Source organism: Mesorhizobium sp. WSM4846 (assembly GCF_055811415.1).
On record NZ_JBVVPZ010000009.1, the window covers coordinates 55478 to 111672 of the forward strand.

Consider the following 56195-nt stretch of genomic DNA (forward strand, 5'->3'; position numbering starts at 1 on the left):
TGTCCAGCATCTATGTCTGGGTGGTGCTGCTGGTGACCCTGGGTTTCGGCTCGATCGGGTTCTACGACGATTATCTCAAGGTGACGAAGCAATCGCATCTCGGCTTCTCTGGCAAGGCGCGGCTGGGGCTTGAATTCGTCATCGCCGGCATCGCCGCCTGGGTAATCATGCACAATGGCCAGGCGCCGTTCTCATCGTCGCTGACCTTCCCCTTCGCCAAGGAGTTCCTCATCAATCTCGGCTGGTTCTTCATCCCGTTCTCGTGCTTCGTCATCGTAGGCGCCGGCAACGCGGTGAACCTGACCGATGGCCTCGACGGCCTTGCGATCGTGCCGATCATGATCGCGGCGGCGTCCTTCGGCGTCATCGCCTACCTGTCCGGCAATGCGGTCTTCGCCGAGTATTTGCAGATCCATTTCGTGCCCGGCACCGGTGAATTGGCGGTGGTCCTCGGCGCAGTGATCGGCGCCGGCCTCGGCTTCCTGTGGTTCAACGCACCGCCGGCGGCGATCTTCATGGGCGATACCGGCTCGCTGGCGCTTGGCGGCCTGATCGGCACGGTTGCGGTTGCCACCAAGCACGAGATCGTGCTGGTCATCGTCGGCGGCCTGTTCGTTGTCGAGATCCTGTCGGTCATCATCCAGGTCGGCTACTTCAAGATGACCGGCAAGCGGGTATTCCTGATGGCGCCGATCCACCATCATTTCGAAAAGCTCGGCTGGACCGAAAGCCAGGTGGTGATCCGCTTCTGGATCATCGCCGTCATCCTGGCGCTGGTCGGCCTGTCGACCCTCAAGCTGCGATAGGAGGCCGCTTGATCGCCGCCGCATCCTTCGCAGGCAAGCGCGTTTCACTCTTCGGGCTCGGCGGCTCGGGGATCGCCACTGCGCGCGCGTTGATCGAGGGCGGGGCGGAGGTGCTCGCCTGGGACGACAATCCCGGCAGTGTCGCCAATGCCGCGGCCGTCGGTATCGCGACCGGCGACCTGCGTGGCGCCGACTGGGCGAAGTTCTCGGCCTTCGTGCTGTCGCCCGGCGTGCCGCTGACGCATCCGAAGCCGCACTGGACAGTGGAACTGGCGCGCGCTTCAGGCGTCGAGATCATTGGCGACATCGAGCTGTTCTGCCGGCAGCGGACCTTGCTGGCGCCGGCTGCACCCTTCGTCGCCATAACCGGCACCAACGGCAAATCGACGACCACGGCGCTGACGGCGCATATCCTGAAATCGGCCGGACGCGACACGCAGATGGGCGGCAATATCGGCCGCGCGGTGATGACGCTCGATCCGCCGGAACCGGGGCGGCATTATGTCGTGGAATGCTCGTCCTACCAGATAGACTTGGCGCCCTCGATCAATCCGACCGCCGGCGTCCTGCTCAACCTGACGCCCGATCATCTTGACCGTCATGGCACGATGCAGCACTACGCCGCGATCAAGGAGCGGCTGACGGCCGGCAGCGAAACGGCCATCGTCGGCGTCGACGATTCCTGGTGCGCCCAGCTCGCCGACCGGCTGGAGCGGGCAGGCCGGCACGTCATCCGCATTTCGAAGCGCCTGCCGCTGACCGACGGCTATTTCGCCGAGGGCACCGATCTGATGGAGGCGGTGCACGGCCGTTACAGCCGGGTCGCCTTTCTCGAAGGCATCGGCTCGCTGCGCGGCCAGCACAATGCGCAGAATGCGCTGGCCGCTCTCGCCGCCTGCCTCAAGGTCGGGCTCGATCTGGGCGAGATCCAGTCGGGGCTGGAGAGCTTTCCCGGGCTGGCGCACCGTATGGAGCAGGTCGGCCGCAAGGGCCATGTGCTGTTCATCAACGATTCCAAGGCGACCAATGCCGATGCGGCTGCGCCCGCATTGTCCTCCTTTCCGCGCATCTACTGGATCGCCGGCGGGTTGCCGAAAGAGGGTGGCATCGAGCCGTTGCGCGGCCTCTTTCCGCGCATCGCCAAAGCCTATCTGATCGGCGAGGCCGCACCAGCCTTCTCGGCGACGCTTGGCGAGGCGGTGCCCTACGAGATCTCCGGCACTCTGGCGGCAGCTGTCGAGCATGCGGCAAGCGACGCGGCCAGGGACGACTGCAACGGCGAGGTGGTGGTGCTGCTTTCACCGGCCTGCGCCAGTTTCGACCAGTTCAAGAATTTCGAAGTGCGCGGCGAAGCCTTCAGGCAAGCTGCGAGCACTATTGATGGCGTGAAGCTCATCGGAGGGGCACGATAATGCAAAGCCGTCTCGACAAAAGCCCGGTTGCCACCTGGTGGTGGACGATCGATCGCTGGTTCCTGGCTGCGTTCCTGTCGCTGATGGGGCTCGGCATCGTGCTGTCCTTCGCGGCAAGCCCGGCGGTGGCCCAGCGCATCGGCCTGGACAGTTTCCACTTCGCCACGAGGCAGATCATCTTCACCATTCCCGCACTTGGCGTGATGCTGGCCGTCTCCTTCCTGGAATCGCGGCAGATCAGGCGCATGGCCCTGGCGATGCTGTGCATCACGCTGGTGCTGATGTTGGCGGTGCTCTACATCGGCGTCGAGGTGAAGGGCGCGCGTCGCTGGGTGTCGCTCGCCGGGGTGTCGCTGCAGCCGTCGGAATTCCTGAAGCCTGCCTTCGTCGTCATCTGCGCCTGGCTGTTTGCCGAACACAAGCGCCAGCCCGACATTCCAGGCAATCTGTTCGCCATGCTGCTGCTGGCCCTCGTCATCTCGCTGCTGGTGGCGCAGCCCGATTTCGGCCAGACCATGCTGGTGCTCGGCACCTGGGGGGTGATGTTCTTCATGGCCGGACTGCCATGGCTGTGGATCATCGCGCTGGGCGCTGTCGGCATCGGCGGCGTGTTTGCCGCCTATACCGTGTTCCCGCATGTCGCCGGCCGCATCGATCGCTTCATGACCGGCGAGGGAGACACGTTCCAGGTCGACATGGGCCGCGATGCGCTGATCAATGGCGGCTGGTTCGGCGTCGGTCCGGGCGAGGGCACCGTCAAGCGGGTGATACCCGACAGCCATGCCGATTTCGTCTACTCGGTGGCCGGCGAGGAGTTCGGACTCATCATGTGCTTCTTCATCATGATCATCTTCGCCTTCATCGTGCTGCGCGGCCTCGGCACCGCGCTCAAGGAGCAGGACGATTTCACACGCTATGCGGTCGGCGGCCTGGTCACGGTCTTCGGTCTGCAGTCGGTCATCAACATGGCCGTCAATCTGCAGCTGATGCCGGCCAAGGGCATGACCTTGCCGTTCATCTCCTATGGCGGCTCCTCGCAGATCGCCATCGCCATCTCGATGGGCATGGTGCTGGCGCTGACGCGCAAGCGGCCGGAAAAGCGCAAGCAGTTGGGCTTCGCGCCGTCGCAGCGCGCCATGCCGGCGGAGTGAAATGTCGAGGGGCGCGATCCTTCTGGCGGCCGGCGGCACGGGCGGGCATCTCTTCCCGGCCGAGGCGCTGGCGCACGAGCTGATCAGGCGCGGCTGGACGGTGCATCTCGCCGCCGATGATCGTGCCGAGCGTTTTGCCGGCCAGTTCCCGGCGGCGGGCATCCATCCGATCCAGTCGGCGACCATCGGCTCGAAAAACCCCTTCGCCGTGCTCGCCGCCTTCTGGAAGATCTGGGGCGGCGTGCGGCAGGCATCGGCCGTGATCGGCCGGGTCAAGCCCGCCGTCGTGGTCGGTTTCGGCGGCTATCCGACACTGCCGCCGCTCTATGCAGCGACGCGGCGCAAGGTGCCGACGCTGATCCACGAGCAGAACGCGGTGATGGGGCGCGCCAACCGCGCGCTCGCCGGCCGTGTCGATGCCATCGCCGGCGGGTTCTTGCCGGAAGATTCAAGCGCTGCAGGCGCCAAGACGGTGACGACCGGCAATCCGGTCAGACCGCAAGTGCTGGAGGCGGCAAAGACGCCCTATGCGGCGTCGACCGGGGAGCAGCGGTTCCGCTTTCTGGTGTTCGGCGGCAGCCAGGGCGCACAGTTCTTTTCCGATGCGGTGCCGGCGGCGGTTCGACAGCTTTCCGATGCACAACGCAAGCGGCTTGATATCACCCAGCAGGCGCGTGCCGACGATGTCGAGCGGGTGAAGGCGGCCTATGCCGCCCTTGGCGTCGAGGCTGAGGTGTCGCCCTTCTTCACCGACATGGCGGCGCGCATGGCTGCGGCGCACCTGGTGATGTCGCGGTCCGGCGCATCGACCGTATCGGAAATCGCGGTGATCGGCCGGCCGGCGCTGCTGGTGCCCTATCCGCATGCGCTCGACCACGACCAGGCCGCCAATGCCGCGGCATTGGCGGCGGCAGGCGGCGGCGAAGTGCATCCGCAATCGACGCTTTCGTCCGAGCGCATCGCCGCGCTCGTCGGAGCGCTGATGGACGATCCGGAGCGGCTGACCACAATGGCAGCGGCGGCGAAATCGGCCGGAAAACCGGACGCGGCACGGTTGCTCGCCGATCTGACAGAGGCTATTGCGTCGAAGAAAAGCGTATCGGAATTCAGGAAGGAGACGCACGTATGAAGATGCCGCAGACGATCGGCCTCGTGCATTTCATCGGCATCGGCGGTATCGGCATGAGCGGCATCGCCGAGGTGCTGCATAATCTCGGCTACCAGGTGCAAGGGTCCGACCAGGCCGACAGCGCCAATGTGCAGCGGCTGCGCGACAAGGGCATCGAATGCTTTGTCGGTCATCATGCCGACAATATCGGCGATGCCGAAGTGGTCGTCGTCTCGACGGCGATCAAGAAATCCAATCCGGAGCTGAAGGCGGCACGCGAGAAACTGCTTCCCATCGTCCGTCGCGCCGAGATGCTGGCCGAACTGATGCGCTTCCGGCAGGCGGTGGCCATCGGCGGCACGCATGGCAAGACGACGACGACCTCGATGGTGGCGACGCTGCTCGAGGCCGGCGGGCTCGATCCGACCGTGATCAATGGCGGCATCATCAATGCCTACGGCACCAACGCCCGCATGGGCGATGGCGAATGGATGGTGGTGGAGGCCGATGAGAGCGACGGCACGTTCCTGAAGCTGCCGGCCGAGATTGCCGTCGTCACCAATATCGATCCCGAACATCTCGACCATTACGGCTCCTTCGACAAGGTGCGCGAGGCCTTTCGCCAGTTCGTCGAAAACGTGCCGTTCTACGGCTTCGGCGTCATGTGCACCGACCATCCCGAGGTGCAGGCGCTGGTCAGCCGCATCGAGGACCGGCGCGTCATCACCTATGGCGAGAACGCACAGGCCGACGTGCGTTTCATCAATCACCGCATGGATGGCCCGACCTCGGAATTCGACGTGGTGATCCGCGACCGCAAGACCGGCGGCCAGTCGACGATATCAGGCCTGCGCCTGCCGATGCCCGGCCGTCACAACGTCGCCAATGCGACGGCGGCGATCGCCGTCGCGCATGAGCTCGGCCTTTCGGCCGAGGCGATCAGGAAGGGCCTGTCGTCCTTCGCCGGCGTCAAGCGGCGCTTCACCCGTACCGGTTCGTGGAACGGCGTCGATGTGTTCGATGATTACGGCCACCATCCGGTCGAGATCACGGCGGTTCTCAAGGCGGCGCGCGATGCCACCAAGGGCCGCGTCATCGCGATTGCCCAGCCGCACCGCTTCACCCGGCTTCACGATCTGTTCGACGAGTTTTCCGTCTGCTTCAACGATGCCGACACGGTGATGGTGGCGCCGGTCTATGCGGCAGGCGAAGAGCCGATCGACGGGGTGACGTCCGAGGCATTGGTGTCGCGCATCCGCTCCGGCGGCCATCGCGACGCGCGCTACATCGAAGGCCCCGCGGCGATTGCGCCGGTTATCCGCGACCTGGCCAAACCAGGCGACTTCATCGTCTTCCTCGGTGCCGGCAACATCACCCAATGGGCCTACGCGCTGCCCAGGGAACTCGGCGGTACTGCCTCATGATGCGTGGCCAGGCATTGATCGACAAGCTTGGCGGCCGGCTTGCCGGCCTGCGCGGCCGCATCACGCCCAATGCCGAGATGGACAAGATCACCTGGTTCCGCGCCGGCGGGCTGGCCGACGCGCTGTTCCAGCCGGCCGACGAAGACGATCTCGCTGCGTTCCTGGGAGCAGTGCCCGAAGAGATACCGCTGACCACCGTCGGTATCGGCTCGAACCTGCTTGTCCGTGACGGCGGTATTGCGGGCTTCGTCATCCGGCTTTCGGCCAAGGGCTTTGGCGAAGCCGAAGTGATTGCGCCGACCACGATCAAGGCGGGTGCGGCCACGCCCGACAAACGCCTTGCCGCTGTCGCCTATCAGGCTGGCGTAGGCGGCTTTGAGTTCTACCACGGCATTCCGGGCGCCATCGGCGGTGCGCTGAGGATGAATGCCGGCGCCAATGGCGTCGAGACGCGCGAGCGCGTCGTCGAGGTGCGGGCGCTCGACCGCAAGGGCAATGTGCACACGCTGAGCAACGCCGATATGGGTTACGCCTATCGCCATTCGGCAGCACCTGCCGGGCTGATCTTCACATCGGCGGTGTTCGAAGGCGTTGTGGCAGACAAGGCCGCGATCAAGGCGGCGATGGACGCCGTCCAGCATCATCGCGAGACCGTGCAGCCGATCCGCGAAAAGACCGGCGGCTCGACCTTCAAGAATCCGGAGGGCACCTCGGCCTGGAAGGAGATCGACAGGGCGGGCTGTCGGGGGCTGATGATCGGCGGCGCGCAGATGTCGCCGATGCATTGCAACTTCATGATCAACACGGGAACCGCGACCGGCTACGACCTTGAATATCTTGGAGAGACGGTGCGCGCGCGCGTGCTCGAAAGGTCGGGCATCCGGCTGCATTGGGAAATCAAGCGCATCGGCAAGTTCCGGCCAGGGCACGAGGTCCAGGAATTCCTCGGACAGTTGCTGTAAGGACTCAACAACACAGTTTTCGCGGCCGTTTTTGCGGAAAGTGAATCTCGCGGAATCGTAAGGACTTGCCAGCGATTCAACTCTCTGATTCTCTGCCCTGAAGCGTTTCCTGATTTGAGTCGTTTCGACGCGTCACCAGCGTTTTTCCGTCAGGGGCTGCCTGCCGGGAAAACTCGGGGACCGATGGTGCAGAAATCATCAGAGCAGGGACTGCTCCGAGCGTTTGAGTGTATGGCCCTTTCCGGGGCGTGTGAGATGCAGACCCGCAGTGAAAGGGCCCGCCGTGATAGGGAATGACGGGAAATGAAAAGCAAGCACGTGGCCGTCCTTCTGGGCGGATTCTCGTCCGAGCGGCCCGTGTCCTTGTCTTCGGGGAAAGCCTGTGCCGATGCGCTCGAGACGGAAGGCTACCAGGTCACTCGCGTCGACGTCTCGCGCGATGTTGGATCGGTGCTGGCTGAGCTCAAGCCTGATGTTGCCTTCAATGCGCTGCATGGTCCTTTCGGCGAGGACGGCACCATCCAGGGCATCCTCGAATATCTTGCCATCCCCTACACCCATTCCGGCGTGCTCGCCTCGGCGCTTGCCATGAACAAGGAGCAAGCCAAGAAGATCGCCAAGTCTGTCGGCATTCCGGTCGCCGAATCGAGGGTGGTCAATCGCTTCGCCATCCAGAACAAGCACCCGATGAAGCCGCCCTACGTCGTCAAGCCGGTCAATGAGGGGTCGAGCTTCGGTGTCGTCATCGTGCACGAAGGGCAGTCGCATCCGCCGCAGGTCATCGGTTCGTCCGACTGGAAGTATGGCGATACCGTCATGGCGGAGCGCTATGTGCACGGGCGGGAGTTGACCTGCGCGGTGATGGGCGATGTGGCGCTCGGCGTCTGCGAGATCATCCCGACCGGCCATTCCTTCTACGACTATGATTCAAAATACGTCGCGGGCGGATCAAAACACGAATGCCCTGCAAAAATTTCACCGAATATTTACCAAAAAATACAGACACTGACGCTCAGGGCTCACCAAGCCATCGGCTGCCGGGGCGTTTCCCGGTCGGACTTCCGTTATGATGATCGACACTCCGAGAACGGCGAAATTGTCTGGCTCGAGGTCAACACTCAGCCCGGCATGACGCCGACATCCTTGGTGCCTGAGATCGCCGCGCAGGCGGGACACTCGTTCGGCGATTTGTTGAGTTGGATGGTGGAGGACGCTTCGTGTCTGCGTTGAGGTGGGGACAGGGCAAGGGGAAGGGTGCGGCCGGGCCGATGCTGTTCGGCGTGGCGTTGTCGTTCGACCATTTCGTGCTGCCGCGCCTGCTTCGCCGGCCGGCGCGCATGCTGGCGCGTCTGGGCGAGGACGACTTCGAGGTGCCGCCGTTTTTCGCAGCCGTGCTGTCGGCGGCGCTGCTCGTATCGGGCAGTGCCTATGGCGCCTATCTCGGCGGGCATGTCGACGCTATCGTCCAGGGCATCACCGCCCGCACCGGCTTTGCCGTCGACCAGATCAAGGTCGTCGGCAACCGCGCAACCTCCGAGATCGATATTCTCGACAGGATGCAGCTCGATGGCTGGACGTCGCTGATCGGCTTCGATGCCGAAGCCGCGCGGGAACGCATCGCCACGCTGCCCTGGGTCGAGGTTGCGGCGGTGCGCAAGGTCTATCCGCACACGCTGGAGGTGCGCATCGAGGAGCGTGAGCCCTTCGCGCTCTGGCAGCAGGGCAGCGAGCTTTCGGTCATCGAGCGCTCCGGCGCCGTGATCGCGCCATTCTCCGGCGGCAAGCAGTCGCTGCTGCCGCTGATCGTCGGCACCGGCGCCCCGGCCAAGGCGCCGGATTTCCTGGCCAGGATCAAGAAATACCCAGAGCTTGCCGCACGGATCAAAGGCAACATCCGCATCGGCGAACGGCGTTGGGACCTGAAGCTGGAAAACGGCATCACGGTCAAGCTCCCCGAGGATGGCGAGGACCAGGCGATCGCCGATCTGCTCAGGATGGACCGAGAGAACGGGCTTTTGACGCGCGATATCGCCGCCGTCGACATGCGCCTTTCCGATCGCCTCGTCGTCCAGTTGACGCCGGAGGCGGCGACGCAGCGTCAGGCCGCGCTCAATGAAAAGCCGAAAATGCCGAAGCGCAAGCCGGAGACGAAGATATGAGCTGGCTTGGCGGCAACAGCGATGCCTCGTCGCGCCGGTCCGGCATCATGACGGTGCTGGATGTCGGCTCGAGCAAGGTCTGCTGCGTGGTGGCCAAGCTCAAGCCGCGCGAGGACGGCATGCTGCTGCGCGGGCGCTCGCATCGCATCCAGGTGATCGGCATCGGCCACCAGAAATCGCAAGGCGTGAAATCGGGTGTCGTCATCGATCTCGACAGGGCCGAGCACGCCATCCGCCTTGCCGTCGATGCCGCCGAGCGCATGGCCGGGCTGACCGTCGATTCGCTGATCGTCAACATGACGGCCGGCCGGCTGAAGAGCGAAAGCTTCTCGGCAACCATCAACCTTGGCGGCCATGAGGCGGACGAGGCCGACATCAAGCGCGTGCTTGCCGCCGGCGCCAAGCAGGCGCTGCGGGCCGAGCGCGAAGTGATCCATTCGCTTCCCGTCGGCTTTTCGCTGGACGCCGAGCGCGGCGTGCGTGATCCGCGCGGCATGGTCGGCGACCAGCTCGGCGTCGACATGCACGTGCTGACGGGTGACGCGGCACCGTTGCGCAATCTGGAGCTTTGCATCAACCGTTCGCACCTGTCGGTCGAGCGCATGGTGGCGACGCCCTATGCCAGCGGTCTTGCCGCACTGGTCGACGACGAACTCGAGATGGGCGCAGCCTGCATCGACATGGGCGGCGGCACCACGACGATCTCGATGTTTTCGGAAGGCAAGTTCGTTCATGGCGACGCCATCGCCATCGGCGGCAACCACGTTACGCTGGACATGGCCAAGGGCCTGTCAACCTCGCTCGATGCCGCCGAGAGGCTGAAAGTGATGCATGGCTCGGCGCTGCCCGGCAGTGCCGACGACCGCGACCTGGTCTCGATACAGCCGATCGGCGAGGACGGCGAGGTGCCGCTTCAGATCCCGCGTTCGGTGATGACGCGCATCATCCGGGCGCGCATCGACGAGACGCTCGAACTGTTGCGCGACCGGCTGAACAGGTCCGGCTACGGCAACGCGGCCGGCAAGCGCGTCGTGCTGACCGGCGGCGCCAGCCAGCTTTCCGGCCTGCCCGAGGCAGCGCGCCGCATTCTCGGACGCAATGTGCGCATCGGCCGTCCGCTCGGTGTAGCGGGCCTGCCGGAGGCGGCCAAGGGGCCGGCTTTCTCGACGCCAGTCGGGCTTCTGATCTACCCGCAGATGGCGAATTTCGAGAGCCATCCAGCGAAAGGAATTTCTGGTCTCAGGATGACCGGAACAGGCGGAAAACTGCATCGAATGAGTCAGTGGTTGAGAGACAGTTTTTAAATTGACGGGGACAGCCCCATAGGCGGCCGCAGCGGCGAAGCGGCGGGAAAGGCAAAGGACGGAGACAATGACCATCAATCTGCAAAAGCCGGACATCACCGAGCTGAAGCCGCGTATCACCGTGTTCGGTGTCGGCGGCGGCGGCGGCAATGCCGTCAACAACATGATCACCGCCGGCTTGCGCGGCGTCGAGTTCGTGGTGGCCAATACCGATGCGCAGGCGCTGACCATGTCCAAGGCGGATCGCCTGATCCAGCTCGGCGCGCATGTCACCGAGGGCCTGGGTGCGGGGTCGCAGCCGGAAGTCGGACGCGCCGCGGCGGAGGAATGCATCGACGAGATCGTCGATCATCTCTCCAACACCCATATGTGCTTCGTCACTGCCGGCATGGGCGGCGGCACCGGCACGGGGGCCGCGCCGGTCGTTGCACGTGCGGCGCGCGAGAAGGGGATTCTCACCGTCGGCGTCGTCACCAAGCCGTTCCATTTCGAAGGCCAGCGTCGCATGAAGACGGCGGATCTGGGCATCGAGGAATTGCAGAAATGCGTCGATACCCTCATCGTCATCCCCAACCAGAACCTGTTCCGGCTGGCCAATGACAAGACGACCTTTGCCGACGCTTTCGCCATGGCCGACCAGGTGCTCTATTCCGGCGTCGCCTGCATCACCGACCTGATGGTCAAGGAAGGGCTGATCAACCTCGACTTCGCCGACGTCCGCTCGGTCATGCGCGAGATGGGCAAGGCGATGATGGGGACGGGCGAAGCTTCCGGCGAGGGGCGCGCCATGGCCGCCGCCGAAGCCGCGATCGCCAATCCGCTGCTCGACGAGACCTCGATGAAGGGCGCCAAGGGGTTGTTGATCTCGATCACCGGCGGCCGCGACCTGACCCTGTTCGAAGTCGACGAGGCGGCGACCCGAATTCGCGAGGAGGTCGACCAGGAAGCCAACATCATCCTGGGTGCGACCTTCGACGAGGATCTCGAAGGCGTCATCCGCGTCTCGGTGGTTGCTACCGGCATCGACAAATCGGCGGCAGAAATCGCTGCCGCGCCGATCGCCATCCGCACGGCTCCGCCAAAGCCGGTCAGCCGCCCGGCCGCTCCGGTCACGGAAAGCCGTCCGGCGCCTGTCCAGCAGGGAGGCTACGAGCCGCGCGCCGCCGATCCGGTCGCCGAGGCAATCCAGCTCGCCGAGGCGAATGCGGCGGCGATGGCGCGTCCCGCGCCGGCCTCCCAGGCGGAAGATTTCCGCCCGCAGAGCAAGATCTTCCAGGCGCCGCCGGCCCAGCCGCAGCCGATGCTGCAGCCAATGGTTCAGCAAACGATGCAGCCCGCGCTGCAGCGTGAAGTGCTTCAGCCGGCAGCGCCCCAGCGCATGCCGCGCGTCGAGGACTTTCCGCCGGTGGTGAAAGCCGAGGTGGAAGCCAAAAGCCGTCCGGCCGACCACGAGAACAGCGGACCGATGGGACTGCTCAAGCGCCTGACCAACGGCCTTACCCGTCGCGAAGAAGAGCCTGCACGGCTGCAGCCGGCGCAGCCGCGCGAGCCGAAACTGCGTCAGGCGGCACCCGAAGTGCGCCGCCTTGCCAGCCAGGATCCGCAGCTTTACGCGCCACGCCGCGGCCAGTTGGACGACCAGGGCCGGCTGACGCCGCAGAGCAGGGCTGTCCAGGAAGACGATCAGCTGGAGATTCCGGCATTCCTGCGCCGCCAGGCCAACTAACCTGTTAACGGACCGTAACAGTTGTTAACAGGCAGACAAGAAATTGTTTGCCTGTTAACGCTAAAAGTGCCTGTAAAACAAGGAGTTATGAGACCGTATCCGGTTCGGATCGCGGTTACAGAAAGTAAGAAACCGTGATTTGGAGACTTCCTGCCGGACCACTATCTTCGCCGCGATCAATTTCGGTTTGCTGGGATTCGGGGAAGTGGCCCTGCCTGCCGATCAAAGAGCCGCGCCCTTGGGCTTATGAAGCGGACGTAGGCAGTATGGGCTATGGGGTTTGTTTTGCACGACTATCAGACGACACTTAGATCGCGTGCGACGCTGACCGGCACCGGCGTTCACAGCGGCAATTCCGTTACCGTTCGTTTCCTGCCGGCAGACGCTGATACGGGTGTCGTGTTCCAGCTTTCGAATGGAAGCGAAGTCCGGGAGTTCCGCGCACTCGTTTCCGAGGTCGGCGCCACCGATCTGTGCACCATGCTCGGCGATCCGGCAGGCGAGCACATCGCCACAGTCGAACATCTGATGGCCACGGTTTTCGGGCTCGGCATCGACAATGTCGTCATCGAGATCGACGGCCGTGAGGTTCCGATCCTTGACGGCAGCGCCATGGCGTTCGTGGAGGCTATCGACCAGGCGGGCATCGATACACTGCCGGTCAAGCGCCGCTACATCAGGGTGGTCAAGCCGGTTCGCATCGAGAACGGTGCCTCCTGGGCGGAGTTCAGGCCCTATGACGGCACGCGCTTCGAAATCGAGATCGATTTCGAAAGCCCGGCGATCGGCCGTCAGCTCTTTGCATCCGACATGAACGCCGACATTTTTCGCCGCGATATCGCGCGGGCCCGGACCTTTGGTTTCATGAAGGACGTCGAGCGGCTGTGGGCAGCCGGCTATGCGCTCGGCTCCTCGCTGGAAAACTCCCTGGTGATCGGCGACGACAACCGCGTGATCAACATCGGAGGCTTGCGCTATCCCAACGAATTCGTGCGCCACAAGACGATGGACGCCATGGGCGATCTGGCGCTGGCCGGCGCCCGGTTCATTGGCTGCTTCCGTTCCTATCGCGGCGGCCACAGGCTGAATGCGGCAGCGCTGCGCCGCCTTTTGTCGGACCGTTTGGCGTTCGAGATCGTCGAGACGACACGCCGCGAGCGCGGTCGCACCGTCGAAAAGAGCGCCGTCTATGCACCTGTCTACGCGCCCTGGATGATCTGATTCTTAACGTTTGCGTTTTATGGCCGCCGGCCTGTGTTGCATGAATGCACCATCGGCCGGCGAAATCACGCAAGTGTGCGGGCTGCGCCAGGCTGCCACAAAAATGTGCGAATGGCCGGAGATAGCGTTGCCGGGCACGGCGATTATGGTTATGCCTGCTGCCCCAGGGCGAAATGTCGACTGAAATGACGCCGAAAGGGCGGAATCCAATCATGTTCTTCAAGCGAATTGGTCAATCGAAAGCGCCGCATCGGGCTGTTTTCCTGGCGCTTTCGGTGGTTGTTCCATCGCTGTTCCTGTCGGCCTGCATGTCGTCCGAAAAGGATGTCGACCTGTCGACCTATGTCGAGCAGACCGAGCCGGCAGACGTTCTCTACAATCAGGGCCTCGCCAATCTGAATGCCGGGCGCCTGCAGGAGGCGAGCCGCAAATTCAGTGCGGTCGACCGCCAGCATCCCTATTCCGAATACGCCCGCAAATCGATGGTGATGGGCGCCTTTGCCGATTATCGCCAGGGCAACTATACCGAGGCTGTCGGTTCGGCCAAGCGCTATCTCACGCTCTATCCGTCGACCGACGACGCTGCCTATGCCCAGTACATCATCGGGCTGAGCTACTACCGGCAAATCAGGGATGTCACCCAGGACCAGAAGGAAGCGCGTCAGACCGTGCAGACGATGCAGGATCTTGTGACGCGCTGGCCCGATTCCGAATATGTCGATGACGCCAAGGAAAAGATCCGCTTCGCCAACGACCAGCTCGCCGGCAAGGAGATGCAGATTGGCCGCTACTATCTCGAGCGCCGTGAATACATCGCCGCCGTCAAGCGGTTCCGCGTCGTGGTGGAGACCTATTCCAACACGCGCCATGTCGAGGAAGCGCTCGCGCGCCTTACCGAAACCTATTATGCGATGGGACTGACATCGGAAGCGCAGACTGCCGCTGCTGTGCTTGGCACCAACTATCCCGACAGCGTGTGGTACAAGGATTCCTACAAGCTCCTGCAGACTGGTGGGCTCGAGCCGCGCGAGAATGCGGGCTCGTGGATCGCCAAGGCTGGGAAGCTGATCACCGGCGCCTGAGCGGCGCGTCACATGCTTTCCAGACTGTCGATCCGCGATATCGTTCTGATCGAGAAGCTGGACATCGACTTCTCGTCCGGTCTTTCGGTGCTGACCGGCGAAACCGGTGCTGGAAAATCCATCCTGCTCGACGCGCTGTCGCTGGCGCTTGGCGCCCGCGGTGACGCCTCGCTGGTGCGGCATGGCGCGGCACAGGGCCAGGTCATTGCCGTGTTCGACGTGCCGCGCAACCATCCTGCCCGCATGCTGCTTGCCGACAACGCTATCGAGGACGATGGCGACATCATCCTGCGCCGCGTGCAGACGGCGGATGGCCGTACCCGCGTCTTCGTCAACGACCAGCCTTCCAGCGTGACACTGATGCGCGATGTCGGTCACGCGCTGGTCGAGATCCACGGCCAGCATGACGAGCGTGCCCTGGTCGATCCCGGCGCCCATCGCGAATTGCTCGACAGTTTTGGCGGTCATCTCGGCGCTGGGCGGGCGACCGGCGAGGCTTGGCGGTACTGGCGGGCCTGCGAACAGGAACTTTCGCGGCATCGCGCCAAGGTGGAAGCGGCGGCCCGTGAGGCCGACTATCTGCGCGCCGCGGTCGCCGAATTGACGAAGCTCGACCCAAAGCTCGGCGAGGAAGCCGACCTTGCCGAGCTGCGCGCCTCGATGATGCGGGCGGAAAAGATCGCCTCGGAAATCCATGACGCGCAGGATGTGCTCTCAGGCCCGTCTTCGCCCCTGCCGCAACTCGCCAGCCTGTTGCGGCGGCTGCAGCGCAAGGTGACCGAGGCGCCCGGCCTGCTCGACGACGTGGTCAAATCGCTCGATGAGGCGATGCTGTCGCTCGACGCAGCGCAATCGGGCGTGGAAGCGGCACTTCGCGCCACCGAATACGATCCGCGGCGGCTGGAACAGGCCGAGGAGCGGCTGTTTTCGCTGCGCGCCGCCTCACGCAAGCACAGTGTGGCGGTCGACGATCTGGCGCAATTGCGCGATACGATGGCCGCCGATCTTGCCGATCTCGACGCCGGCGAGGAGCGCCTGCACGGGCTGCAGAAGCAGGCCGCCGCCGCGCGCGAGACCTATGACATTTCCGCTGCCCAGCTTTCGTCGCTTCGCCATGCGGCGGCGGTCGGATTGACAAGGGCGGTGATGGCCGAACTGCCGGCGCTGAAGCTCGAACGGGCAGCCTTCATCGTCGAAATGACAAGCGAGGCCGAGAGCCGCATGGAAGACGGCATCGATCAGGTCGAGTTCTGGGTGCGCACCAATCCCGGCACAAGACCGGGCCCGATGATGAAAGTCGCCTCCGGAGGCGAACTTTCGCGGTTCCTGCTGGCGCTGAAGGTGGCGCTGGCCGACCGCGGCTCGGCGCCGACCTTGGTGTTCGATGAAATCGACACCGGCGTTGGCGGTGCGGTGGCGGACGCCATCGGCCAAAGGCTGGCGCGGCTGTCGAAGCGCGTGCAGGTGCTTTCGGTCACGCACGCGCCGCAAGTGGCGGCACGCGCGGCAACGCATTTCCTGATCTCCAAATCCGGCAGCGCCGATCGCGTCGCCACCGGCATCGCCGAGATGGACCGGGCGGCGCGCCAGGAAGAGATCGCGCGGATGCTTGCCGGGGCGACCATCACCGACGAGGCGCGCGCAGCGGCCGAGCGGCTGCTTCGCGAAAACACCGCAGCATAGCGGAGCTCATGCTCGGCGTCGTGGATCGAGTCAGGATGTGGCTCCATCCCGCTGTTCAGCAATGATTTTTTCGTGCCCGGTCTCTCCCTCATCAGAGAATCCTGTTCTATTGTGTCGCGCCATCGGGAAGGGAGCAATGCATGGCCGAAAAACCAGTTGATTCGCTGAGCGAAAGCGAGGCCGCAAGCGAGCTAAAGCGGCTGGCGGCTGAGATCGCCGAGCATGACCGGCGCTACCACACCGAGGATGCACCGATTATAACGGACGCGGAATATGACGCGCTAACGCGGCGCAACCTCGCCATCGAACAGCGCTTCCCCGCTTTGCTGCTAGAGGATTCGCCATCGCGCCGAGTGGGCGCGCCACCGGCGGAAGGCTTTGCCAAGGTGCGCCATGCGGTGCCGATGCTCAGTCTCGCCAAGGCCTATACCGACCAGGACGTCACCGACTTCATCGAACGTGGCCGTCGATTCTTTGATCGCGACAAGGACCTCGACATCGCCTTCACGGCTGAGCCGAAGATCGACGGGCTATCGGCTTCTTTGCGTTATGAAGGTGGTGTGTTCGTGCAGGGAGCAACGCGCGGCAACGGCGCCGTTGGGGAGGACATCACCGCCAATCTCAGGACAATCGCCGACATTCCCAAGACACTGAAGGGCTCAGGCTGGCCTGATATCATCGAAATACGCGGTGAGGTCTATATGACCTATGCAGAATTCAAGGCGTTGAAGGAACGGTCGGCAGCGGTCGGCGGCCAGGACTACGTCAATCCGCGCAATACGGCGGCCGGATCCTTGCGCCAGAAGGATCCGTCCGTTACCGCCAGCCGCAAACTCAAGTTCTTTGCCTACGCATGGGGCTATACATCCGAGGACCCAGCTCCGACCCAATACGATTCAGTGCAAAGATTCGCGGAGTGGGGGTTCAAGATCAGTCCGCTGATGGTGCGGGCGAAGTCGGTCGAGGAACTGGTCGCGCACTATCACCTTATCGAGGCCCAGCGCTCATCGCTTGGCTACGACATCGACGGCGTCGTCTACAAAATCGACCAGTTGGAGTTGCAGCGCAGATGGGGTTTCGTCACCGGCGAACCACGCTGGGCCATCGCCCACAAATTTCCGGCTGAACAGGCGATGACGACCGTGCTTAGGATCGACATTCAGGTCGGCCGTACCGGCACGCTGGCGCCCGTTGCACGGCTAGCTCCCGTCACCGTTGGCGGCGTGGTGGTCGAAAATGTCACGCTTCACAACGAAGACTACATCAAGGGTCTGGACAGCAACGGCCAGCCGATCCGCGACGGTTATGACGTACGTATCGGCGACACAGTCGTGATCCAGCGGGCAGGGGACGTTATTCCGCAGATCGTCAGCGTCGTTATCGACAAGCGTCCGCCTGATGCCGTGCCCTACGAATTCCCGCACAAGTGTCCGATCTGCGGCTCACCCGCAACGCGCGAGATCAACGAAAAGACTGGCAAGGAAGATTCCCGTCGACGCTGTACCGGCGAACTGGTCTGTCCCGCGCAGGCCGTGGAAGGATTGCGCCACTTTGTGTCACGCGGCGCCATGGATATCGAAGGCCTGGGCGCTGAAAACATAGACCTGTTCTTCAATGCGGGGTTGATCAAAACAGCCGCCGATATCTTTACTCTCAGGGATCGCCGTCCCGCCGTCACCAAGGCTCTGGCTGAGCGGCGCGAGGAGCAGGCCAGACAGCGCGAGGCCGCATCGGGCAAGACGCGCAAGAATGTACGCGGTGTCGAGGAACGCAACTACGAAGGTCTCGACAAGCTCTTCGCGGCCATCGACGCTCGTCGCGAACCGGAACTCGATCGCTTTATTTTTGCGCTAGGCATCCGCCATATCGGCGAAACCACGGCCGCTGTGCTTGCTCGAACCTTCTCGACCATCGAGGAGTTGATCCGCGTCAGCAAAGAGACAGCTGCGGCGGACGATCCACACACGGTTTTTCCATCGGTCAATGGCATCGGCGACACGGTGATAGGCGCGCTTCGCGATTTCTTCGGCAATGAACGTAATGACGACGTGCTTGCAGCGCTGCTCGCGCAGGTCCGGCCGAAGCCGTACATTGTCAACGTCTCAGCCGGCAGCGTGGTTGCCGGCAAGACGATCGTGTTTACAGGCACGCTGGAAAAGATGACGCGCCCTGAAGCCAAGGCGATGGCCGAACGTCTCGGCGCGAAGGTCGCGGGCTCGGTTTCCGCGAAGACCGATCTCGTGGTGGCGGGCCCAGGTGCTGGCTCCAAGCTCAAGCTTGCCACCGAACTCGACATCGAGGTGATCGACGAAGACGCTTGGTTGGCGCGGATCGGCAAGGCGTGATGGAAGGCGCGTTCACCGGTTTCGGCCAAAAGGCAATTCCCTTCCTCAAGGCGCTCGATTTTCACCAGAGCCGGGAGTGGTTTCTGGAAAACCGCGATCTCTTCGAAACCGAGCTGCGCGACCCCTTCGGCGATCTGGTCGAAACGCTCTCCGAGCGCTTCGCGGCAGCGGGGCTGGGCTTGCGCGGCGATCGCAAGAAGTCGCTGTTCCGGATCAATCGCGACGTGCGCTTCGCCAAGGACAAGCGGCCCTACAACCGGCATCTGTCGGCAATCCTCTCGCCTGATGGCACCAAGATGGAACAGGGCGTGTTCTTCATCCATATCGGGCTTGAGCGCTGCTTTGCCGGCGTTGCCTGGTGGCAGCCGGGGCCGGCGCTGCTGCTGGCGATGCGCCAGGCCATCGCGGCGCGGCCGGGTGAATTCCGGGCGCTGATCGAGGCGCTGAAGCAAAACCGCCTCGAACTCGATGCGGAAGGCTGCATGAAGCGCGCGCCACGCGGCTTCGAGCATGTCACGGCGGCCGATCTCGCGGCGGCCATCCGCAACCGGCATTTCGCCGTCCGGCACGAAGTCGACCCTGCGGGAATCCACGGGCCGGCGCTGGTCGACGAGCTGGTCGATTTCGCCTTGCGGGCCAAGCCGCTGCTCGACTGGGGCAGGGCGATCGAAGCCAAGGTCCCGGTGGACTGAGCACTGGCCGAAACGCGCACGCCTGAACCTGCGACGAGGATCACTTCCGCTGATCGTTGGCTCAAGCGAATTGGTGTGACAAGGCTGACAGCGCTCCCTACATACCAGCTTTCCCCCGCATCGGCCCGAAAATCGGGATCGATTTTCGGATGGCCCGACGCGTGGATTCAAAGTGTTAGAGCGTCCTTTGATCGTCCAAAAGAACGAGCGGTGCTCCGAGGAGTGGCTGATGTCGGCGGAAGCAATCTCCGAAAACCGCGCAAAAAGCGATTTCTGGCAAGGCGTGCGGCTCAGCATGCCCGTCGTGGTGGCGGCGGCGCCGTTTGGACTGCTGTTCGGGGCGCTCGCCGTAGACAACGGATTTTCGGTGCTTGAAGCCTTGCTGATGAGCGCCATGGTTTTCGGCGGCGCCAGCCAGATGGTCGGCATCGAATTGTTCGGGCAGCATGTCGCGCCATGGCTGATCGTGCTGTCGATCTTCGCCGTGAATTTCCGCCATGTGCTTTACTCCGCGGGCATCGGCCGGCGCATCGCGCACTGGCCGCCGGTGCAGCAGGCGGTCGGCTATTTCCTGCTCACCGATCCGCAGTTCGCCGTGGCCGAGCGCAAGGCCGAGGCTGGCGAGACGGTCGGCTTCGCCTGGTATATGGGGCTTGGCCTGCCGGTCTATGTGTTCTGGGTGACCGAAAGCGCGCTTGGCGCGGTATTCGGCAGGCTTATTCCCGATACCCATGCGCTGGGCATCGATTTTCTGCTGCCGATCTATTTCCTCGGACTGGTCATGGGCTTTCGCAAACGGCCACTGTGGCTGCCGGTGGTCGTCGCCAGTGCTGCTGCCTCCATCATCGCCTACAAGACGGTGGGCTCGCCCTGGCACGTCTCGATTGGCGCCGTGGCCGGCGTGCTGCTCGCGGTCATCCTGCCGCCGCGCCACAGCGGCGTGGAGGCGCGGCCATGAGCACAACCTTGTGGATCATCATCGCCGGCGCGATCGCGACCTATCTGACCCGCATCGGCGGCCATCTGGTGATCTCGCGCTTCGAAAACATCCATCCGCGCGTCGAGGCCGGGCTGAACGCTGTGCCTGCCGCAGTGCTGACGACGCTGGTGGCGCCGACAGCACTTGGCGGCGGGCCGGCGGAATGGGCGGCATTGATCGTCGCCGGGCTGGTCTCGCTGCGCAGCGGGCTTATGGCGATGTTTTTGGCCGGCGCCGTCGTGCTGGTGCTGGCCCGGCAGTTCGTCGGGTAACCGGACCGGCTGAGTACGCCAGTCCTATTTGCGCACGATGTTGGAGATCGCGGGATCGAATCGACCTCCTGCAAAGAGCCTGCGCCGTCAACGGCACTGGCGGCACCGACCACGGTACGGCATCGGCTGCGATGATCGCTGGCGGAGCGGTGAATGGCGGGCGGGTGCTGGCCGACTGGCCGGGACTGTCTGCATCGTCTCTTGCGGATCGAGACCAAACGTTTCGGCTGATGTCACCGCAATCAGCGCGTCGAGGTCGAGCGTCGGGGCGAGGTCGCGTCCTTGGTAGAGTGCACCGGTAGGACAGTGCGGCCGAACTCGGTGGCGACCAGCACGGTCGTATCCTTCCAGATATCGCTGAGGCCAACGTGCAACCCATCGATGAGCGCGTCGAGCGCTCTGAGCTGGTTGGCCAGCCTGGCTTGCTGGCCGCTATGGGTGTCCCAGCCGCTGGTTTCGATCATGGCAACGCGCGGTCCGCCGGCCTTGGCGAGGAAGCCCGCGGCGGTGCGGCCGACGCTCGCTGCGTCCTTGCGCTGCGCGTTCACCGCGCCCAACGCCCGTGTCTCCATCGCGCTGTTCCACAGCGCATGCAGCTGTTCGTCGGCGTCATAGAGCTTGCCGACGCGCGTCATCAGGTCGTCCGGCGCCTCTGGCAGGGCGGACGGCGCATAGGAGGTGACGTCTGCCTCGCCTCGCAGCGCCAGCGGGATGGTCGGTGCAAAAGCGATTGCTTCGCCGCGAGACTTCGGCAGCATGCCGACCAGCCGGTTCAGCCAACCGTCCTTGCGCTCGTAGGGCGAGCTGCCGCCGCTTTCGAGCACATTTTGACCGTCGAAATGCGAGCGCTCGCGATAGGGCGAAGCGACCGCGTGGACGAACAGCGCCTGCTTGTCCTGATGCAGCTTGCGGAGACCGGTGAGCGAAGGATGCAGGCCAAACGTGCCGTCAAGCTTTATCGGATCGTCGATGGCCAATGGGGCGCGCAGTGCGCGGTAGGCGGGGTCGGCATAGGGAACGATGGTGTCCAGCCCGTCCGCGGCGCCGCGCTGGATGATGAAAACGAAGCGGCGATCGGTTTCCACATTGGCGAAGACGATGCGCGGCGCGATCAGCATCGAGCCGAGGCCGGCGCCGGCGAGAGTAAGGAATTGACGGCGTTCCATCTTGGTCATCTACTCTGGAAATCATCTTCGCTGAAAGTCATCTTCGTTGGAATTCGGGCGACACGAGCAGCAGCGCGATGCCTGTGCGCCGGCTCTCGGCGCGCTCGATCCCGGCCATCGTCAGGTCGCTGAGTGAGCCGGCAAAGAGTTTTCGCGCGAGATCTCGCGGATCGATATCGCCAACCTGCGCGGCGAGGCGCTGCGCCACCTCGACCCGGCGGACCAGTGCGTCGGGTGCTGCCCAACTCCCGGCAACATCGTCATAGCCGGCCGGCGAACGCGGCCGCCATACCGGTTGGCCGAGTTGGTTGAGCAGTTGCGCCAGACGCGGCTTGCCGAGTTCGCTGCGGCCCAGGCCGCGCAGCGCCGAGATCGTCCATTCCCACGGCGTCTTGAACTTCGCCGCTGCTGGTTGCCAGGCTTCTGGACTGTCGAGGAGCGCGCGGTAGACCGCGACGAGATCGCCCTTTGACCGGCGAAAGGCTTCGGCGAGCCGCGTCACGACCGCGGCCGGCGGCTCGTCGGCGATGAAGTGGCGCGCCAGCTTGGTTGCGATGTGCGTTGCGGTTGCCTCGGCCGCCGCGAGGTCGCCGAGCACGGCGAGCGCCTGTTTGTCGCCGCGCTGGTCGTAGGTCTGGCCGATGATCGTGCGTTGGCCCGGTTCGTGCAGCCCGGGTCGAAAGGTGAAAGCGCCGGCCTGGCCTCGCCCTTTAGCGCGTCCGGTGCTGAAACCGGTCAGCGCCAGTGCGAATTCGGTCACGTCGGCCTGGCTGTAGCCGGAGCGTGCACCGAGTGTGTGCAGTTCCATGATTTCGCGGGCCAGGTTCTCGTTGATGCCGGGTTTGCGCTTGGCGTTGCGTTTTGCGGCGCGTTTGGCAACTTTCGAATTGGGACCGATCCAGCGCACCTGGTCGAGATAGAACAGCATCGCCGGGTGGCGCTCGGCGGCGAGCAGCATATCTTCGAAGCGGCCGAGCACATGTGGGCGGATCGCCTCGCGCTCGACGGCGCCGGCGATCAGGGTCACCTGCGGTTTCTCCGCCGAGATGGCGAAATGGTTCGACCAGAAATGCACGAGCCGTTCGACGAAGGGGGTCGATGTTTCGAGCGCTGCGCGTGCTCGCATGTCGACCTCGTCGCGATATAGCGCTTGAGCCTCCTGGCGTGCCGCCTTGCGGGCGGCCATCTTTGCGGCCGCGTCGGCGTCTTTGGCCTCGAGCATCGCTTCGGCATAGCCGGCGCCGAGTGTGGCCGAGTCCTGCGCGCCGGAAAAGACCGCCGGGTTTGCGTCGTAACTTTCGAACTGCGCTATCAGCCAGGATTTCGGGTCGGCCGGCGCCTCGTCGTCGGGCCGGGCGCCCAGGCCGAATCGGTTGAGCGCAACCGCGACATCGCTCGGACTTGCCAATGTGCCTCCGTCAGCATTGCTTTTGGAGGCTTCAACGCGGCAGCGACTGGAATCCGTCGCTGTTTCAGCTCTATTTTCGCCCGCTCGGCGCAGCATGTTGCTGCGGCCGCGCAGGCCGTCGACAAGTCGCGCCCTGTCGGCTGGCGTCAGTCCCGTCGCGAAGGTCACGATTGCCTGTTCGAGCCGGCCGCGCAGCGCCATATCGGCTTGCCGGACCGAGGCGAGCGTCTCATTGACCGCCGCTGCGTCGATCGGCTCAGCCTCGATCAGGCGCGCCACCGCCTCGCGGCCGACCCGAGCCGCTTCGATGTCGGCAGCCGACTGGCGCCGCGCCTCTGCGAGCGCCTGGCGGAACGCCTTGCGCTGGTCGGGCGACAGGCCGGCCGCGGCGAAGCGCAGGCCGCGCTGGTCGCCCGCTCTGTCGCGCTGCCCCTGCTGCGCCTGCCATATATAGCCAGCGCCGGCGGCGGCGCCGAGCACGAAGACGTTCAGTGCCAACGAGACGGCAAGCAGGATTCTGATGCTGCGTTCGCTCATTGCACGTCCCCCTGCATGTCGCCGAATGCGGTCAGCGCATAGGTGTCGCCATCGTCAGGGGTGCTGTTGGGTGGCAGCAGCACGGCGACTGTCAGCGCCCCGGCCAGCGCGCCCGCCAGTCCGATGCCGGCCAATCCGGCACACCGCCAGACGAGCTGGGTGCGGCGCTGTGGCGATGATCCTTCGCGCGAGCGCGTCGTCCGGAGCTGCGACGCGATGGCGCGACAGCAGATCGTCGAGCTCCACCGCCGGTGCAAGCGCGGCTTCGGCTTGAGCCGGATTGGCGGCGATGAAGTCCAGCGCTGCCGTGCGCTCGTTTTCAGGCCAGCGCTGCGGCGACCCGCCATAGGCGGCAACGAGCTCGGAAAACCTCTCTGGAGTCATGTCATTTCGTCCCTGTCTCGTCCGAGCCTGGATCGCAGCTGCCGCCGCGCCCGCGACAACAGGCTTTCCAATGCCTCGATGCTGATGCCCATGACCTCTGCCGCATCGCCGTTCGAAAGCTCCTGATAATACTGCAGCACGATCGCCTCGCGCTGGCGCTCCGGCAGCTCGGCCAGCGCGCGCCGCACCTGGTGCTGATCGTCGGCCGCGAGCATATCCGCTTCCACGCCCGGGCGTTCGTCGGGGCGATCGGGAAGTTCCGCCACCGGCGTCTCCCGCCGCCTGCGCAGCCGGTCGTAGCAGAGATTGAGTGCGACGCGATGCAGCCAGGTGTCGAACTTCGCCTCGCCGGCGCGCCAGCCCGGAGCCGCCCGCCAGATGCGCAAGAACGTCTCCTGCGCGACATCCTCGGCCTCGCCGCGGTCGCCCAGCATTCGCGTGGCGAGACGGATCAGCCGCGGCAGCTTGCGCTCGACCATGGCTTCCACCGCAGCCGCATTGTTCTGAGCGATCAGCGCCAGCAGCCGCTCGTCGGTTTCGCCCACGCTCTGCCTTCTCGTTCCACCACGCCAGACCTTGTGCCGACACGACCGTCATCCTGCACCCGCCATGTGTCTTCAACGAGTTTCGCTGCGAAATCCGTCGGCGACCCTTGGAGGTTAGAAGGCAGCGATAAGGCCGCAGGCCATTGCCTGCGGACCGGCATCCTGGGTCCCTAGCTGACCCACCGCCTTTCCGAAAAATCAGGACTTCTGGTCGTGCGGCAGCGGTGCGGTTGCCTTTTCCAGCCAGGCCAGCGTCTCGCCATCGAGCATCGGTCCGATCTCGGCCAGCACAAGCTGGTGGTATGTGTCGAGCCAATGCAGCTCGTCGCGCGTCAACAGGTCGGATCGCACCAGCCTGGTGTCGATCGGCGCCAGCGTCAGCGTCTCGAAGCCATGCACGGCGATGTCGCCGCCCTCTATCGGCTCGGCCGGCGTCACCAGTATGAGATTCTCGATGCGAATGCCGTAAGAACCCTCCTTGTAGTAGCCCGGCTCGTTGGAGACGATCATGCCTGCCAGCAGCTTTTCGGTGCCGGTCCTGGCGATGCGCTGCGGGCCCTCGTGCACGGCCAGATAGGAGCCGACGCCATGGCCCGTGCCATGGGCGAAATCGCAACCGTGTTTCCACAGGGCAAGGCGCGCCACGGCGTCGATCTCGGAGCCACGCGTGCCCGGGGGAAAGCGCAGCATGGAAATGCCGATCATGCCCTTCAGCACCAGCGTGAAGCGTTCGCGCATTTCCTCGGTCGGTGTGCCGATCGGCACGGTGCGGGTAATGTCGGTGGTGCCGTCCTGATACTGCCCGCCCGAATCGAGCAGGAACAATTCGCCAGACTGAAGCTTTCGGCTGGTGGCGCGGGAAACGCGGTAGTGCATGATGGCGCCGTTCGGGCCGGCGCCGGCGATGGTGTCGAAGGACACGTCGCGCAGCGGCATTTGCGTTTCCTCGCCGGTGCTGCGGCGGCACTCCTCAAGCTTGGTGACGACGGCGATCTCGTCGAGCTTGCCCGGTTCCTGGCGGTCGAGCCAGCAAAGCAGCTTGGCGACCGCGGCGCCATCGCGGCGGTGCGCGGCGCGGGCGCCGTTGATCTCGGCCTGGTTTTTCGTCGCGCGCGGAATGCGGGCAGGGTCTGGCGCAGTGATGACGGTGCCGCCATTGTCCTCGACCAGCATCCTGAGCTTCTCCGCCGCCAGCACCGGATCCAGCGCGATCTTCGCGCCGCGCTTGGCCAGGGCTGCGATAACAGCTTCGAATTCACCGGGTCCGTGCAATTCAGCGAGCTGCGTCAGATAGGCCGCGACGGTGCGTGAAAACTTACGCTGGTCCATGAAAAGCAGGTGCGATCGATCGGCGGCGAGCACGGCGAAGCCGAGCGCCAGCGGCGTGTGCGGCACATCGCCGCCGCGGATGTCGAAGGCCCAGGCGATGGAGGACGGGTCGGTCAGCACGGCATGGGTGGCGCCATCCTTGCCGATCGACTCGGCCAGCCGCGCCAGCTTGTCCTTGGCCAATTCGCCGGCAAAGCCGATAGGATGAAGCTCGACCGGCGCCAGCGGCGGTTCGGGCTGGTTCTCCCAAATGGCGTCGATCGGATTCCTCTCGAGCGGCACCAATGTCGCTCCCGATTTTTCGGCCGACGCTTTCAGCGCTTTCACGTCGCCGATCGTCTGCAGCCACGGGTCGAAGCCAAGCCGCACGCCCTTGCCGAGATTGTCCTTGATCCAGGTGGCGGGCGGATTGTCGACCAGGCTCTCGATCGAAAAGATGTCGAGATCGACCTCGTGGCGCACCTGCAGCGTGTAGCGGCCGTCGACGAACATGATGGCACGTTCGCCGAGCACGATTGCGACGCCGGCCGAGCCGCTGAAGCCGGTCAGCCATTTCAGCCGCGCCGAGCGGTCGGCGACATATTCGCCCTGATGCTCGTCGGCACGCGGCACGATGAAGCCGTCCAGCCCGTTGGCCGCCAGCCATTGACGCAGCAACGCCACACGTGGCTTGCCGACGGCGGGGTCGCCTGCGGAATCAAAGGTCTGGAACATCATGGCCTCTCCTCGGATGCTGGATGTGAGCGGCGGACTTTCAAGTCGAACCGTGCCGCCGCTCACATCTAGCCTTTTGTTTGAGCATCGGGTTGTCCCAAACCGGTTTCCACTTTTTGGGCCCGATGCTTTGGCGCGACCGTAGCGCATGACCCCGGAAATCGGAATCGACTTTTGCTACGCCAGGCGCCGGCCGAATTCGGTCCAGCAGGGCAATCGCTTCAGGTCTGCGCTGCCCCTCATCTGCCTGCCGGCATCTTCTCCCCGTATAGTGACGGGGAGAAGGGGCTGACCGCAACCTCGGCATCCTTTCCGCAACGCTGGAGATTGGCGAAATCGTTCGCGAAGGCGTTTTTCTCCCCGTCACTATACGGGGAGAAATGCCCGGCAGGGCAATGAGGGGCAGCGCCGACATCGACGGTGATCATTCTACGTGAGCTGGGAGGCCCTCTTTTGCCTGCAGTGATTGCCCTGTTCGGTCCAGCATCGCTTTTGCGCATGGACGCCATGCAGAATCAGCGATTTAAAAAAAGGTCAGCAGAGCTTACCTTTTTGGCGTGGAGGAACGAGTCTTACTGCCCTGCAAAGGAGACCATCATGTCCACGATTTCAGCCAGACGCGGATTTTTTAGAAGCGCCGTGAACGCTCTCATCGAAGCGCGCCAGCGCGAAGCGAGCCGCTATGTGAGCGGGGTTCTGCTTGGCTTTGACGACGAAACGCTGAAAGCGAACGGCTACGATCGCGAAGAACTGAAGAAGGCGGCAAGGTCGCGCTATGTCTGAGCGAATTTGCGGCGTGCGATTGAAGGCGCTGCGCGTCACCGCTTGAGGTGGATCGTCACCCAGCCTTCGCGATGCAACGTCCTGACATGGCGGAACTGCTGGCCGACATAGGCGGAGATCACCGCGTCGCGCTGCCGGTCGAGGATGCCCGACAGCACGATCGAGCCGCCCAAACCGACATGCCTGGCCATTTCGGGCGCCAGCCGCATCAGCGGCCGCGCCAGTATATTGGCGACGATGAGGCCAAAAGGCCCGCGCGCGGCAAAGATCGGATGATGAAAGCCCGGCGCCGTCACCGTTTCGACGAGCGCCTTGACGTGATTGAGCCGCGCGTTGGCGGCGGCGACTTTTGTGGCGACCGGATCGATGTCGGTCGCCAGCACCGGGATATGGGCGAGCTTGGCCAGCGCGATGGCCAGCACCGCGCTGCCGGTGCCGAGGTCGAGCGCGTTGCGCGGGCGTTCGCGCCGCACGACCTGTTCCAGCATTTCGAGGCAGCCGGCGGTGGTGCCGTGATGGCCGGTTCCAAAGGCGAGGCCCGCTTCGATCTCGATGGCGAGCTCGCCGCTGTGGCGCTTCCTGCGGTCATGCGCGCCGTGGACGAAGAAACGGCCGGCGCGCACCGGCTTCAGTCCCTCCAGCGAACGCGTCACCCAGTCGATATCAGGCACGGGCTCGCGCGCAATCGGCCTCGACAGGGCCAGCCCGGCAAGGATCTCCTTCAAGCGCGCCTCGACGGCATCGACATCGCCGTCGGCATAGAGTGACACTTCGTGGATGTCGCGGTCCTCGTCGACTTCGACCAAGCCAATCGGCAGGCCCTCATCTTCGAATGCCGCTTCGAACGCCGCGAAGATACGGTCGGCCTCGATCTTTCCAGTGCTGAAATAAAGCCGCGTTTGGGTCATCAAACGATTTTCTTCGTAAGCATGATCTTGTCCGAAAACCGGTTCCCACTTTTCGCTGGCGCGGACCGTCGGTTCGGGACCATGCACTAACCTGCCGCCAGCCGCTTGAGCTTGGCGATGGCGGCGTCCGGGCTTTCGCCATAGGCGATGGTGCCGGCGAAATCGCCCCTGGCGTTGAGCAGCAGCACCGAAGCAGTGTGGTCCATCGTGTAGTCGCCGTTGCCGGTATCGACCTTTTTCGAATAGATGCCGAAGGATTTGGCCATGGCGCGGACCTTGTCCGGGTCGCCGGTGATGCCGAGGATGCGATCGGAGAAGTTGCTGATATAGGCGTTCATGATTTCGGGCGTGTCGCGCTCCGGGTCGACCGTCACGAAATAGGCGCGCAGGTTCTTGCCATCGTCGCCCATCGTCTTCAGCCAGCCGGCCAGTTCGAACAGCGTGGTCGGGCAGACTTCCGGGCAGTGGGTGAAGCCGAAGAAGACGACGCTGGGGTGGCCGCGAAAGGCAGCCTCGGTGATCGGGGCGCCCTTCTGGTCGACCAGCGTGAACGGCGCGCCGAACGGCTCGCCGCCATAATGCCCACGGTACCACTCGAAGGTGAGCCAGCCGATGCCCGCCGCCATCAGGACGAGAATGCCGACCAGTATTGAACGCATCATCAATTGGCTGTCCGTCGCGATTTTCATCGGCGCCGTATCGGCGCCTTTGCAGCTTGTTGGCGAACACTCTTAACGGTTTGATCTCGCTCGCGCAAAGATGTCGCGTTGCCGCAACCGGCTTTCCCTAAAAAATGATCCGCTTGCAAAGTGCTGCCCGCCGTCCCACCTGAGGTCGGCAAAACTCGAACGGCAGGAGGCTTCCTTGCAAGGAATGATTGGGCAAGGACTGTTTGGGCAAGGACTGATTGGGCGAAAACTGATCGGCGGCGCTTTGGCCGCGTGCCTTGTCGTCGGTGCTGGTGCGGCTGTCGCCCAGGAGGTCGGCAAGGTCGGCGTCGACTGGCTCGGCAACGACATCATCGTCGAGGCGATCAAGGACCCGAAGGTAGAAGGCGTGACCTGCCATGTCTCCTATTTCGACCGTGGCGTGATCGATCGCCTGCAAAAGGGCAACTGGTTCGAGGACCCATCCGATTCCTCGATCGCCTGCCGCCAAACCGGGCCGATCACCATCGGCGACATCGACATGAGCGAGGCCGGCGAAGAGGTGTTCAAGCAAGGCATCAGCCTGATCTGGAAGAAACAGGTGGTGAACCGCATCTACGACAAGACCAACGAGACCCTGATCTATCTGTCGCATTCGCGCCAGGTGCAGGACGGTTCGGCGAAAATGTCGGTCACCACGGTGCCGCTCTATGGCCAGAACGTGGTGTGGACCAACGGCAAGCCGAAATAGGCTCTGGAAACAGGTGACGACGATTGGTCCCCGCTTGCGGGACCAATCGCTCGGGCGTAAAGCCGCCGGCATGGACCGTCCCGAAAATCTTGTCCTGAAAGACCCCGAGCCGCGCATTCATCCGACCGCGGAATTGAAGGCATGCAAGCTTGGGCGCTACGCCTCGATCGGCGAGCGGGTCATCCTGCGCGAAGTCATAGTCGGTGACTTCTCCTATTTCGAGCGCCATGCCGAGGCGATCTACACGACAACAGGCAAGTTCTGTTCGATCGCCGCCAACAGCCGTATCAACGCGCTCGAGCATCCGATTGAGCGGTTGACCCAGCACAAGGTCAGCTACCGGCCAAACGAGTATTTTCGCTGGCTGGGCGTCGACGCGGCGTTCCGCGAACGGCGGCGGGCGACGTCCGTCACCATCGGCCACGACGTCTGGATCGGCCATGGCGCGGTAATCATGCCTGATGTGACCATCGGCAATGGCGCGATCGTCGGCGCCAATGCGGTGGTGACGCGCGATGTACCTGCCTATGCAATCGTCGCCGGCGTTCCGGCCAAGCCGCTGCGCCAGCGTTTTGCCGAGAAAACCGCTGCGCGGATTGAAAGCCTCGGCTGGTGGGACTGGTCGGTCGAAAAACTCGCCAGGGCCATTCCCGACATGCAGGCGCTTTCCATCGAGGCCTTTCTCGACCGCTGGGAGCACGAAATCCCCTGATCCTTGCGGGTCTCTAAACGGCTACGTCGGTGAAAGGAGGGAACCCGGAGCGGATGCTGGTTGTTTCTCCTGCCATGATGGAGAAGCTTTTCACCAGGATCGCCACCTACGTTGCCCATCTTGCCGGTCTGCCGGCGACATTCGCCGTCTGTTTTCTGATCATCGTTGTCTGGGCGGCAAGCGGACCGATGTTCGGGTTTTCCGATACATGGCAGCTCATCATCAACACCGGCACGACGATCGTCACCTTCCTGATGGTGTTCCTCATCCAGAACACCCAGAACCGCGACGGCACGGCGATTCAAACGAAACTCGACGAGTTGATCCGGGTCGGCAAAGCTCACAATACCTTTATCGGCATCGAGCACCTGACCGAATCCGAGGTCGAGGAGATTCGCAAAAAATGTGAACAGGCGGCGAAACGGCATGATACAGCGGTCAAGAAAGCCACTGCACAAAAGCGCGGCTCGAAGAAACATGCGGCGTGAGCGTCAGCTTTCCATGAACGCCGCGAAAGCCTCCTTGTGATCCGGGTGCCAGCGCGACAGGGCAGGGCGGTTTTCGATGATGTCGCCGATCGCCCAGGCCATACGCTTTTCGTCCATGGGCCGCGTCGTCTCGTTGTCGGGGCACAGGATGTAGAAGTCGCCACGCACCAGCGCGGCCAGCATGAAGTCGATCACCTGCTCGCCTGTCCAGGCCCCAGCGGGCTTTTCGGTCGCACCCTCGGTCAGTCCGGTAAAAGTGAACCCTGGAATGAGCAGATGCGCGGCGATGTTGGCACCGGGCTCGTTACGCAGCGCATGCGCCAGGCCTTCGGTAAAGCTCTTCACACCTGATTTGGAAACGTTGTAGGCAAGGTTGCCGGGCGGCGTCGTGATGCCTTGCTTGGAGCCGGTGTTGACGATCAGGCCCGGTTTTCCTGCAGCCAGCATGCGCGGCACGAAGGCCTCGACGCCATGGACGACGCCCCAGAAATTGATGTCCAGCAGCCGCTTCCAGGCGTCGCGGTTCTCCCAGGGTTTGCCGGGATTGTTGCCGACGCCGGCATTGTTCATCAACAGCGACACGCTGCCGAAGGCATCGAACGCCTTTTCGGCCAGCCGGTCGACTTCGTCGGGCTGCGAGACGTCGGTCGCGACAGCGAGCACGGCACTGTCGCCGGCAATCGTGGCAACGGCGCGGGCAGCCTCATCGAGCCGCGCGCCGCCGATGTCGGCAAGCACGATTTTCAGGCCCGTTGCCGCCAGCCGCCTGGCCGCGGCAAGGCCGATGCCGCTGGCGCCGCCGGTGATGACGGCAACGTTGCCGTAGCCAAGGGCAGGCAAAGCGCTCTGGATTTCGGCGTCGGTGGTCATCGATCGTGTCCTCGTTCAGGTTGCGCCGAACTTAAGGCGGCGACAGGCTCGCGCAAGCCCGTTTGGGCGTCCTTGGGTTGACCACATCGGCAGGCGCTGCGCATGCTGTCCGCGTAAGAAGGAGTTTACCGATTGACCGACTGGATCGAGATCCTGAAAGAACAGACCGCCACCGGCGACCAGATGAGCCGCGAGGTGCCGCAAATGCTTGCCAATCCCGACATCAGCGAAGCGCAAGTGAGAACGCTGTTTTCGGCGCTCGAAAAACAGGCGGAATTCGTCGAGAAGCTGCGCATGGCGCTGGAAAAATTCGGCCATGATTTTTCGGTGATCAAGGCGGCCGAGCGGCTGGAGGAACGCTATGCCGACCTCGCTGCCTCGGTGGCCGAAAAGCTGAAGGCGATGCGGGGATAGGGCAGACCTATTTTTCGATCTGCCTTTCAAACCGCTTGTCCGGCACGAACCAGATCATAGCAACCAGCACGTAGAGCGCGACGCTGATCCATTGATTGAAGAAGGTCAGCGGAATGGCGGCGATGTAGAGGACCACCGAGATCTTTTCCTTGCGGTCGGTGCCTGCCGCTCTGGCGAAGGCAGTGTCGTTGCCATGCAGCCGATGCAGCATGACGACCAGAATGAAGTAGGCGGCTGCGCAAAGCGCCAGGACAACACCGTAAACGGCAACAGGCACCGGCGCGAAATGGTTTTCACCCATGAAGGCCGTGGTCACGGGCATCAGCGATAGCCAGAACAGCAGATGCAGATTGGCCCACAGCACGCGTCCATCGACCCGCTGCACGGTGTGGAACATGTTGTGCAGATTGTTCCAGTAGATGCCGACATAGATGAAGGACAGCACGTAGCTGAGAAAAGTGGGCCATAGCGGTGCCAGCGCGGAAAAATCCGCGCTATGCGGCACCTTCAATTCCAGCACCATGATGGTGATGATGATGGCCAGGACGCCATCGGAAAATGCCTCGACCCGTCCCTTGCCCATGGATTCTCCCCTGCAGCGCCTGGCTCATCCTAGGCGATCGACGTGGCTGGAGGGAAGGCCCGGCCATCATCAATCGCTGTCGCGCGCGATCAGTTCCAGCGGCCAGACCTCACGGATGATCCGCGCGCCTTCGGGGCCGGCGAAGGCGGGGATCGACGCCAGCAACATTTCGGCAAGCCGCCGTCCCATCGGCTCCAGGCGAGGGCGGAAGCCGGTCAGTGCCGGTGAAAAATAGCGGCACAGCGGCGTGTCGACGATGACGATCACCGCAATGTCGTGGCCTGGCTTGATGCCCATCTCGGCCAGCGCCTTGCAGCCGCCGAGTGCCATCGCGTCATTGTTGAAGATGATGGCGGTCGGCGGGTCCTTGCAGCGCATGACCTGCGGCGTCACCGCGTCGCCGCCGGCCTCGTTGATGAAGCCTTTCGCGATCAGCCCGGGGTCGACCTCGATGCCGTGCCGCCGCAAGGCCTTGCGATAGCCGGCCAGGAACAGATAGCCGAAATTAAGGTTGAGGGACGGGCGGATGGCGGCGATGCGGCGGTGGCCGCGCGCCACCAGGCGGTCGACCGCGTCGGCCCCGGCTTTTTCGAAATCGAGGTCGAGCGACGGGTAGGTCTTGGCGCCGGAGCGGCTGCGGCCGAGCGTCGCGAACGGGAAGCCGACCCTGGTCAGGTAATCGATGCGCTCGTCCTCGCGACGCGTATAGGCCAGCACCACGGCGTCGGCCCGACGCGTCTCGACCACCCGGCGCAGGCGCTCCTGCTGGTAGTCGCCCGGCGCGCCCATCACCACGATCAGGTCGAGCCCGCTTTCGGCGAGTTTCGCCTGCAGCCCGGTCAGGAACGGAATGAAGAACGGCTCGCCATATTGCTGGTCGCCCGGGTGCGGCTGCAGCATGAAGGCGATCGAGTGGGTGACGCCGCGGCGCAGGCTGCGGCCGGACTGGTTCGGCGAATAGTTCAGCTTTGCCGCCGCATCGAGCACGCGCTGGCGGGTGTCGGCATTGACGTCGGCACGGCCGTTGAGCGCGCGCGACACGGTGCCGATCGAAATGTTCAGGTGACGCGCAAGGTCGTGAATGCTGGACGCCAAAGGACAGTTCTCCCCCTTGCCTGGCTATCATCGACCGCACTTCAGGCCAAGGTGATCTAGGTGATTTTCGCGAGCGGCCAATTGACATTCTACGCCTTCCGGTGTGTTCTCGTAAACGTTTACGGAAAATCGTTTACGGTCATGCCGTGAATGCGTGACGACCGGTCTGGAGGGGCCGAGCGGAGGAGGAGCGCTGGATGATGAATGTCGTCCTGGTCGGCTGCGGAGCGATGAGCAAGCACTGGCTCGATGCGGCGAGGCAGATCGACGGGTTGGCTATTGTCGGCCTTGTCGATCTCGACGCCGACAGGGCGACGGCAAGGGCGCGCGAATACGAGCTTGCCGGCGCCATTGTCGGGACCAATCTTGACGCCGTGCTCGACCAGACCAGGCCCGACGCTGTGTTCGACGTCGTGGTTCCCGCGGCCCGGCGCGATGTCGCGCTTTCGGCCTTTGCCCATCATTGCCATCTCCTGACGGAGAAGCCGCTGGCTGACAGCCCGGAGAACGCGCGCGCCATCGTCGAGGCTGCCCGACGCGCCAGGCGCGTGCACGCCGTCGTCCAGAACCGCCGCTATGTCGCCAACGTCAGGCGCATCAGGCGTTTTCTCGATTCCGGCGCAATCGGTGCGCCAACCAGCATCCACGCCGAATTCTTCGTCGCGCCGCATTTCGGCGGGTTTCGCGAGGAGATGCGCCATGTCCTGCTGCTCGATATGGCGATCCATACTTTCGACGCCGCCCGCTACATGGTCGGCGGCGCGCCGGCCAGCGTCTACTGCCAGGAATGGGAGCCGGTCAATTCCTGGTACCGGCAGGGATCGTCGGCCACCGCAATCTTCGAGCTCGGCGGCGGCAAGCTGTTCACCTATGCCGGCTCCTGGTGCGCCGACGGGTTCCGCACCAGTTGGGAGAGCACATGGCGCATCGTCGCCGAGCACGGCAGCCTGGTCTGGGACGGTGAGGACGGGCTGATGGCGGAAGTCGCGCGGCCTATCCGTGAAGGCCTGTTCGATCGCACTGAGCCGCTCGCCGTGCCGCCGCTCGATCCGAGAGACCGCATCGGCGGCCATCTCGGCATCATCCAGGATTTTGTGCGTGCCGTCGAAACCGGCAGCGAGCCGGAGACGCGCGGCGCCGACAACATCAAGAGCCTGGCCATGGTCTTTGCCGCGATCGAAAGCGCCGAAACCGGGCGCCGGGTCGCGATCGCACAGGAAGGGTGACGATGCCAAACCCGCTTCTCGACATCAGGATCGGCACCATGGTGCGGGCCAATCTCGATGACCCGGCCGCCTATATTAAGGCGATCCTGCCGCTCGGCTTCGAGAGCATCCAGCCCTTCTTCTGGCAGACGCTGGGCGACAAGGATCTTCCACGGCTGGCCGGCCAGATCCGCGAGGCGATCGGTGACGCCGATGTCGTCGTCTCCTCGCTCGGCGTCTTCGGCAATCCGCTGGAAAGCGGCGATGTCGATCGCGGCGTGCTTGATGCCTGGGAAACGGCCATCGACCATGCGCATCTGTTCGGCACCGCGATGGTCAGCGGCTTCACCGGCCGCCTCCGCGGCAAGCCGCTGCCCGACAGCCTGCCGCGCTTCCGCGAGGTCTGGGGACCACTGGCCCGGCGCGCCGCCGACAAGGGCGTGCGCATCGCCTTCGAGAATTGCGCGATGGACGGCAACTGGGCTGATGGAGACTGGAACATCGCCCACAATCCGGACGCCTGGGAGCTGATGTTCAACGAATTGCCAGATGACAATCTCGGCCTGGAATGGGAGCCCTGCCACCAGCTCGTCTACCTGATCGATCCGATCCCGCAGATCCGCAAATGGGCGCCGCGCATTTTTCATGTCCACGGCAAGGACGCGACGGTGCGCTGGGACGTGATCCGCGAGCATGGCGTGTTCGGCCGGCTGCCGTTCGTGCAAATGCGCACGCCTGGCTTCGGCGACAGCGACTGGACGCGGGTGATCAGCGAATTGCGGCTGGCCGGATACAGGGGCGCCATCGACATCGAAGGCTGGCACGACCCGGTCTATCGCGGCGACCTTGAGATTACCGGGCAAGTGCGGGCGCTGGACTACCTCAAGCAATGCCGGGGAGGTGCGACGTATCTGCCGAACCCGGCGTGAGGCTAATGCATGTCGCGCAAGAGCATTCCCTCTGGCCTGACCCAAGGGTGTGCAGCGGTTTTGCGACAACGACATGCATCAAACAGGGAGCCGGCCAGCGAAGCATTGCGGCGAGAAGCCGAAGCATTCGTCGAAGACCCCTCGGCTTGCGAGGGAACAAAGGGAGGAACGTGCATGAGCATCACGATGAGGACAGTTCTGCGCTCGACCGTCATGGCGGCCGCCACGGCGCTCGCCGCCGCAATCTCCACCTTGCCCGCCCGGGCGCTCGATGCCCAGTGGTGCAAGGACGTCCACATCCGCTTCTTCGTCGGCGGCGCCGAGGGCGACGCCTTCGGCACCATCGTCTACAATGGCGCCAAGCAGGCCCAGGCCGATCTTGGGCCAAAGGTCGACTACATCTTCTCCCAGTGGGATGTCGAGAAGATGGTGCAGCAATTGCGCGAGGCCGTCGCGGTCAAGCCCGGCGGCATCGCCATGATGGGCCACCCTGGCGATGCTTCGATCATGCCGCTGGCCGAACAGGCGCACAAGGACGGCATCAGGATGATGTACCAGAACGTGCCGGTGCCGAAGGTCACGGCAGCGTTCGGCGGCGGCTATGTCGGCGCCCAGCAGGAAGAGCAGGGCCGCGCGCTCGGCGCCGAGGCGTTCAAGCTGGCCGGGCTCAAGGCCGGCGACAAGGCGATCATGATCGGCCCGTTCGAGAACGAGAGCCGCGGCGCACGCGAGCGCGGCACGGTCGCCGCCCTGAAAGAGGCGGGCGTCGAGGTCATCCAGCTCTCCTCGCCGCCGAGCGGCGAATGGGCTTCCGACCCTAATCTGGCCATTCCGGTGATTACCGCAGCACTCCTCAACAATCCCGATGTCAAGGCGGTTGGCTATCCCGGCGGACAGATGCTGGGCAACGTCCCGACCTACATGCAGGCGGCGGGCAGGAAGGCTGGCGATATCTTCAATTTTGGCTTCGACACCAGCCCGCAGATCGTCGAGGGCTTCAAGGGCGGCTGGGTCCAGCTGACGGCCGACCAGCAGCCGTTCCTGCAGGGTTATCTGCCGATCCTCAGCCTCTGCCAGCAGGTGGTGCTGGGCCTGGCGCCAATGAATGTCGACACCGGCGCCGGCTTCGTCACGCCTGACAATTACGAGATCGTCGCCGAGCTCGCCAAGCAGGCGCTGCGCTGACCTTTTGACACGGCTGCCGGTCTTCCGACCGCAGCCGGAACCAAGCGAGGATCGCCATGGCCGAACGCCTCATCGAACTGCGCGACATCAGCAAGTCCTACGGTCAGGTCTATGCGCTGGGTGGGGTCAATCTCAGCGTCGACCGCGGCGAGGTGGTCGGCCTGATCGGCGACAACGGCGCGGGCAAGTCGACGCTGATCAAGATCCTCTCCGGCGTGGTCAAGCCGACCAGCGGCGAGATCCTCGTCCGCGGCCAGCCGGTGACCGGCTGGAGCGCCGCGCGCTCGCGCGACGCCGGCATCGAGACGGTATTCCAGGACCGGGCGCTGGCCGTGCAGCAGACGATCGTGCGCAACATCTTCATGGGCCGCGAACTCACCGGCTTTCTCGGTTGGCTGAAGGTCAACAAGGAAATCGAAGAGGCGAGCCGGCTGATGCGCGAGATTGGCTTCACCTCGAAAGTGTTCACGCCGCAGTCGATCGTCGGCCAGCTCTCCGGCGGCGAACGCCAGGGCGTGGCGATCGCGCGGGCAATCTACAAGCAGGCCGACCTGATCATCCTCGACGAGCCGACAACGGCGCTGTCGCTGACTGAGACCGCCAAAGTCTTCCATTTCGTGCGCCAGGTGCGGGCGAGCGGACGCTCGATCCTGTTCATCGGCCACAACATCCACCACGTCTTCGACATCGCCGATCGTTTCGTCGTGCTGGACCGCGGCAAGGTCGCGCTCACCGCCGACCGCAGCCAGGTCAAGTCGGCCGAAGACCTCATCAACTTCATGGAAGACGTCGCGCATCCGGGTGGATTGCCGGGACTGCACGACGCCGGCGACCCGGAGCAGAGAGCACGATGAGCAAGACAATGGAGCCCGATCTGCACGAGCCGTCCGCAATTTCCCGTCCCGGCAATCCCCGGAAGGAGTGGAGACACCCATCCGATCACTGGATGCGCGGCTTCATCCTCGACAACCGCGCCGCACTCGGCACGCTTGCCGTGTTCGTGGTGATGATGACGGTGTTCATGATCGCCAACCCGACCGTCTTCACCACCTGGTATCTCTACAGTTCCGTGCTCACCACGTTGCCGGTTGCGCTGTTCGTGGTGGTGCCGCTGGTCTTCGTCGTCACCTGCGGCGAGATCGACCTGTCGTTTCCTGCGACGATGGGTTTTGCCTCATGGGTCTTCGCGCTGGTCGTGCAGGCCGGCTACGACCCGTTTCTCGGCATCGCCGCCGCCATTGCAACGGGCACGTTGCTCGGCTTCCTGGTTGGGTCGCTGGTCGTCTATGGCGGGCTGTCGTCGCTGATCGCCACGCTCGGCATGAATTTCCTGCTGCGCGGCCTGATCCAGATCATCAACGAAGGCAAGTCGACGGCGCTGACCAGCCTTGCCGACAGCTGGGCCTACAAGACCTTCTCCAGCCAGCTCTACGGCATCCCGGTGCAGATCTTCTGGGCCATCGGCTTCGTCGTGCTGTCGGCGCTGCTCTACAACAGGCATCGCTTCGGCGCGCAGGTGAAGGTGGTCGGCGACAATCCCGACAGCGCCCAGCAGATGGGCATCGACGTCAAGCGCGTGCGGGTGAAAGTGTTCGTCTTCGTCGGCATCGGGGCGGCGATCGCCGGCACCTTCTCGGTGATGATCAACTTCACCTGGTGGCCGACGGCTGGCGACGGCTATTTGCTGCCGGTGCTGGCATCGGTGTTCGTTGGCGGCACGCCGACCTGGGGCGGCGTCGGCACCGTGGTCGGCGGCGCCATCGGCGCCGTCACTGTGTCCTTCATCCAGACCGGCGTCGTCGCGGCAGGCCTGAGCGGCTTCTATGTCCAGTTCTTCAACGGGCTGATCATCATCCTGTCGCTGCTCGGCCACAAATGGAACCAGGCGCGGTATCGGTGAGGGGGAGACTCACACCCCGGTGACAAACCCGTCCAGCACGCGTTTCTGGCCGGCCTTGTCGAAGTCGATGGTCAGCTTGTTGCCGTCGATGGCGGCAATGTTGCCGTTGCCGAATTTCTGGTGGAAGACGCGGTCGCCGACGCTGAAGGCCGACGGCTTGTCGGCAACGGATTTGGCGACCAGCTCGCCGTCGATGGTGCGGCCCTTGATCGAGGTGCGGCCGGCACCATAGCCACTGTCGGTCTCGCCATAGCCGATGCGCTCGACCTGATGGCCGGAACGCGAGCCCCAGTTGCGGTCGGTCGCCTCGGTGCGGTTCTGCTGCGCGCGCTGCCAGCCCGGCGTTGCATAGGTGCTGGAGAAGGCGCCGGATTTTTCTGCGCCGACATTGTCGAAGCGCGAAGCGCCGTAAGGATTCTGTCGTCCTGCCGCCTGGCCGCCTCGTCCGGACGCGAAGGAGCCGCCGCCATAGGCATTGCCGTAACCGCCATAGGAGTTGCCGCTCTCGGCGACTTCGACATGGGCTTCCGGCAATTCATCTAGGAAGCGCGACGGGATCGTCGATTGCCACAGGCCGTGGATGCGGCGGTTGGAGACGAACCACAAATGCAGGTTCTTCTTGGCGCGGGTCAGCCCGACATAGGCCAGCCGCCGCTCTTCCTCCAGCCCGGAGCGGCCGCCCTCGTCGAGCGCGCGCTGATGCGGGAACAGGCCTTCCTCCCAGCCGGGTAGAAAAACGGTCTCGAATTCGAGGCCCTTGGCCGAATGCAGCGTCATGATGTTGACGGCGTCGAGTTCGGCGTTCTGCTCGGCGTCCATCACCAGCGCTACATGTTCGAGGAAGGAGCGCAGCGATTCGTACTCCTCCATGGAGCGGATCAGTTCCTTGAGGTTTTCCAGCCGGCCGGGCGCTTCTACCGAGCGGTCGTTCTTCCACATGTCTGTGTAGCCGCTCTCCTCCAGGATGGTCTCGGCCAGCTCGGTGTGCGGCGTGGTCTCCAGCGCCTTCTGCCAGCGCTCGAAATTGGCGGCGACTTCGCGCAGCGCTGCGCGCGGCTTTGGCTTCAGCTCGTCGCTCTCGGCGAGTTTTTCCGCAGCCTCCAGCATCGGGATGCGCAGCGCCCTGGCGGTGTCGTGGATCTGGCGGATGGTGGCTTCGCCCAGCCCGCGCTTCGGCACGTTGACGATGCGCTCGAAGGCGAGGTCGTCTGCGCCTTGCGCGACGACGCGGAAGAAGGCGAGGGCGTCGCGGATTTCGAGGCGCTCGTAAAAGCGCGGGCCGCCGATGACGCGGTAGTTGAGGCCGAGGGTGACGAAGCGGTCCTCGAACTCGCGCATCTGGAAGGACGCGCGGACAAGAATGGCCATGTCGTTGAGATTGTGCTTCTGCCGCTGGTAGGCCTCGATGGTTTCGCCAACGGCGCGGGCCTCTTCCTCGGAATCCCAGGCGGCATGGACATGCACCTTCTCGTCGTCCTCGGCGATTTTTTCGGTGAACAGCGTCTTGCCGAAGCGGCTTTCATTGTGGGCGATGAGGTGGGAGGCTGTGCCGAGGATGTGCGCGGTAGAGCGGTAGTTGCGTTCCAGCCGGATGATCGTGGCGCCGGGAAAATCCTTGTCGAAGCGCAGGATGTTGTCGACTTCGGCCCCGCGCCAGCCATAGATCGACTGGTCGTCGTCGCCGACGCAGCAGATGTTGACTTTATTCTCGCTCACGGGCTGTTCCGCGCCTGCCGGCGCGGGCCCGACCCCCCTTTTTTGCGCGCCTTCGGCGTCGCGGGAGGGGCCTCGCAACGGCTCGGACGCCCGGTCGGGCTTGCGGCCTTCGGCCGTTCGCAAACCTGTTGATGTTGAAGCTCGTCCGGCATCCGGCCGCTGCGCCAGCAGCCGCAGCCACATGTATTGAGCCGTGTTGGTGTCCTGGTACTCGTCGACGAGGATGTAGCGGAAGCGCTTGTGGTATTCCTTCAGCACGTCCGGATTGGCGCGGAAGATGCGGATCGGGTGGCACAGAAGATCGCCGAAGTCGCAGGCATTCAGCGTCTTCAGCCGCTCCTGATAGGCCTTGTAGAGCTCGCGGCCCTTGCCGTTGGCGAAGGCGCGGGCGTCGCCCTCGGCAATCTCGGCGGGGCCAAGCCCCTTGTTCTTCCAGCCGTCGATCATCTGGGCGAACTGCTTGGCCGGCCAGCGTTTGTCGTCCAGTCCTTCGGCCTGGATGAGCTGCTTGATCAGGCGCACGACGTCGTCGGTGTCGAGAATGGTGAAGTCGGATTTGAGCCCGGCAAGCTCGGCGTGGCGGCGCAGCAGCTTGACACCGATCGAGTGGAAGGTGCCGAGCCACGGCATGCCTTCGACATTGCCTTCGCCGATCAGCAGGCCGATGCGCTGCTTCATCTCGCGCGCCGCCTTGTTGGTGAAGGTGACGGCGAGGATCTGCGAGGGGAAGGCCCTGCCGGTGGCGAGGATGTGGGCGATGCGGGTGGTCAGGACGCGCGTCTTGCCGGTGCCGGCGCCGGCCAGCACCAGAACCGGACCCTCGGTGGTTTCCACCGCCAGCCGCTGCTCGGGGTTGAGCCCGTTCAGATAATCGGGCGCATTGGCATGGCCGCTGCGGGCAGCCATGGCGCGCGCAGCAATGCCCGACGGGGCCACGGGCCGCGCGTTCGGTTCATCAAAAAAAGGCATATCTTCCGAAAAGCCGGACATCTTCCCCGAATGTAGTGATTCGGCAGCGAAAGGCCAGAAGTGTCTCCGTTTTGTTCTCTGTCCAGCCGGGGGAGTTGCAAATCCGATGGCACGCCAGCCATAGCGCCGGCCTGCTCGACAGGCACGGCGGGTCGGAGAAAGTGGGACAGCGCACCAGTCGAACGGTGTCATCCTGGACCAGCCGCCGGTCTGGCGGACCTGTGCTCGCGTCAGCAGCGCCTCACCGATCCGTGACTGGACCGTGCGGGCTTCTACCCTATCTTGCGCGGCGGACATGTTCCCGAAGCCGAGGAGAGCGCCATGACAAAACCGAGCCCTGCCAACCCCGCCGTCAACAGACCCGCCATTACCCAAGCTATGATCGACGCGTATGACGAATACACGCATCTGACGCTCGACCGGCGGCGCTTCATGGAACAATTGACCAGGCTTGCCGGATCAGGTGCGGCGGCCGCCGCAATCGCGCCGCTGCTGGCGGCGAATTCAGCCCGGGCGGCGATAGTTGCCGACGACGATTCACGCGTGACCGGCGAGGACATCAGCTATCCCGGCAGCGGTGGCGAGATGAAGGGCTATCTGGTCAAGCCGGCCGGCCAGTCCGGCAAGCTCGGCACCGTCATCGTCGTGCATGAGAACAGGGGGCTCAACCCGCATATACGCGATGTGACGCGGCGCGTGGCGCTGGAAGGCTTCGTTGCGCTCGCCCCGGATTTCCTGTCGCCGCTCGGCGGCACGCCGGCCGACGAAGACAAGGCGCGCGAGCAGTTTTCCAAGCTCGATCCGGCGCAAACCACTGCCAATGCGGTCGCAACGGTCGCTTTCCTTAGGGGCAGCGAGGATGGCAACGGCAAGGTCGGCGCGGTCGGCTTCTGCTGGGGCGGCGCCACGGTGAACACACTGGCTGCCAATGCGCCGGATCTGGCTGCCGCTGTCGCCTATTACGGCATGCAGCCGAAGGCCGAGGATGTGCCGAAGATCAAGGCGGCGCTGCTGCTGCATTATGCCGGGCTCGACACCCGCATCAATGCCGGTATCGACGCCTTCAGGAAGGAGCTCGATGCAGCCGAAGTCGAGTACACGATCCATGTCTATGAAGGCGCCAATCATGCCTTTAACAATGACACGTCGGCGGCTCGCTACGACAAGAACGCGGCGGACCTCGCCTGGGGCCGGACGATCGCCTTTCTCAAGGAGAAGCTTGCCTGATCAGGCATTTGCCGGTTTGTGAAAAGCGACGCCAGCCACCACCAGCGCGATGCCGATGCAGTCGGTTGGGCTGGGTATCTGGCGGAGCACAATAACGCCGATCAGCGTGGCGGTGACCGGCAGCAACGACAGCATCAGTGCGAAGCTCGGTCGCGGCAGCCGCGACATGGCAAGCTGGTCGCAGATATAGGGGATGACCGACGAGCAGATGCCGACGCCGACGGCGGCGATGAGCAGTGGCGGCGTCGTGAAAGCCGGCAGCGCATCGGTGAAGCCGATCGGCAGCACGATGAGGAAGGCGACCGCCATGGCTGCGCCCAGTCCGGCGATGCCGTCGCCAGCGCCGGCGCGGGCAACGCGATGGCCAAGCATGATGTAGCCGACGAACAGCGCGCCGTTGAGGAAAGCCCAGAACAGGCCAATCGGGTCGCTTGACCATTTGACGTCGATGAGCAGCAAGGTGCCGGTGACGGCAACGGCAAGCGCTGCGAGGTTGCGCGGGCTTCTGACGCCGATCAGCGCAACGCCGATGGTGCCGACGAATTCGATCGCCGCGACCAGCGAGATCGGCAAGCGCTCGAGTGCCAGGTAGAAGGAGCAATTCATCACGCCGAGGCAGGCGCCAAAACCGAGAAGCAGCAGCCATGTCGGCCCGTCGGCGCGGGCGAAGGCCGTCCACGGCCGGGTTAGCGGCGCGAAGACAATGGCGGCCGTGACGATGCGCAGCCAGGCCATGCCGAGCACGCCGACATGCGGGAAAAGCAGCACGGCGAAAGCCGGCCCGAGATAATGAAACACAGCGCTGACACCGAACCAGACATGCGGCGGCAGCGATGTCGCCAGCCTGCCAAACTCAGGGCCGGCGAGGGCAGGGATAGCAGCTGGGGCTTGCGCTTGATCGTCCATAGGATCATTATCGCAGGCAGTTTTACCTGTTTATATGGGTAATGGCCAGCCAAAGAGATAATTTTTTCTCTTAAACAAAGGAGTTTTTCCTGAAACGCGTTCGAAACGAAAATGTTGATCTGGATGCGGCGGATCTGAAAATCCTGTGCCTGCTGGAAAAGGATGCGCGCACCAGCACCGCCGAACTGGCGCGCTCGGTCGGCCTGTCAGCGCCGAGCGTGGCCGAACGCATCAAGCGGCTGCAGGAGAGCGGCGTGATCGAGGCCTACACTGTGCGGATCGACCCGGCCGCGCTCGGCATGAAGCTGTCGGCATGGCTGCGGATCAGGCCGGTGCCCGGGCAGTTGGCTGTGGTCGCCGAGATCATCCGCGACTTGCCGGAAATCGCCCAGTGCGATCGGGTGACCGGCGAGGACTGTTTCATCGCGCTGGCGCATGTCGGTTCGGTGGCCGAGCTCGAACGGGTGATCGACCGCATCATTCCGTTTGCGATGACCAACACCGCAATTATCCAGTCGTCGCCGGTGGTGGCGCGTTCGCCGCTGGCGGCAGTGAAGCACCAGCCCTGATGGTTGAGGTGGTCGCTCGTCAGTACATCATCTTGACTGGAAACGTCGCGCCGCCCCTGATCGCCCTGCCGGGCTTCTCTCCCCGTATAGAGACGGGGGAGAAGAACGCTGTCATCAATGGTTTCGCCAATTTGCGGGCGTTGCTGGAAGAGCGCCGAGGCTGCGGCAAGCTTCCTTCTCCCCGTCACCATACGGGGAGAAGGTGGCGGCAGCCGGATGAGGGGCGGCGCAAACGCACCAGAAAAAGCAATCGAACAACGAACCTACTTTTCCCGCACCGATCAGGCGTGGCCGCGCTTCATCCGTGCTTGCTTCAGGATGGCGCGCCAGCGGATCATGGCGAAAGGGATCGGCTCGTTGTTGTTGGCGATGGTAAAAATTTCATAGTTGAGGTTCTTCAGCGATCGCCAGAAATCGTAGTCGCTGATGCGTGGGTCGGCCGCCAGCCTGTCCGCCTCGACCTTGATATCGGTTTTCATGCAATTTCCCCGAACCGCTTCAGCCCCCGCCGCCAGTATCGCAATGCTGACGGTTCTCGACCGCCGTACTGAGTCGTGCAACGCCTCAATTCGGCTTGTTCACGTTAAAACCTTGGTAAGGTTAACGGCGGTCTGACTGCGGCTCAAGCGTCTTGCGACGAATACCGATCGAACGGCCGGCGCGCTCAGGCATCGGCAGCGCCGCATGGGCGGCGCGCATGACTTCGACCTTGGCCAGGACATCGGCCGGGAAGGGCGCCACCTTCGGTCCGGACATGTCGACATGCAGCGACAATGATTCGGATGTGGCAGCGAGCCAGCCGTCGACATGGCGGATTTCCTGGTAGGCTCTCAGCCGCTTGTCGTCATGGTCGAGCAGCTGGAACGAGACATCGACCTTGTGGTCGAGATGCAGCTCCCTGATATAGCAGACATGGACTTCCGCCGTGTAGATGGTCAGCCGGCGCTGCTTCGCATAGTCCGGTCCCATCCCCATCATTTCGAACGCTTCGTCGGAACAGCGGTCGAACAGCACGTTGTAATAGGCCATGTTGAGATGGCCGTTATAGTCGATCCAGTCTTTTTCGATGGCCATGGGAGCAGAGGCGAAGGGGGCGGCGGTGGACATCGAAAACTTCCTTCTGGCTGGACAGGACGTGGTCGGGGAGACTAGAGCGACGTGCGTCCAATTGGACGCACAAAGTACGCTCTAGCACATTGAATCTTCGCATCGTGCTTTCCGAAAATCGATTTCGATTTTCGGGCCGATGCGATAGGCATCCATAAGTCCATAACAAGGGTGGACACTGGTCCATTCGCGGAGGAATCGATGGCTCTGAGCGACCTCAATCCGGTCGAGCGCAACGAAGAAGGCATCGCCGCGGTGCTCGGCATCCTCAAGCAGCGGCTCGGCCAACGGTTCCAGACCGGGCAGGCGATCCGCACCCAGCACGCGCATACCACCACCTACATTCCGACCCAGGCGCCGGATGGCGTGGCGTTTCCGGAGACGACACCGGAGGTGCAGGAGATCGTGTCGGCCTGCGCCGTGCACCGCGTGCCGGTGATCGCCTTCGGCGTCGGCTCCTCGCTGGAGGGCCACACCAACGCGCCGGGCGGCGGGATCTCTGTCGATACGTCGCGGATGAACCGCATCCTCGCGGTCAACCCGCAGGATCTCGATTGCACGGTTGAGCCCGGTGTGACGCGCGAGGATCTCAACCGGCACCTGCGCGACACCGGCCTGTTCTTTCCGATCGATCCGGGCGCCAATGCATCGCTCGGCGGCATGGCGGCGACGCGGGCGTCGGGCACCAATGCCGTGCGTTACGGCACGATGCGCGAGAATGTATTGTCGCTAACGGCGGTGATGGCCGACGGCGAAACGGTGACGACCGGCAAGCGCGCAAAAAAGAGCTCGGCCGGCTACGATCTGACGCGGCTCCTGATCGGCTCCGAAGGCACGCTCGGCATCATCACCCAGCTGACGCTTAAGCTGCAGGGCATTCCGCAGGCGATTTCCGGCGGCGTCTGTCCGTTTCCCAGCGTCGAGGCGGCCTGCAATGCGGTGATCGCGACAATCCAGATGGGCATTCCGGTGGCGCGCATCGAACTGGTCAATGCGCTGCAGATGCGGGCGATGAAGAGCTATTCGAAACTCGACTATCCCGAAAGCCCGTGCCTGTTCGTCGAATTCCATGGCAGTGATGCCGGCGTTGCCGAGCAGGCCGAAACCTTCGGCACGATCGCCGAAGAATATGGCGGCGGACCATTCCTGTGGACCAGCGTCGCCGAGGAGCGGACGAAGCTGTGGAAGGCCAGGCACGACGCCTATTGGTCGTCGCTGACGCTGCGGCCGCGCGCCAAGGGGCTGTCGACCGACGTCTGCGTGCCGATCTCGCGCTTTGCCGAATGCGTCACGCAAACCGAAGCCGACATCGCCGAGATGGGGCTGATCGCGCCGATCGTCGGCCATGCCGGTGACGGCAATTTCCATGTGCTGGTGCTGATGGACGCGGACGATCCGAAGGAAATCAAGCAGACGGAAGAGTTTGTCGCGCGGCTGAACATGCGGGCGATCGGCATGGATGGAACCTGCACCGGCGAGCACGGCATCGGACAAGGCAAGATCGGCTTCCTGCGCCATGAACTCGGCCACAGCGTCGACATCATGCGCACGATCAAGCAGGCGCTCGATCCGCAGAACATAATGAACCCTGGGAAGATACTGCCGGCCGACTAAAGTCTTTTGCTCTTGGGGCGATCGATTTGCCTCTTTATCGACACGCTGATGCGGGTAGAGTGCGGCTGATTTTCAATCAACTGCTTGGGGGTTGATGCTCGCACGCTTGTTCGTGATCTTCGGTGGCTTTTTCGTGCTGGTGCTGTGTGCGGCGCTGGTGGTGCCGTATTTTATCGACTGGACGGGCTACCGGGCCGATTTCGAGCGCGAGGCGAGCGCCATTCTGGGCCGCAAGGTCACCGTTCAGGGCGATGCAACGGCGAAATTGCTGCCGTTTCCCTCGGTGACCTTCTCGAATGTCACTGTCGCCGGCGGCCCCGGCGGCCGGCCGGCAATGACCGTCGAGACCTTTTCGATGGATGCCGAACTGGCGCCCTTCCTGAGCGGCGAGGTGCTGATCTTCGACATGCGGCTGGTGCGGCCGAAGGCAACGATCGACATTGCCGCCGACGGCACGGTCGACTGGGCGATACGCCCGTCCTCGCCCTACGATCCCAGCCAGATCTCGATCGAGAAGCTGACGGTGACCGACGGAGAGATCGCGCTACGCCATGCCGCCGGCGGCCGCAGCCATCTTCTTTCCGAGATCAATTCGACAATCTCTGCCAGATCGCTGGCCGGACCCTGGCGGATGGATGGTTCGCTGCGGCTCGACGGCCTGCGCAGCACGGTCGTCGTCTCCACCGGCAAGGCCAGTGGCGACGGACAGTTGCGGCTCAGGCTCAAGGCCGATCCAGACGCCTATCCGCTGGTCATCGAAGCGGATGGCAATGGCGGCATTGTCGATGGGGCCGCGATCTATTCGGGCCAGTTCAAGGTCACGAGTTCTGACAAGAATGGCGCCGACAAGCGTTTGGCGCAGCTTGACGGCACCGACGGTGAGATGGCCAGCGCCGGCAAGCCGGAACCGGGGTTCAGGCTGAACGGCAAGTTCTCGCTCGACCACCGGAAGCTTGGCGTCGACGAATTCCGCTTCGAGACCGGGCCACTCGACAATCCCTACACCGCCCACGGCAAGGCTGCCGTCGACCTTGGGCCGAACCCTCGCTTTTCAATCGAGGCCGATGGCGCTCAGGTGCAGTTCGATGAAGCCGTCGGCGCCGCGACCGGACTGACGCTGTCAGAGCGCGTCGCGGCGTTGGAGCAGGCGCTGCTCGCCCTGCCCAAGCCGACCATACCGGGCACCGTCGAGGTGAAGCTGCCGGCGGTGGTGGCCGGCGACACGACGGTTCGTGACGTGCGCCTTTCCGCCGAGCCGGCCGATGCCGGCTGGTCGGTGAAGTCGCTGGGCGCGACGCTCCCGGGCCGCGCCAGGCTGGAAGCAAACGGCGTGCTCAGTCTCGAGGATCAGTTCGGCTTCAGCGGTTCGCTGCTTCTGGCCGTGGGGCAGCCTTCCGGCTTCGCCGCCTGGCTGTCGAAGGATGTCGACGAGGCGATCCGCCGGCTTCCGGCCGCCGGCTTCAAGGCCAAGGTCGACCTGACCGGTAACCGCCAGGCCTTCAGCGACCTCGAACTCGTTCTCGGCAAGGCGAAATTTTCCGGCCGCATCGATTCCAGCCAGGGCGAAGACGCCAGGCCGTCGGTGCTGATGCGGCTCGATGGCGGCGAGCTCGACGTCGACGGGCTCGCCGCCTTCGCCTCGATCTTCATCAGCGACAAGGGCGCCAACCGATTTTCCGACCGCGACCTCGATTTCCAGATCAAGGCCGGGCCGGTCAGCGCCGGCGGACTGACCGCCGATACGGTCGATACGGCGCTCAGGCTGCGCGACGGGCTGCTTGAAATCGACCGGCTCTCGGTCGGCGGACTTGCCGGCGCCTCGATCAGCGCCACCGGCCGGATCAAGGATTTCCCAGCGAGCCCGACCGGCAAGCTCGATGCCTCGGTGGTCGCCGTCGATCTCAAGCCGTTGGTCGATGTCGCGGCGAAGCACTATCCCGACAATGCCGTGCTGAAAGGGCTGGCGAGGCGTGTCGCCGCCTATCCCGAGCTGTTGCAGAATGCGCGCATCGATCTGGTGACAAGTGCCGCCGCCAATGGCGACGGCACGACGGGACTGGCGGTCAGCGCGCAAGGCAGGGCAGGCGGCTCGGCGTTTTCAGCATCGCTGTCCGGCAAAGGACTGGCCGATCGGCTTCTCGAGGCGCCGGTGTCGTTGACCTTCAACGCCAGGAATACCGACGCCACCGCGCTTCTGGCGCTTTACGGCCTGCCGGCGCTGCCGCTCGGCATGCTTGGCGAGGCGACAACTGATGTTTCGGCGAAAGGCACGCTTGGCGGCGGCATGGCGACAAGCTTCAACCTGACCGGCGACGATTTCAAAGCCGGTTTCGACGGGACGATCGCCAGCGCGCCGCAAGGCGCCGCCGCCAAGGGCAAGATCGGCCTGGAAGCCGCCGATATCGAGCCGTGGCTGATGACGACAGGCGTCGGGCTGCCGGGCCTGGGGAAAGGCATGTCGACTTGGCTTGCGGCCGATGCCGACTTCGGCAACGGCCGTCTGGTGCTGTCCAGCCTCAGCGGCGCCGTCAACGAGGCTGCGGTTTCCGGCGACCTCAATGTCGGCGTCGCCGACGGGCTGCCGCATCTTGCCGGCGCGCTGGCGCTCGATGAGCTGGATCTCGACCCGATGGCGGTGGCAGTGTTTGGCGACCAGGCCTTTCTGGGCTCCGGCAGGGCTTGGCCGGCCGCCCCGTTCAGCCAGAAACCCATCCTGCCGTTCACCGCCGAACTCGAGTTGACCACGGCGTCGCTGGTCGCCGGCCCGTTGGCCACGACCTATGACGCGGCGCTTTCGCTGAAGCTCGACCACGAAGGCATCCGCGTTTCGGACCTCAAGGCAAAGTTCGCCGGCGGCGCGCTTTCCGGACTGTTCGAGCTGAAGAATAATGACGGCACCGGGTTTTTCTCCGGCCAGCTGAAGCTTGCCGGCGCCGATCTGGCCACCGTGCTGCCAGAGACCGGCATCAGCGGAACCGGCGATTTCTCGGCGGCGCTCTCGACCAGTGGCAAATCGGTCGATGCGATGGTTGCGGCGCTGTCCGGTTCCGGCACGGCGGCGCTGAAAGGCTTGACCATTGCCGGCGTCAATCCCGACGCCTTTGGCGCCGTCATAGCCAAGGCCGACGCCATTGGGCGCGATATCGACGCGGCCAAGACCGCCGGCTTCGCGCCGCAGATCGCCGCGGATGGCAGTTTTCCGGCTGGGGATGCCGACATCGCCTTCACAATCGCCGGTGGCACGCTGAGGGCGCCGCCGGTCAATCTTGAAAATCCGGCGGCGACGCTGTCGGCCGACATCACGGCGGACCTGAAGGCCAGCATGGTCGCTGCCATTGGTTCGATCACTTATCGGCCGGGCGACGAAGCGCTGGTCGGCTCCGATCCGACCGTGAATTTCAGCGTTGACGGGCCGTTCGGCGCCGCGAAGCGGCGGTTCGACAGTGAGCCGCTGGCGCAGTTCCTGACCCAGCGCGCGCTGGAAAAGGAGCAGCAGCGGGTCGAGGCGATGCAGGCAGCGCTGCTTGAAAAGCAGCGGTTGCGGCGCGAGGTGCGTTACTACGCGGCCCTGCAAGCCGAGCGCGACAGGGCAGCCGAAGAATTGCGCAAGCAGCAGGAGGCGGCGCGGCTGAAAGCCGAGGCAGATGCCAGGGCGAAAGCCGAAGCCGAGGCAAAGGCTAAAGCCGAAGCGGAGGCGAAGGCCAAGGCTGATGCGCAGGCGAGGGCTGAAGCCGAGGCTAAAGCCAAAGCCGAGACGCAGGCGAAGGCTGAAGAGGAGGTCAAAGCCAAGGCTGAAGCCGAGGCCAAGGCTGAAGCCGAGGCCAAGGCTAAGGCGGATGCCGAAGCGAGAGCCAAGGCGGCGCAAAAAGCGGCGTACGAGGCGGCGAAGGCCGAGGAACAGCGACGTCGGAAAGCGGAAGAGGCGAGGCGGATCGCTGCGGAACAAAAGGCAAGGCTCGACGCCGAGCGCAGGGCCGCGGCCGAGCAGGCGCAGAAAATCGAGCGGGCGCGTCAGCCGCCGGCCAATGACAACCCGCCGCCATCAGGACCCGCGCCAAAACCCACGCTTGAACCCTCGTCGATCGACAATCTGCTGAAGTCGCTGGGTGGCGGATAGCCCCTAGCTAACCATCCGGGCTAGACCGGTTTCATCCCGCGCTTCGCCCAATCCAGGACGTAGAGCCTGAGCGCCGAGGACAGGTTGGCATCGCGCGGCCGGGCCTCGTCGATTTCGGCGACGAGGGCTGCGAGAGTCAGTTTGCGCGCGGCGGCGATGGCGACGAGATCGTCGAAAAACGGCTTTTCGAGCGAATAGCTGGTGCGATGGCCGCGAATGGTCACCGAGCGTTTCTCGACCGGGCTCACCGGACCTGACTCATTTCACTTCAAGCATCGGACTTATCCGAAAACGGCGCCACATTTTTCGGTCTGACAGCCGCGGAATCCGCATCGCCCGAGGGTTCGCGGCGATGGCCGGCGACAAATTTTTCTGCCTTGTCGGCGATCGAACGGTCACGCTCCCGGTCGGCCTTGGAGCGGCCGTGCAGCGCCCGGTTCAGTTCGGCCAGGCGCTCCTGCTCGGCTCGTGCCTTCTGCTTGCGGGCCTGGCGGAGGTTGACGATGTCGGCCATGTCGCGCGGCCCCGTCGGATCACTTCTTGCGGAAGGCGTCGAGCGACACCACTTCGGCGCCCTTGGCGGCGGCGTCGGCCGCGGCCGGCTTCTTTTCGGCCTCAGCGGTCTTCTTCTTGTCGGGCTTTTTCTCGGCGACGACGGCCAGCGGTTCGGAAGCGGGCTTGCCGGCCAATTCCCCCTCTGCCGAGGTCTCCGTCTTCACGTCGAATTCGAGCTCGAAATTGACGGAAGGGTCGTAAAAGCCGCGCACGGCCGAGAACGGGATTTCCAGCTTTTCCGGCACGTCGGAGAAAGACAGCCCGACCTCGAAGCCGGTGTCGGTCACCTTCAGGTCCCAATACTGGAACTGGATGACGATGGTCATCTGTTCAGGATAGCGCTCACGCAAGCGGGAAGACACGCGCACGCCGGGGGCGCCGGTCAGGAAAGTGATGAAGAAATGATGGTTGCCGGGGAGGCCGGTGCGCGCGACTTCGGCCAGGACCTTGCGCATGACGCCGCGCAGTGCCTCCTGGGCCAGAATGTCGTAGCGAATGTGGTCGTCGGCCATGTCGCTGTCGGGTTCCGTTGAATCGTCCGCATAGCTGTAATCAAGCTTGAGCGCGGCGTAAACCGGATATAGATGCCGGCAGCACAGATGCGAGAGGACATGCCTCAGATTTGATCGCTCAGGCGCCAGCGAGCGCGCTGTGCTTTTGCGCATCGGCCGCCGCCTGCCGCTTGGCGAAGGCGCGCAGGAAGGTGCGCACGCCATGTGTAGCGGATTGCAGCACTTCATCATCGGTCGGCGTGCCGCCGAGCATGAAGGTCGTCTGCAATTCGGCATTGGCGAGGGCCTGGAACTGGCGCGCCGCGACATCGGGGTCCTCGATGTCGAGGAACCCGGCATGGGCGAGGCGGGCGAAACGGGCGGCGATCGCCGGCCATGTCCTGCCCGGTCCCTGTTCGCGCCATTCGGCAAACAGTTCGGGATAGCGCTCGCCCTCGGTCTGGATCAGCTTGCGCAGGAACTTTCCGTCGCGGCTGCAGATACAGTTGCGGGTCATGCGCACGGCGAAGGCGATCAGATCGGCCTCGAGATCCTTCGGCTGGTCGGGAAACGTTGAAATGGTGGCGAAGATACCGGCATTGCAGCGCTCGGTGAGGTCGCGGACGATGGCGACGAAGAGTTTCTCCTTGTCGCCATGGTGGTTGTAGATCGTCTGGCGCGAAACGCCGGCCTCGGCGGCAATCATGTCGATATTGGCGCCGGCGAAGCTTTCACGGCAGAACACCGCGCCGGCAGCGTCCATGATCGAGGCGCGCTTTGCCTCATGGCCGCGTGGCGGGATGCTGTCAGGAGAAACGTCGTGCTTCATGAAAATTATATAGAGGTGATTGACGAATTAGACAAGAGTGTCTAAATTTATGGACTTAGATTTAGAGGAATTCCCCCTGCAGGAATTCCACGGGATGGGATGTCCCAGGATTACACGCCGGTCGGCAAACCAGATTGAAAGAAGCCCGCTATCATGAATCCCCAATTCCTCCGCATCGCGGTTGTGCTCGGCCTGTTGTCGGCCATCGGTCCGTTCGCCATCGACATGTATCTTCCGGCGCTGCCTTCGATCGGCGCAGATCTGCAGGCCAGCACCGCTGCCGTGCAGATGAGCTTGCTGATCTTCTTTCTGTCCATGGGTTTTGGCCAGATCGTTGTCGGACCGATCTCCGACATGGTCGGGCGCAAGCTGCCGCTCTATGGCGGCCTCGCCCTGTTCATGGTCGGCGGCATCGGCTCGGCGCTGGCGCCCTCGGTCGAATGGCTGATCGCCTTCCGTTTCCTGCAAGGGCTCGGCGCCAGTGCGGGCATGGCGGTGCCGCGCGCCATCGTGCGTGACCTGCACACCGGCACCGAAGCTGCCAAGCTGATGTCGCTCCTGATGCTGGTGTTTTCGGTGTCGCCGATCCTGGCGCCGCTGACCGGCAGCGTCATTATCGAGAATTTCGGCTGGCGTGCCGTGTTCTGGACGGTGACCGGTGGGGCGGTGCTCGCCACCATCCTGCTGGCGACCTCGCTGAAGGAGACGCGGCCGGTCGAGGCGCGTGCAGGCAGCTCGTTCGGCACCGCGCTGTCGGCCTACCGCTTCCTGATGGGCGACCGCAACTTCCTTGGCCTGGCGGCCATCGGCGGCTTCGGGCTGGCGAGCTTCTTCGTCTATCTGTCGAGTTCCTCCTTCATCCTGATAGAACACTACGGGCTGTCGCCGTCGGTCTACAGCGTGTTCTTCTCGATCAACGCGGTCGCCTTCATCGGCATGTCGCAATTGACGGGAACGCTGTCCGAAAGGTTCGGGCTGAGGCCGGTGGTGCGGGTCGCGGTGGCCGGCTATGCGACGACGATGGTCGTGCTGTTCGCGGTGGTGGCGTCCGGCGTCGACCGGCTCGACGTCATGGCGGCGCTGCTGTTCGTCGGCTACGGATTTCTCGGCCTGGTGATCCCTGCGACTTCGGTGCTGGCCATGGAGGAGCATGGCGCGATCGCCGGCACCGCCTCGGCGCTGATGGGCACCCTGCACTTCGCCATCGGCGCGGTCGCCATGGGCATCGCCGGGGTGTTCTTCGACGGCACGCCGCTGCCTATGGTGGCCGGCATCATGCTTTGCGCGGTGATCTCGTTCACGCTGGCCAAGGTGACGCTCGGCCGCGGACGGCAGGTTGTCGAAGCGCCGGCAGAATAGATGCTTTCCAGTGAGAGCAATGAGAAAGGCCGAGTCAGTCCCGGCCTTTTTCACGTCTGGGCGGGGCGGCGCGGCCAGCAAGCCTGCTGCCGTCACAGGATCGAGGGGAGATGGGGATCGGAGGGGAAGAATCGAAGCGGGAGAAGTGGAGGTTTCTGTTGCCAGGTACCTCCGGACCCCGCCTAGAAGTGCGAACCACTAGGGCTTGATTTGAAGCTGTCGCACCGCTTACGCGGCGAGACGTGCTTCCGCATAGTTGTCGTTGGCAACTATAAGTTCAGCCCGATAACGGTGGTACAATGCCGGGCAAAAGTACGATCTTTACACCTTCGTCGATCCTATTTCGCCCCCAGCAAAAGCCGCTCTTCGCAGAGCGGTTTTTGGTGGAGGCGCCGGGTACCGCCCCCGGGTCCGAACGGCTTATTTCATCGCCTGTTTATCGCCATAGTCGGTCGAGCCGACGAAACAGATATAGGGACCGATCGTGGAAAATGAAAGGCCTCAATGATGCTTTGTCCGCTGTGTCAAACAGCATCGCCAAAGGCTTGACTTGTCAACGCTCTCAACCGAAGCTTCGCGGCGGTGAGGAGTTACCGACTAGCGCACATTTTGCGGCAGCGCGCCACAACCCTCATCGAGTGGATCCCGTGGCGCCGACGAGGGGAAAATTCGATGGCCGATTATCTCGCAGACGTGAAGAAGTACGATGCCGCGGCGGATGCCGATGCGGTCGCCAAGGTCGTTAAGCATTTGGGCATTGCGCTCAGGAATCGGGATTCCTCGCTGGTCTCCTGCACGGATCCCGACGAACTCGGTCGCGTCAAGGCCAGCTGGGTTGCCAAAAAGCTCGGCGTCGACGACGGCAGCAAGGCGGACGCCGCCATCGAAAAGACCTGCAAGGCGATGGAGGCCGACAACACCAAGAGCCGCGTGACCTTTTATTACCTGGTCGCCAAGGAGCTGGGCAAGCTCGCCAGCCTCTGAGGATCGCATGTCAATTTGCGGATGCTGACGCGGGCAGCTCTTTCTCCCCGTCACTATACGGGGAGAAATGCCCGGCAGGGCAATGAGGGCGGCGCAAACGGCCGGTAAGAGAAAGCGACTATGGTGCCGTTTTGACATATTCGGCCGGCAGCCAGTCGGTTATGATTGCCTAACCCGAATCGAGCCCCCGAATCGCCGATGCGCCAATATCTCGACCTGTTGAAGCACGTGCTGGAAAACGGCGCCGATCGCGGTGACCGCACCGGTACCGGAACGCGCTCGGTGTTCGGCTACCAGATGCGCTTCGACCTCGCGCGCGGCTTTCCCGTCACCACCACCAAGAAGCTTCACCTGAAGTCGATCGTGCATGAACTTCTGTGGTTCCTGGCCGGTGACACCAACATCAAATATCTCAACGACCACGGTGTCTCGATCTGGGACGAATGGGCCGACGAGAATGGCGACCTCGGCCCGGTCTACGGCAAGCAATGGCGCTCCTGGCCGGACGGCCATGGCGGCGCGATCGACCAGATTGCCAATCTCTTGAAGGAGATACGCAAGAATCCTAATTCCCGACGGCTGATCGTTTCGGCGTGGAACCCGGCCGAAGTGGAAGCCATGGCGCTGCCACCCTGTCATTGCCTGTTCCAGTTCTATGTCTCGGAAGGCAGGCTCTCCTGCCAGCTCTACCAGCGTTCCGCCGATATCTTTCTCGGCGTTCCGTTCAACATCGCTTCCTATGCGCTGCTCACCTTGATGGTGGCGCAGGTGACGGGGCTGAAGCCCGGCGATTTCGTCCATACGCTGGGCGATGCGCATCTTTATGCAAACCATTTCGAGCAGGCGCGGGAACAGTTGCGGCGCACGCCCAAG

The 56195-nt window shown here is 63.9% G+C and carries 52 protein-coding genes, 1 other RNA gene and 1 pseudogene (2 of these 54 running past the window's edge); 35 read left to right on the forward strand and 19 right to left on the reverse strand.

The window, feature by feature from the left end; genetic code table 11:
* The 18 genes and pseudogenes from mraY to AC0L15_RS10925 form a co-directional block, all read left to right on the forward strand.
* Positions 1–806: the 3' portion of a phospho-N-acetylmuramoyl-pentapeptide-transferase gene (gene mraY, locus AC0L15_RS10840; RefSeq protein WP_287235579.1), read on the forward strand. Its footprint begins 277 nt before the window's first position; the window shows 806 of its 1083 coding nt (coding positions 278–1083); its start codon lies beyond the left edge, outside the window; it ends in the stop codon at positions 804–806.
* An 8-nt stretch (positions 807–814) separates the two neighbouring features.
* Positions 815–2218 carry a UDP-N-acetylmuramoyl-L-alanine--D-glutamate ligase gene (gene murD / locus AC0L15_RS10845; protein ID WP_287249542.1) on the forward strand — a complete coding sequence of 468 codons (1404 nt, stop codon included), beginning with the start codon at positions 815–817 and terminating at the stop codon, positions 2216–2218.
* Positions 2218–3369 (forward strand): putative lipid II flippase FtsW, encoded by a 1152-nt coding sequence (ftsW, locus tag AC0L15_RS10850; RefSeq protein WP_023798738.1) that lies wholly within the window; start codon positions 2218–2220, stop codon positions 3367–3369. Before murD ends, ftsW begins: the two co-directional genes overlap by 1 nt.
* Before the next feature lies 1 nt (position 3370).
* Entirely contained in the window at positions 3371–4498 is a 1128-nt protein-coding gene (murG, locus tag AC0L15_RS10855; protein ID WP_287249543.1) for an undecaprenyldiphospho-muramoylpentapeptide beta-N-acetylglucosaminyltransferase, read from the forward strand.
* Positions 4495–5901, forward strand: a complete 1407-nt coding sequence (gene murC, locus AC0L15_RS10860; RefSeq protein WP_023798740.1) for a UDP-N-acetylmuramate--L-alanine ligase — start codon at positions 4495–4497, stop codon at positions 5899–5901. Before murG ends, murC begins: the two co-directional genes overlap by 4 nt.
* Complete coding sequence (murB, locus tag AC0L15_RS10865) at positions 5898–6863, forward strand: UDP-N-acetylmuramate dehydrogenase (protein ID WP_287249544.1); 966 nt, start codon at positions 5898–5900, stop codon at positions 6861–6863. Before murC ends, murB begins: the two co-directional genes overlap by 4 nt.
* 303 nt (positions 6864–7166) lie before the next feature.
* Positions 7167–8093 carry a D-alanine--D-alanine ligase gene (locus AC0L15_RS10870; protein WP_287249545.1) on the forward strand — a complete coding sequence of 309 codons (927 nt, stop codon included), beginning with the start codon at positions 7167–7169 and terminating at the stop codon, positions 8091–8093.
* Positions 8081–9022, forward strand: coding sequence for a cell division protein FtsQ/DivIB (locus AC0L15_RS10875; RefSeq protein WP_473496317.1), 942 nt, complete (start codon positions 8081–8083; stop codon positions 9020–9022). Before AC0L15_RS10870 ends, AC0L15_RS10875 begins: the two co-directional genes overlap by 13 nt.
* Complete coding sequence (ftsA, locus tag AC0L15_RS10880) at positions 9019–10326, forward strand: cell division protein FtsA (RefSeq protein WP_023798744.1); 1308 nt, start codon at positions 9019–9021, stop codon at positions 10324–10326. Before AC0L15_RS10875 ends, ftsA begins: the two co-directional genes overlap by 4 nt.
* A 67-nt stretch (positions 10327–10393) precedes the next feature.
* Positions 10394–12052 carry a cell division protein FtsZ gene (gene ftsZ, locus AC0L15_RS10885; protein WP_287249549.1) on the forward strand — a complete coding sequence of 553 codons (1659 nt, stop codon included), beginning with the start codon at positions 10394–10396 and terminating at the stop codon, positions 12050–12052.
* 273 nt (positions 12053–12325) lie between these two features.
* Complete coding sequence (lpxC, locus tag AC0L15_RS10890) at positions 12326–13273, forward strand: UDP-3-O-acyl-N-acetylglucosamine deacetylase (protein WP_128167160.1); 948 nt, start codon at positions 12326–12328, stop codon at positions 13271–13273.
* 212 nt (positions 13274–13485) lie between these two features.
* Positions 13486–14355 carry an outer membrane protein assembly factor BamD gene (locus AC0L15_RS10895; protein WP_473496318.1) on the forward strand — a complete coding sequence of 290 codons (870 nt, stop codon included), beginning with the start codon at positions 13486–13488 and terminating at the stop codon, positions 14353–14355.
* A gap of 12 nt (positions 14356–14367) precedes the next feature.
* Complete coding sequence (gene recN, locus AC0L15_RS10900) at positions 14368–16038, forward strand: DNA repair protein RecN (RefSeq protein WP_287249551.1); 1671 nt, start codon at positions 14368–14370, stop codon at positions 16036–16038.
* 140 nt (positions 16039–16178) lie between these two features.
* Positions 16179–18383, forward strand: coding sequence for an NAD-dependent DNA ligase LigA (gene ligA, locus AC0L15_RS10905; RefSeq protein ID WP_023798749.1), 2205 nt, complete (start codon positions 16179–16181; stop codon positions 18381–18383).
* Complete coding sequence (locus AC0L15_RS10910) at positions 18383–19075, forward strand: DUF2461 domain-containing protein (protein ID WP_128167282.1); 693 nt, start codon at positions 18383–18385, stop codon at positions 19073–19075. The genes ligA and AC0L15_RS10910 overlap by 1 nt, the downstream gene beginning before the upstream one ends.
* 229 nt (positions 19076–19304) lie before the next feature.
* Positions 19305–20033 (forward strand): AzlC family ABC transporter permease, encoded by a 729-nt coding sequence (locus AC0L15_RS10915; RefSeq protein WP_128167158.1) that lies wholly within the window; start codon positions 19305–19307, stop codon positions 20031–20033.
* Positions 20030–20326 carry an AzlD family protein gene (locus tag AC0L15_RS10920; protein ID WP_128167156.1) on the forward strand — a complete coding sequence of 99 codons (297 nt, stop codon included), beginning with the start codon at positions 20030–20032 and terminating at the stop codon, positions 20324–20326. Before AC0L15_RS10915 ends, AC0L15_RS10920 begins: the two co-directional genes overlap by 4 nt.
* Positions 20327–20400: 74 nt before the next feature.
* A pseudogene (locus AC0L15_RS10925) lies at positions 20401–20529 on the forward strand (DUF1501 domain-containing protein); the annotation flags it as partial.
* 39 nt (positions 20530–20568) lie between these two features.
* Here the strand turns inward: AC0L15_RS10925 and AC0L15_RS10930 are convergent.
* The 5 genes from AC0L15_RS10930 to AC0L15_RS10950 all read right to left on the reverse strand — a co-directional run bounded on the left by AC0L15_RS10930 (position 20569) and on the right by AC0L15_RS10950 (position 26412).
* Entirely contained in the window at positions 20569–21501 is a 933-nt protein-coding gene (locus tag AC0L15_RS10930; protein ID WP_473496319.1) for a DUF1501 domain-containing protein, read from the reverse strand.
* Positions 21502–21529: 28 nt separating this feature from the next.
* Positions 21530–23437: a DUF1800 family protein gene (locus AC0L15_RS10935; RefSeq protein ID WP_287249553.1), complete on the reverse strand. Its 1908-nt coding sequence runs from the start codon at positions 23435–23437 to the stop codon at positions 21530–21532.
* 54 nt (positions 23438–23491) lie between these two features.
* A complete protein-coding gene (locus tag AC0L15_RS10940; RefSeq protein ID WP_473496320.1) occupies positions 23492–23821 on the reverse strand; it encodes a hypothetical protein in 330 nt (109 codons plus the stop codon).
* On the reverse strand, positions 23818–24366 hold the full coding sequence (locus AC0L15_RS10945) for an RNA polymerase sigma factor (protein WP_128167148.1): 549 nt from the start codon (positions 24364–24366) through the stop codon (positions 23818–23820). Before AC0L15_RS10945 ends, AC0L15_RS10940 begins: the two co-directional genes overlap by 4 nt.
* Positions 24367–24564: 198 nt before the next feature.
* Positions 24565–26412 carry an aminopeptidase P family protein gene (locus AC0L15_RS10950; RefSeq protein ID WP_287249555.1) on the reverse strand — a complete coding sequence of 616 codons (1848 nt, stop codon included), beginning with the start codon at positions 26410–26412 and terminating at the stop codon, positions 24565–24567.
* 450 nt (positions 26413–26862) lie between these two features.
* On the opposite strand from AC0L15_RS10950, the gene AC0L15_RS10955 reads away from it, so the two are divergent.
* A complete protein-coding gene (locus tag AC0L15_RS10955) occupies positions 26863–27192 on the forward strand; it encodes a hypothetical protein (RefSeq protein WP_353682784.1) in 330 nt (109 codons plus the stop codon).
* Between the two features lie 35 nt (positions 27193–27227).
* Here the strand turns inward: AC0L15_RS10955 and AC0L15_RS10960 are convergent, their stop codons facing one another.
* Both AC0L15_RS10960 and AC0L15_RS10965 read right to left on the reverse strand, forming a co-directional pair.
* Positions 27228–28100, reverse strand: a complete 873-nt coding sequence (locus tag AC0L15_RS10960; RefSeq protein WP_287237255.1) for a 50S ribosomal protein L11 methyltransferase — start codon at positions 28098–28100, stop codon at positions 27228–27230.
* Positions 28101–28186: 86 nt separating this feature from the next.
* Positions 28187–28762 carry an SCO family protein gene (locus AC0L15_RS10965; RefSeq protein WP_473496321.1) on the reverse strand — a complete coding sequence of 192 codons (576 nt, stop codon included), beginning with the start codon at positions 28760–28762 and terminating at the stop codon, positions 28187–28189.
* Between the two features lie 211 nt (positions 28763–28973).
* Between AC0L15_RS10965 and AC0L15_RS10970 the strand changes: the two genes are divergently transcribed.
* The 3 genes from AC0L15_RS10970 to AC0L15_RS10980 all read left to right on the forward strand — a co-directional run bounded on the left by AC0L15_RS10970 (position 28974) and on the right by AC0L15_RS10980 (position 30698).
* Entirely contained in the window at positions 28974–29498 is a 525-nt protein-coding gene (locus AC0L15_RS10970; protein WP_473496353.1) for a CreA family protein, read from the forward strand.
* A 70-nt stretch (positions 29499–29568) separates the two neighbouring features.
* Positions 29569–30210 (forward strand): LbetaH domain-containing protein, encoded by a 642-nt coding sequence (locus AC0L15_RS10975; RefSeq protein WP_236386109.1) that lies wholly within the window; start codon positions 29569–29571, stop codon positions 30208–30210.
* Between the two features lie 77 nt (positions 30211–30287).
* Entirely contained in the window at positions 30288–30698 is a 411-nt protein-coding gene (locus tag AC0L15_RS10980; protein ID WP_287065117.1) for a low affinity iron permease family protein, read from the forward strand.
* A gap of 3 nt (positions 30699–30701) precedes the next feature.
* Here the strand turns inward: AC0L15_RS10980 and AC0L15_RS10985 are convergent, their stop codons facing one another.
* Positions 30702–31568, reverse strand: coding sequence for an SDR family NAD(P)-dependent oxidoreductase (locus tag AC0L15_RS10985; RefSeq protein ID WP_473496322.1), 867 nt, complete (start codon positions 31566–31568; stop codon positions 30702–30704).
* A 132-nt stretch (positions 31569–31700) separates the two neighbouring features.
* Between AC0L15_RS10985 and AC0L15_RS10990 the strand changes: the two genes are divergently transcribed.
* The gene (locus AC0L15_RS10990; RefSeq protein WP_128167136.1) at positions 31701–31982 is read left to right on the forward strand and encodes a hypothetical protein; all 282 of its coding nucleotides are present in this window, start codon (positions 31701–31703) and stop codon (positions 31980–31982) included.
* 7 nt (positions 31983–31989) lie between these two features.
* Here AC0L15_RS10990 and AC0L15_RS10995 read toward each other — a convergent pair whose 3' ends face one another.
* Together AC0L15_RS10995 and AC0L15_RS11000 are read right to left on the reverse strand one after the other, a co-directional pair.
* Complete coding sequence (locus AC0L15_RS10995) at positions 31990–32565, reverse strand: TMEM175 family protein (protein ID WP_473496323.1); 576 nt, start codon at positions 32563–32565, stop codon at positions 31990–31992.
* Between the two features lie 69 nt (positions 32566–32634).
* Positions 32635–33660 (reverse strand): LacI family DNA-binding transcriptional regulator, encoded by a 1026-nt coding sequence (locus AC0L15_RS11000; RefSeq protein ID WP_473496324.1) that lies wholly within the window; start codon positions 33658–33660, stop codon positions 32635–32637.
* Between the two features lie 197 nt (positions 33661–33857).
* Between AC0L15_RS11000 and AC0L15_RS11005 the strand changes: the two genes are divergently transcribed.
* The 5 genes from AC0L15_RS11005 (at position 33858) to AC0L15_RS11025 (ending at position 38879) form a co-directional block, all read left to right on the forward strand.
* Complete coding sequence (locus tag AC0L15_RS11005) at positions 33858–34886, forward strand: Gfo/Idh/MocA family protein (protein ID WP_287064982.1); 1029 nt, start codon at positions 33858–33860, stop codon at positions 34884–34886.
* Positions 34887–34888: 2 nt separating this feature from the next.
* Entirely contained in the window at positions 34889–35794 is a 906-nt protein-coding gene (locus AC0L15_RS11010; protein WP_128167128.1) for a sugar phosphate isomerase/epimerase family protein, read from the forward strand.
* A 174-nt stretch (positions 35795–35968) separates the two neighbouring features.
* Positions 35969–36979: a substrate-binding domain-containing protein gene (locus tag AC0L15_RS11015; RefSeq protein ID WP_473496325.1), complete on the forward strand. Its 1011-nt coding sequence runs from the start codon at positions 35969–35971 to the stop codon at positions 36977–36979.
* Positions 36980–37035: 56 nt separating this feature from the next.
* Positions 37036–37833, forward strand: a complete 798-nt coding sequence (locus AC0L15_RS11020; RefSeq protein WP_473496327.1) for an ATP-binding cassette domain-containing protein — start codon at positions 37036–37038, stop codon at positions 37831–37833.
* Positions 37830–38879 carry an ABC transporter permease gene (locus tag AC0L15_RS11025; RefSeq protein ID WP_473496329.1) on the forward strand — a complete coding sequence of 350 codons (1050 nt, stop codon included), beginning with the start codon at positions 37830–37832 and terminating at the stop codon, positions 38877–38879. Before AC0L15_RS11020 ends, AC0L15_RS11025 begins: the two co-directional genes overlap by 4 nt.
* A gap of 9 nt (positions 38880–38888) precedes the next feature.
* Here AC0L15_RS11025 and AC0L15_RS11030 read toward each other — a convergent pair whose 3' ends face one another.
* On the reverse strand, positions 38889–41585 hold the full coding sequence (locus tag AC0L15_RS11030; protein ID WP_473496330.1) for an ATP-dependent helicase: 2697 nt from the start codon (positions 41583–41585) through the stop codon (positions 38889–38891).
* Between the two features lie 300 nt (positions 41586–41885).
* Here AC0L15_RS11030 and AC0L15_RS11035 point away from each other — a divergent pair, with 300 nt between their 5' ends.
* On the forward strand, positions 41886–42791 hold the full coding sequence (locus AC0L15_RS11035; protein WP_473496331.1) for a dienelactone hydrolase family protein: 906 nt from the start codon (positions 41886–41888) through the stop codon (positions 42789–42791).
* Here the strand turns inward: AC0L15_RS11035 and AC0L15_RS11040 are convergent, their stop codons facing one another.
* A complete protein-coding gene (locus tag AC0L15_RS11040; RefSeq protein ID WP_473496332.1) occupies positions 42792–43697 on the reverse strand; it encodes an EamA family transporter in 906 nt (301 codons plus the stop codon). It abuts the gene before it with no gap.
* 89 nt (positions 43698–43786) lie between these two features.
* Between AC0L15_RS11040 and AC0L15_RS11045 the strand changes: the two genes are divergently transcribed.
* Complete coding sequence (locus AC0L15_RS11045) at positions 43787–44266, forward strand: Lrp/AsnC family transcriptional regulator (protein WP_473496354.1); 480 nt, start codon at positions 43787–43789, stop codon at positions 44264–44266.
* 281 nt (positions 44267–44547) lie between these two features.
* Here AC0L15_RS11045 and AC0L15_RS11050 read toward each other — a convergent pair whose 3' ends face one another.
* Together AC0L15_RS11050 and AC0L15_RS11055 are read right to left on the reverse strand one after the other, a co-directional pair.
* Positions 44548–44745 carry a hypothetical protein gene (locus AC0L15_RS11050; RefSeq protein ID WP_091594205.1) on the reverse strand — a complete coding sequence of 66 codons (198 nt, stop codon included), beginning with the start codon at positions 44743–44745 and terminating at the stop codon, positions 44548–44550.
* 121 nt (positions 44746–44866) lie between these two features.
* A complete protein-coding gene (locus tag AC0L15_RS11055) occupies positions 44867–45373 on the reverse strand; it encodes a thioesterase family protein (protein ID WP_287282163.1) in 507 nt (168 codons plus the stop codon).
* 201 nt (positions 45374–45574) lie between these two features.
* Between AC0L15_RS11055 and AC0L15_RS11060 the strand changes: the two genes are divergently transcribed.
* Together AC0L15_RS11060 and AC0L15_RS11065 are read left to right on the forward strand one after the other, a co-directional pair.
* Positions 45575–46987 carry an FAD-binding oxidoreductase gene (locus AC0L15_RS11060; protein WP_473496333.1) on the forward strand — a complete coding sequence of 471 codons (1413 nt, stop codon included), beginning with the start codon at positions 45575–45577 and terminating at the stop codon, positions 46985–46987.
* Between the two features lie 94 nt (positions 46988–47081).
* Positions 47082–51104: an AsmA family protein gene (locus AC0L15_RS11065; protein WP_473496334.1), complete on the forward strand. Its 4023-nt coding sequence runs from the start codon at positions 47082–47084 to the stop codon at positions 51102–51104.
* Positions 51105–51124: 20 nt separating this feature from the next.
* Here AC0L15_RS11065 and AC0L15_RS11070 read toward each other — a convergent pair whose 3' ends face one another.
* From AC0L15_RS11070 to AC0L15_RS11085, 4 genes are all read right to left on the reverse strand, one after another.
* Entirely contained in the window at positions 51125–51352 is a 228-nt protein-coding gene (locus tag AC0L15_RS11070) for a ribbon-helix-helix domain-containing protein (RefSeq protein WP_023798778.1), read from the reverse strand.
* Between the two features lie 20 nt (positions 51353–51372).
* Positions 51373–51618, reverse strand: coding sequence for a DUF4169 family protein (locus AC0L15_RS11075; protein ID WP_473496335.1), 246 nt, complete (start codon positions 51616–51618; stop codon positions 51373–51375).
* Between the two features lie 19 nt (positions 51619–51637).
* Entirely contained in the window at positions 51638–52171 is a 534-nt protein-coding gene (locus AC0L15_RS11080) for an SspB family protein (RefSeq protein ID WP_473496355.1), read from the reverse strand.
* A 118-nt stretch (positions 52172–52289) separates the two neighbouring features.
* Positions 52290–52979: a TetR/AcrR family transcriptional regulator gene (locus tag AC0L15_RS11085; RefSeq protein ID WP_287247385.1), complete on the reverse strand. Its 690-nt coding sequence runs from the start codon at positions 52977–52979 to the stop codon at positions 52290–52292.
* A gap of 153 nt (positions 52980–53132) precedes the next feature.
* On the opposite strand from AC0L15_RS11085, the gene AC0L15_RS11090 reads away from it, so the two are divergent.
* Positions 53133–54338 (forward strand): multidrug effflux MFS transporter, encoded by a 1206-nt coding sequence (locus AC0L15_RS11090; protein WP_287247383.1) that lies wholly within the window; start codon positions 53133–53135, stop codon positions 54336–54338.
* A gap of 144 nt (positions 54339–54482) precedes the next feature.
* Here AC0L15_RS11090 and ssrA read toward each other — a convergent pair.
* Positions 54483–54839: a transfer-messenger RNA gene (gene ssrA / locus AC0L15_RS11095) on the reverse strand.
* 171 nt (positions 54840–55010) lie between these two features.
* On the opposite strand from ssrA, the gene AC0L15_RS11100 reads away from it, so the two are divergent.
* Positions 55011–55322, forward strand: a complete 312-nt coding sequence (locus tag AC0L15_RS11100; protein ID WP_287071461.1) for a DUF2853 family protein — start codon at positions 55011–55013, stop codon at positions 55320–55322.
* A 198-nt stretch (positions 55323–55520) separates the two neighbouring features.
* Positions 55521–56195 carry the 5' portion of a thymidylate synthase gene (locus AC0L15_RS11105; protein ID WP_128246442.1) on the forward strand. Its footprint extends 120 nt past the window's final position, so 675 of the gene's 795 nt are visible here — the first part of the coding sequence; it begins with the start codon at positions 55521–55523; its stop codon lies off the right edge, out of view.

Excerpts from the sequence above, each read along its gene's own strand:
- ftsW (WP_023798738.1), top strand. The coding sequence starts at position 2,218 with ATGCAAAGCCGTCTCGACAAAAGCCCGGTTGCCACCTGGTGGTGGACG.
- murG (WP_287249543.1), top strand. The coding sequence starts at position 3,371 with ATGTCGAGGGGCGCGATCCTTCTGGCGGCCGGCGGCACGGGCGGGCAT.
- murC (WP_023798740.1), top strand. The coding sequence starts at position 4,495 with ATGAAGATGCCGCAGACGATCGGCCTCGTGCATTTCATCGGCATCGGC.
- murB (WP_287249544.1), top strand. The coding sequence starts at position 5,898 with ATGATGCGTGGCCAGGCATTGATCGACAAGCTTGGCGGCCGGCTTGCC.
- AC0L15_RS10870 (WP_287249545.1), top strand. The coding sequence starts at position 7,167 with ATGAAAAGCAAGCACGTGGCCGTCCTTCTGGGCGGATTCTCGTCCGAG.
- ftsA (WP_023798744.1), top strand. The coding sequence starts at position 9,019 with ATGAGCTGGCTTGGCGGCAACAGCGATGCCTCGTCGCGCCGGTCCGGC.
- ftsZ (WP_287249549.1), top strand. The coding sequence starts at position 10,394 with ATGACCATCAATCTGCAAAAGCCGGACATCACCGAGCTGAAGCCGCGT.
- lpxC (WP_128167160.1), top strand. The coding sequence starts at position 12,326 with ATGGGGTTTGTTTTGCACGACTATCAGACGACACTTAGATCGCGTGCG.
- AC0L15_RS10895 (WP_473496318.1), top strand. The coding sequence starts at position 13,486 with ATGTTCTTCAAGCGAATTGGTCAATCGAAAGCGCCGCATCGGGCTGTT.
- recN (WP_287249551.1), top strand. The coding sequence starts at position 14,368 with ATGCTTTCCAGACTGTCGATCCGCGATATCGTTCTGATCGAGAAGCTG.
- ligA (WP_023798749.1), top strand. The coding sequence starts at position 16,179 with ATGGCCGAAAAACCAGTTGATTCGCTGAGCGAAAGCGAGGCCGCAAGC.
- AC0L15_RS10910 (WP_128167282.1), top strand. The coding sequence starts at position 18,383 with ATGGAAGGCGCGTTCACCGGTTTCGGCCAAAAGGCAATTCCCTTCCTC.
- AC0L15_RS10915 (WP_128167158.1), top strand. The coding sequence starts at position 19,305 with ATGTCGGCGGAAGCAATCTCCGAAAACCGCGCAAAAAGCGATTTCTGG.
- AC0L15_RS10920 (WP_128167156.1), top strand. The coding sequence starts at position 20,030 with ATGAGCACAACCTTGTGGATCATCATCGCCGGCGCGATCGCGACCTAT.
- AC0L15_RS10930 (WP_473496319.1), bottom strand. The coding sequence starts at position 21,501 with ATGACCAAGATGGAACGCCGTCAATTCCTTACTCTCGCCGGCGCCGGC.
- AC0L15_RS10935 (WP_287249553.1), bottom strand. The coding sequence starts at position 23,437 with ATGAGCGAACGCAGCATCAGAATCCTGCTTGCCGTCTCGTTGGCACTG.
- AC0L15_RS10940 (WP_473496320.1), bottom strand. The coding sequence starts at position 23,821 with ATGACTCCAGAGAGGTTTTCCGAGCTCGTTGCCGCCTATGGCGGGTCG.
- AC0L15_RS10950 (WP_287249555.1), bottom strand. The coding sequence starts at position 26,412 with ATGATGTTCCAGACCTTTGATTCCGCAGGCGACCCCGCCGTCGGCAAG.
- AC0L15_RS10960 (WP_287237255.1), bottom strand. The coding sequence starts at position 28,100 with ATGACCCAAACGCGGCTTTATTTCAGCACTGGAAAGATCGAGGCCGAC.
- AC0L15_RS10965 (WP_473496321.1), bottom strand. The coding sequence starts at position 28,762 with ATGATGCGTTCAATACTGGTCGGCATTCTCGTCCTGATGGCGGCGGGC.
- AC0L15_RS10970 (WP_473496353.1), top strand. The coding sequence starts at position 28,974 with ATGATTGGGCAAGGACTGTTTGGGCAAGGACTGATTGGGCGAAAACTG.
- AC0L15_RS10975 (WP_236386109.1), top strand. The coding sequence starts at position 29,569 with ATGGACCGTCCCGAAAATCTTGTCCTGAAAGACCCCGAGCCGCGCATT.
- AC0L15_RS10980 (WP_287065117.1), top strand. The coding sequence starts at position 30,288 with ATGGAGAAGCTTTTCACCAGGATCGCCACCTACGTTGCCCATCTTGCC.
- AC0L15_RS10985 (WP_473496322.1), bottom strand. The coding sequence starts at position 31,568 with ATGACCACCGACGCCGAAATCCAGAGCGCTTTGCCTGCCCTTGGCTAC.
- AC0L15_RS10995 (WP_473496323.1), bottom strand. The coding sequence starts at position 32,565 with ATGGGCAAGGGACGGGTCGAGGCATTTTCCGATGGCGTCCTGGCCATC.
- AC0L15_RS11005 (WP_287064982.1), top strand. The coding sequence starts at position 33,858 with ATGATGAATGTCGTCCTGGTCGGCTGCGGAGCGATGAGCAAGCACTGG.
- AC0L15_RS11010 (WP_128167128.1), top strand. The coding sequence starts at position 34,889 with ATGCCAAACCCGCTTCTCGACATCAGGATCGGCACCATGGTGCGGGCC.
- AC0L15_RS11015 (WP_473496325.1), top strand. The coding sequence starts at position 35,969 with ATGAGCATCACGATGAGGACAGTTCTGCGCTCGACCGTCATGGCGGCC.
- AC0L15_RS11020 (WP_473496327.1), top strand. The coding sequence starts at position 37,036 with ATGGCCGAACGCCTCATCGAACTGCGCGACATCAGCAAGTCCTACGGT.
- AC0L15_RS11025 (WP_473496329.1), top strand. The coding sequence starts at position 37,830 with ATGAGCAAGACAATGGAGCCCGATCTGCACGAGCCGTCCGCAATTTCC.
- AC0L15_RS11030 (WP_473496330.1), bottom strand. The coding sequence starts at position 41,585 with ATGTCCGGCTTTTCGGAAGATATGCCTTTTTTTGATGAACCGAACGCG.
- AC0L15_RS11035 (WP_473496331.1), top strand. The coding sequence starts at position 41,886 with ATGACAAAACCGAGCCCTGCCAACCCCGCCGTCAACAGACCCGCCATT.
- AC0L15_RS11040 (WP_473496332.1), bottom strand. The coding sequence starts at position 43,697 with ATGGACGATCAAGCGCAAGCCCCAGCTGCTATCCCTGCCCTCGCCGGC.
- AC0L15_RS11050 (WP_091594205.1), bottom strand. The coding sequence starts at position 44,745 with ATGAAAACCGATATCAAGGTCGAGGCGGACAGGCTGGCGGCCGACCCA.
- AC0L15_RS11055 (WP_287282163.1), bottom strand. The coding sequence starts at position 45,373 with ATGTCCACCGCCGCCCCCTTCGCCTCTGCTCCCATGGCCATCGAAAAA.
- AC0L15_RS11060 (WP_473496333.1), top strand. The coding sequence starts at position 45,575 with ATGGCTCTGAGCGACCTCAATCCGGTCGAGCGCAACGAAGAAGGCATC.
- AC0L15_RS11065 (WP_473496334.1), top strand. The coding sequence starts at position 47,082 with ATGCTCGCACGCTTGTTCGTGATCTTCGGTGGCTTTTTCGTGCTGGTG.
- AC0L15_RS11075 (WP_473496335.1), bottom strand. The coding sequence starts at position 51,618 with ATGGCCGACATCGTCAACCTCCGCCAGGCCCGCAAGCAGAAGGCACGA.
- AC0L15_RS11080 (WP_473496355.1), bottom strand. The coding sequence starts at position 52,171 with ATGGCCGACGACCACATTCGCTACGACATTCTGGCCCAGGAGGCACTG.
- AC0L15_RS11085 (WP_287247385.1), bottom strand. The coding sequence starts at position 52,979 with ATGAAGCACGACGTTTCTCCTGACAGCATCCCGCCACGCGGCCATGAG.
- AC0L15_RS11090 (WP_287247383.1), top strand. The coding sequence starts at position 53,133 with ATGAATCCCCAATTCCTCCGCATCGCGGTTGTGCTCGGCCTGTTGTCG.
- AC0L15_RS11100 (WP_287071461.1), top strand. The coding sequence starts at position 55,011 with ATGGCCGATTATCTCGCAGACGTGAAGAAGTACGATGCCGCGGCGGAT.